This is a genomic window from Paenibacillus residui (genome assembly GCF_042677205.1).
GTDB lineage: Bacteria > Bacillota > Bacilli > Paenibacillales > NBRC-103111 > Paenibacillus_L > Paenibacillus_L residui.
Window position 1 is genome coordinate 115343 of sequence record NZ_JBHTIU010000081.1, and the last position, 52089, is coordinate 167431.

Here is a 52089-nt window from a genome sequence, read left to right on the forward strand (position 1 = left end):
TGGGTTATTCGGTTCATACCCTGCAGGAGCTTCCCTATGTGTTAGGGGGAAATGTGCGATGAGACAGGGACAAAATCGGTTCATCACACTTCTGCTGAACGATTGGGCGCATAGACTGACTGTGCTTCTGTCCGGGATTTTCCTGCTGCAATTCGTCATCTGGCTGGCTCAGGAGGAATATGTATGGCTTCCGGAGACGGTCCTCTATATTAAAACCACACTTGTCATTGTCGGTGTGCTGGAAATCCTTCTATACAGGGCGGGCGGCTACCGTTTTTGGCTGCAGGCGGCCGCGGTGGCTATCTATACCTATGTCGCTGTCGATTATACCCCTGCAGCTATCAGGGAGCCCTCCTTTCAGGAACAGCTGTGGGATTTTCTCGGCCATCCCCATCCTTTTATCTGGTTCACCTTAGGCACCTGGATTATATATATTACAACGATATACTGGGTTCAGGTACGGTGGCGGATCTATTTGTTAATGTTTATAAGCATCATGGCGATGGCCGTCCGCGATTCGTTTAGCCAAATCTATTTATGGAAACAAGTAGCGGTAGTTATAGCGTGCGGCCTGTGCTTATTGATTATCCGTCATTTTATTGAACTAAGGCGGAGGAACCCGATTGGCTGGGCTTACCTGGCGGATTATCCGGCCACCGTCGGAATTCCGATTGTGCTGCTGCTGGTGTTCACTATCGTCCCGGGAGTGTTCGCGCCCAACGTCAGCAATATCCTGACGGATCCTTACACACTGTGGAAAAATTGGAAGGGCGAGCAGGTTTCCTTCAATGGTAAAGGCTTCAGCTCAATCTTGAACGACCTGGATGCCTCCTCCGGATATGGCAGGAACGACGATCAATTGGGAGGCGGCTTTAATTTCGATTACAGCCCGATCATGACCGTGGAAACGACTCATCGAAGCTACTGGCGAGGGGAAGTTCGTTCCGTATATACCGGAAGCGGCTGGGAACAGAGCGCTGCGGAGAAGCTCGGGCCGTCCTCCGAGGTTCGTCCCTCCCGGACGCTGCGAAGCTACCCGCGTTTCAAGGATTCCTTGACTGAAACGGTGGAAGTGAGGCAGACCGTCACGATGCTTAGAGAGGATACCTATCCGGTTCTGTTCGGGGCATATGCCATACAGCAGGCGGATGAAGTGATGGCCGAGCCGGGTTTTGAGCGGCTGCTATGGATGGAACGATCCTCCGAGCTTCGTTGGACAGAGAGGCCCTCCCGGCCTTATCCCACGACTTATACTCTTGTATCCCAAGTCCCAATTGTCCGGGAGGGAGAGCTTCGCAATGCGCACCGGCCGGTGAACCCCGGAGAGATGGCGGAATACTTGCAGCTTCCGGATTCCGTGCCGGACCGTGTCCGCGGACTGGCCCAGGAGATCACGAAAGACGAAGCAACGCCTTATGACCAGGTTAAAGCTATTGAGCGTTACCTGCAGACGAATTTCAAATATACGAACAATCCCAACTCTAACGGTTCGGATTCGATGGATTTCGTCGATCGGTTTTTATTTGAAATACAGGAAGGCTACTGTGATTATTTCTCGTCTGCGATGGTGGTCATGACCCGCTCAATAGGGATGCCTGCCCGTTGGGTGAAAGGTTTTGCGCCGGGGAGTCTTTCCTTTGACGAAAATATTGGCTTGAATCCATACGAAGAGATGGATCCGAATGGAGCCGGCTTATACACGGTTCGCAACTCAGACGCGCATTCGTGGGTGGAGGTTTATTTTGAAGGCTATGGCTGGATTCCATTCGAGCCGACTGCCGGTTTCGCCCTGCCCGTTCTTGCGCAGCCCTCCGGCGAAGACAATCCTCAGCCCGAACTTGACGAGGCTCCGGAATCGTTGCCCGAATCAGAGGATGTACCAGCTGACGGGCCGTTCGGCAACCGCGGGACGCAGGTGCTGATTGGATGGATAGCGGCCGCCGGTCTCCTGCTTGCAGCCGCAGCCGTGGGAATGACCCGCTGGGGAAGGACCCGAATCCGGCGGATCGTATTCAGGGAACTGCCCGCATCGGGCTTGCGGCAGCAGATTATCGTTGAATACAACCGGTTTATCCGGCATGCCAAGCGCAAGGGACGGCGCGCACATGATTATGAAACGGCGCGGGAGACGATTCAGCGTTGGGCGAATCAGCAGGTGTGGGCATCCGGTGATATGCTGAAGCTGTTGGGGTTGTTCGAGAAGGCCAAATACAGCGGGTCGCCGATTACCCGGGAGGAGTACGAACAAACCGTTGCACTCGTCAAGAAATTAAAGGAAATCGTTTAATTCATCCGAATAGGCCCAGGTACTTTCTGGAGCAATCCAAAGGGGATAATGATTACACAATTCCCGGGATTGCTCCTTTTCCGGGTCGCCAGATAATATAATCCAATTTGGAGATGATGATGGGTTAGAGTAACAAATATTCCGACCCATATGCAAAAAAAATCTTCGGAAGAAAAAGGTTTTAGTATACAATAATATACTGTAGGAAAAGTCATTAAAGGGGGAAACCGTATGAATCATCCGGAAGAGTCTATAGAGTCACATGCCCGGCTGACAGCCATTAAACTTGTCAAGCGAGCGTTTTTCATCTTGCTTGGGGCCGGTTTTGTGTCGGTCGGGCTGGAAATGTTCCTGGTACCAAACAAGATTATTGATGGGGGCATTACTGGCATATCGATCATTACTTCACATCTCACCAATTTGCCTGTAGGGATTTTTCTACTGCTGTTCAATCTCCCGTTTTTGTACATAGGGTATAAAAAAATAGGAAAAACGTTTGCCATCTCCACTTTGTTTGCGGTTATTCTCATGTCGGTGGGAACCTTCCTGCTGCACAATTCCGATCCGTTCACGGACGATCCGCTGCTCGCTTCCGTATTCGGGGGCATTATTGTGGGCGTGGGTGTAGGAATGGTCATCCGGGCCGGAGGATCTTTGGACGGGACGGAAATTATTGCTATTCTGTTCAATGAGAAAAGCCCGTTCTCCGTAGGCGAAATTGTTATGTTCTTCAATATTTTCATTCTGGGCAGTGCGGGCTTCGTATTTGGCTGGAATCAGGCGATGTATTCTTTGATTGCTTATTTTATTGCTTTCAAAATGATCGATATCGTCATCGAAGGCTTCGATGAATCGAAGGCGGTATGGATCATCAGCGACAAATACGAGCAAATCGGCAAGGCACTGCTGAACCGTTTGGGCCGCGGAGTTACCTATTTGAACGGAGAAGGCGGGTTCAGCGGGGAGGATAAGAAAGTCGTCTTCTGCATCATCACCCGACTGGAAGAAGCAAAATTAAAATCAATTGTCGAGGAGTGGGATTCCAACGCTTTCTTGGCGATTGGCAACATTCACGATGTTCAGGGCGGGCAGTTCAAGAAGAAAGACATCCATTAAGGGCGGCGGCCTATTCGCCGTTATCCGCCCGGACCGGCTCTATTGGTCTTAATGAGGAATATGTTCAAAATCGGGGGCGGGGATTTCCGCATCCATCCATACCGGCTTGCGGTCCAAGTCGTCGGATGCGGCCTTTTCCCTATTTTTTAAATCCTCAATCCAGTAACGGATTAGATCATTCATCGCCACGGGGGCTTTCGTCGGAATTTGGTGTCGGACCCCTTTAACAAAGAATAACCGTGAATTAGGCAGCTTATGATGAAGCATTGAAGCATAGCGGAAGAAGCTTTTATCCTTGGTTCCATAAATCAACAGGACAGGGGCGTGAATCGTCTGCAGCCACTCGGTGCAATTGTACTTCAGACTGTATCGGTAGTAATTCATCCAGTCCTGAACAGAGCCTTCGCGCGCGGTTCTGGATAAATTGCGAAAAGTAAGCAGACTGTCCGAATTGCCGGCACATACCGAGGCATTCATGACCGGTTTGGCCTTGAACCGGGTTAGCCATTGCCCTAACCGAATTTTGCTGCGGAGCTTCCAATCGCTTACCTCGGACATGGCGCTGATCAGAATTCCGCCCATAATTCTTTCCGGATAAGTCAGCATGGCCTCCAATACGATGGAGCCTCCGGTAGAATACCCGCATAGGTAGGCTTTTTTTATTTTAAGCTCATCCATCAGCTGCTTAATATCTTCCACGATCAGAGTATAGTCGAGCGGTACTCGCGACGGCTCGCTTTTTCCATGGCCGCGGATGTCGAAGGTGACGACCTGATAATCGTTGGATAAATCCGCTTTCTGATAATTAAAGTTGGCGCTCGTCAGAAGAGGAGGATGGATGAAGAGGATAGGATCTCCCTTCCCGGAAACATGAAAGTGCATCTTGTTCCCGTTGATGGTTCGGATCGGCACAACTATTCAGCTCCTTGCATTTCAGATTTAATATTAAAATGCCCAATCCCGGCTTAGTTCCTCTAAAGTCTTTTTTGCAAAAAAGCCGAATTATGGTATAGTTTTTCTGTATCGATAAGGGAAAAAACTGGGGTGAACCGGTTGTTAAACAAATTAATTCCCAGGCGCCAGGTTAATTCGATCTATGACCTTGCCCTGGACGAACTGTGGAACGAAGGAATACGCGGCATTATTACGGATTTGGATAATACGCTGGTCGGAGCCAGAGTTCCTCTAGCCACTCCCGAGCTGGTGAAGTGGCTGGACTACTTGCAATCCCTCGGGTTTAAAGTCGTCATCGTATCTAATAATAACGAAACGAGAGTATCTACATTCGCCAAGCCGCTGAATGTCCCCTATATTCATAACGCATGCAAGCCGTCGGTCCAATCGTTCAGCAAGGCGATGGAATGGATGGGGCTCAAGCCGGAGCAAATAGCTGTTCTGGGGGATCAGATGCTTACGGATGTGCTGGGCGGCAACCGGATGGGGCTGTACACGATTCTGGTTCAGCCTATCTCTTTGGTCGATGAAGGGTTTTTTACCCGCATTAACCGAAGACTGGAGAAGGCGGCCAGAGCTTTAATGAAAAAATAAAGCTGCTTGATTGAAATGCTTTAATATAAGTAATTGGATCAATCATCGGGTGCTGCATAATTCGTGGCGATGGAAATCCAAACCTGGCAACGTAAATCAAATGTAAAGAACTTTGACTATACACGACACTACATTCAGGAGGAACCTATGGAAGAAGATTTGCTGCAATGCGAAGGCTGCGGGATAGAGCTTCAGACAGATGACCCGTCCAGGTTGGGATATGTCCCCGAGCAGGCCTTATTGAAGGTGCCGGTTATTTGCCAGCGCTGCTATCGCATTAAGCACTATAATGAAATATCATCCGTCACTCCGAATCAGGATGATTTCCTGAAGATGCTTTCCCATGTTGGAGAGACGAACAGCCTTGTGATCCACATCGTTGATTTGTTTGATTTTGAGGGAAGCCTGATCAGCGGGCTCCAGCGTTTTGTCGGAAATAATCCCATACTGCTTGTGGTCAATAAAATGGACTTGCTTCCGAAGGTGACGAATTGGAACCGGATTTTGAACTGGATTCGCAAGCAGGCGAAGGAGAGCGGATTGAAGGTCGTCGACGTCGTTCTTTGCAGCGCCAAGAAAAATATCGGATTCGACCGGCTGCTGGAGAAGCTGGGAGAGTACCGTAAAGGGCGCGATGTTTATGTAGTGGGGGCGACGAATGCGGGGAAATCGACGCTCATTAACCGTCTCATCCGGGATTACAGCGATCTGGAGTCGGAGTTGACCACCTCGCAGTATCCGGGGACGACTCTTGATCTGGTCCGCATCCCTCTGGATGACGGGAAGTCGATCATCGATACCCCGGGAATCGTCTACAGCTATCGGCTGACGGAATTGGTGCCCAAGCCGGTTCTGCCGGTCCTGCTGCCGGATAAGACCATTAAACCGGCCGTTTATCAATTGAACGAGAAGCAGACATTGTTTATCGGCGGCTTTGCCCGCTTCGATTTTGCCAAAGGTCCGCGCCAGTCCTTTACCTGCTTCTTTTCGAACTCGCTGCCGGTTCATCGGACGAAGCTGGAGCGGGCGGATGAGCTGTATAACAATCATAGAGGAGAGCTTCTGAAGCCTCCGACCAAGGAACAACTGGAGCAGATCCCGCCTCTGGCCAAGCATCCGGTTTCCATCCGCAAGGGCCAGCAATCCGACGTTCTGATTTCCGGTTTGGGATGGATCAAGATCAACAGCCCGGAAGGTGCGGAACTGGTCATTCACGCTCCCAAGGGCGTTAAAATTGTGGTACGAGACAGTTTAATATAGAACATAATGGGAGGAGAAATCTTCATGTCAGCCGTTGTCGGGACAGGAGGAATCGATACGGCCACCGTCATGTACGGGGTATTCGGCGATCCGGTAGCCCATTCCAAATCGCCGCTCATGCTGAACCGGGCCTTCGAAGTGGCTGGAATCAACGCGGCTTATGCCGCTTTTCACATCCGGCCCGGAACTTTGCAGGATGCGGTCCGAGGAATACGGGCACTAGGCTTCCGCGGGGTTAATGTCACTATTCCCCATAAATTGGAAGTGATCGATTATTTGGATGAAATTGACGAGCATGCGCGGGCCATCGGAGCGGTTAATACGATTGTCAACGCCGAGGGGAAGTTAAAGGGCTATAATACGGATGGAATCGGTTATGTTCGGTCATTGAAAGAGGAAGCGGGATTCGATATACAGGGGAAAACCGTCATCCTGCTGGGGGCAGGCGGCGCGGCCCGGGGAATTGGTTACGCCCTGGCCAAGGAAGGGGCTTCACGGATTATCGTTGCCAACCGGACCGTCTCCAAGGCGGAGGAATTGGCGTCCTATCTGGACGGATTTACCCGGTCGGAAGGCATCGGCCTGGACGCGGTAAAATCGCGGATTCATGAGGCTGAGCTTCTTGTCCATACTACAAAGGTCGGGATGCATCCGAAAGTGGAGGATATTCCGATCGAACCGGAGCTCATTCACCCGGGGCTTCTCGTCAGCGATATTGTGTACAATCCTTTGGAGACCCGGCTGTTAAGGGAAGCCAAAGCGAGAGGCGCATCGGTTCATGGCGGGCTTGGAATGTTCATTTATCAAGGAGCCTACGCTTTTGAATATTGGACTGGACAACCTGCCCCGGTAGAAGCTATGCGCGCGGTTGTCCAACGGTCGCTCTCTCCGGAATGATCTTGAGGCTAAACGAAATTGAGTCTGATTTCTATGGCTAAACTATAAGAATTGAGGAAAACGTATATGTTGACAGGTAAACAAAAGAGATATTTACGCTCTCTGGCACACCATCTGAATCCTATTTTCCAAGTAGGCAAAGGCGGTGTCAACGATCACTTGATCACTCACATTCAGGAGGCGCTGGAAGCCAGGGAATTGATCAAAGTGACGATTCTGAACAACTGTTTGGAGGACCGGGAGGAGGTCGCCCGCGAGCTGGCGGAACAATCGGGTGCGGAGCTCGTTCAGAAGATCGGAAAAATCGTGGTCCTGTATAAAGAATCGAAGGAAAACAAGTCCATCGAGCTGGAATAATAAATTCGGAACAGGAAGAGCTGTTCGGATGTAATGATTTACTTTTTTCATGGGATGGGGTGGAGATGTGTTAATCGGAATCATGGGGGGAACTTTCGATCCCATTCATACCGGCCATTTGGTCGCCGCGGAGACGGCGCTTGAGGAAGCGGGGCTGGACGAGGTCTGGTTCATGCCTGCCAATATCCCTCCCCATAAGCCTAATACTCCATTGGCTTCACCGGATCAGCGATTGGAAATGGTCAGTCTTGCGATCGATTCTCATCCTTCTTATAGAGCCGTGGATGTGGAATTAACCAGAGGCGGAACGTCCTATACGTACGATACGGTTACGAGGCTGCAGCAGCTTTATCCCGATCATCGTTTCCATTATATTATCGGCGCGGATATGGTAATGTATCTGCCCAAGTGGCATCAAATTGAGAAGCTCTCCGAAATGGTAACGTTCCTTGGGGTCGGGCGCCCGGGCTTTGATATCGACCTAGAAGCGCTGCCGTCCCATTTGCGCAGCCGAATCAAGCTGATGACTATGCCGGCTATGGAGATTTCCTCCACCGACATACGCGAGCGCATACGGAACGGACGCTCTATTCGCTATAGAGTTCCGGAATCAGTCCGACTATATATCGAAAGGAGTGGTATTTATGGATCGTGAACGACTGATCGACCTTGTACGGGAGCAGATGCCGGAGCAAAGATGGCTGCATACTCAGGGGGTTATGGAGACCTCGGTCGTGCTGGCCGGCCGATTCGGCGCGGATCCGGTCAAAGCGGATTTGGCTGCGCTTCTCCACGATTATTGTAAATACTGGCCGATTGAGCAGCAGAGGAAGGTCATTGAGCAGGCCGGGCTTGCTGACGATCTTCTCCAATATGACAAACCTCTGTGGCATGCACCGGCGGGGGCCTGGGTGGCTGAACAAGAGCTTGGCATTAACGATAAGGAAATCCTGGATGCGATCCGTTACCATACGTCCGGCCGTCCCGGTATGACCCTGTTGGACAAAATTGTTTGTTTGGCCGATTACATTGAGCCGGGAAGGGATTTTCCGGGTGTAGAACAAATAAGGTCATTGGCTGAATTGAGCCTGGAGAGAGCACTGATTGCGGGCTTCGATTCAACGATTTCCTTCTTGCTGCAGAAGGGACAGAAGGTTTATCCTATGACCATCATGGCCCGAAACTCGCTGATTGACGAGCTGGTTCAGCGGTCAGGTTAAAGTAGGCCCTTTTTTACCACATTAGAAAGTTTAAGTTCATTAAAGCATTAAAATGGAACAAATTTTCTAATTGGCATAAAAAGCTACCTTTAAAACCGGGTTATTCGTCTTCGAAGAGGCTTCGTTAGAAGCTTTTTTTATAAATATTACGCATACTAATTTCGGGGGTACGGCGGCAGATTTTCAGAAGTCCCGGCTTAGCGAAGGATCGATCCGCCACCGTATTTCCGGGCGTTGGGAGGTCATAAATCGAATGAATGAACAAATGCTGTCAATGGTTATCCAGGCGGCCGAGGATAAAAAAGCGTACGATCCGGTCGTTTTGGATTTGCGCGGAATATCGTTGATCGCCGATTATTTTGTAATTTGCCATGGAAATTCGGAAACCCAGGTCCAGGCGATTGTCACCTCCATCCGCAAAAAAGCGGATGAACAAAAATGGACGGTACGCGGAGTAGAAGGGTTGGATAACGCCCGGTGGGTGCTTATCGATCTGGGGGATATCGTCGTTCATGTGTTCCATAGGGAAGACAGGGAGTATTACAACATTGAGCGGATCTGGTCCGACGCGAAAGTTGTGGAGACCGTATGAATCTGCAGGCGGGAACGGTCGTTAAGCTGCAAGTAGCCAGGGAAGTTTCCCCTTACGGCTTCTTTCTGACAGACGGCAGCCGGGATATCCTTCTACACTACACGGAGAAGGAAGGCAATATCGAACCGGGGCAGATGGTAGAAGTGTTCCTGTATTACGATACCGAGGATCGTCTGGCGGCTACAATGAAGAAGCCGCTCCTCCGGCTTGGAGAGGTCGCCCTGCTCGAAGTGGCCGATGCGCATCCGAGATTCGGGCTGTTTCTGGATATGGGGATCGGCAGACAGCTTCTGCTTCCCTATCGCGAGCTTCCGGAGCTGAAGGAGCTGCGCCCGCAGGTGGGTGATCGGGTGTTTGTAACTATGGCCCACGACCGGCAAGGCCGTCTTATGGCCAAACTGGCCGGGGAGAAGGAGCTGTCGCCGCTGGCTGTCCGGGCACCGGAATCGTGGAAGAATGAATGGATGACGGCAAGGGTTTATAAGCCTTTGCAAATGGGAACCTTCGTCATAGTAGAGGGCGGGGTGCTCGGATTCGGGGTTATCGGGCTTATTCATTCCAAGGAAAGAACCCGTCTGCTTAGAGTGGGAGAATCCGTGGAGGTACGGGTCATTCATGTCCGGGAGGATGGCCGGGTTAATCTGTCCATGCGCCTGCCGAAAGAGCAAAGCCGTACGGAAGACGCTGACGTTATTCTTGCCTATTTGCAAGAGAGGCCTAACGGGGCGATGCCTTATTCGGATCAGACCCCCGCGGATATTATCAGCTCGAAATTCAGCATGAGCAAGGCCGCCTTCAAGAGAGCGCTGGGCAAGCTGATGAAGGACGGGCTTATCGTGCAGCAGGAAAACTGGACCTATTTGAAGGATAAGGCCCCTAAATAGCTCGCCGGTTCAGAAGTTCCGAGTCCAAGGATTACGCAACACTAAGACTTGGGGTTTATGGAGGATTTTGGGCGAGCGGAATACTCCCTATAGAGCATTGAACGATAAAATGGAGTAGTGTATGGTCCGGCTTTGGAAGGAGAGGGGAAGGCCTTGGCTTATGAACAATTCGCATATTATTATGATCGGCTGATGGAGGACATGCCTTACGCGGATTGGCTTCGCTTTGCGAAGCAGTGCTGGGAACGCTACGGCACTCCGGTTACGGTCGTCGATCTCGGATGCGGTACCGGCAATTTGGCTATTCCGTTGGCCCGGCAAGGGTTTCATGTGACCGGGATCGACTTGTCGGAGGACATGCTGGCTATTGCAAGAAGCAAAAGCGAAACACTCTACGGAACGGAAGGCTCTCTTCGCTGGGTCCAACAGGACATGCGGGAATGGGAGCTGCCGGAAGCGGTGGATGCCGTTATTTCTTTCTGTGACTGTTTGAATTATTTGCTTGAACCTGAAAGCCTTGAGGAAGCCTTCCGGCAAACCTGCCAAGGGCTGAATCCGGGAGGTTTGTTCCTGTTTGACGTGCATACCCCTTATCAGCTGCAAAATTATGCGGAGCATCAGCCTTTTGTGCTGGATGAAGAGGATATAGCCTATATCTGGACCTGTCATCTGGACGAAGAGCTTTGTGAGCTGGAGCATGAGCTCTCCATCTTTGTCCGTGAAGAAACGGCAGGCGGTCCGGCCGGACGCCGTTACGTGAGGGTGGACGAAACCCATGTACAAAGGGCTTATCCGCTGGAGCAGATAATGCAATTACTTGGCAAATCCGGCTTTTCCACGGTAGAATGCTATGCTGATTTTACATGGGATAAAGTTACCCCGGAGACGGAGAGAGCCTTTTTTGTTGCCCGTAAATAAGTAGGTGGGGCCTGTCCGCACTCCCGCTCCCTTGACAGAACACATAGTTTTCATTATAATTTCTTCATAATATTGGCTATGAAGAGGAGTAGTAGCATTGCAGAGCGTTTAGCAGAGAGCCGGAGAACAGGTGGAAGCCGGCAGCGCGAACAGCGAACTCGCCTCGGAGCTTGAAGGGTGAAGGTGCAGCGGTTATTGGCAGATGAAAGCCAAGTTATTAACCGGGCAAGCTAGCCCGACCGTCTAATCCCGCGTTAAGGGCTTCGAGTGAACGGAGTGCTGTGACGCTCTGTTAATTAGGGTGGTACCACGGGAACAAACCTCTCGTCCCTAGCGTAATGCTGGCGATGGAGGTTTTTTTTAGTTTCGGGGATCCCCGCGAAAATTGTAAAAATATAAGAAATTATAAGTTTCACCTTATACCTGTTCTTATATTTCATCGGTAAACGCGCCTGTCCAAAGGACGGCGATAGCCGTTTATCCTTGGGGTTAAATAATGCGACCTTTGACCGTTCCGGTCATTTAACCAAGAGTTAAAAAAAGCTTGCTGAAAGGGTCGGGCTAAAAGCTTGCCGGGCCGGCGAAATGTTGAAGGAGGATGAATTATGGTTCACGAAACTAAGGGGCACGGGTACAACCCGCTCGCCATTGAACCTAAGTGGCAGAAGTATTGGGACAGCAAGAAAGTGTTTAAAGTATTGGATGATTCGGATAAACCGAAATTTTATGCCTTGGATATGTTCCCTTATCCGTCCGGTGCGGGACTTCATGTCGGACATCCGGAAGGATATACGGCAACGGATATTATCTCCCGCTATAAGAGAATGCGCGGCTACAACGTCCTCCATCCGATGGGCTGGGACGCCTTCGGTCTTCCGGCTGAACAGCATGCGTTGGATACCGGCCAGCATCCGCGCGACATAACGTTCAAAAATATTGACAATTTCCGCCGACAGATCAAATCTCTCGGATTCTCATATGACTGGGATCGCGAAATCAGCACGACGGATCCGGATTATTATAAATGGACGCAGTGGATTTTTGTTCAATTATATAAACGAGGACTCGCCTATATGGCCGAGGTTCCCGTTAACTGGTGTCCGGCATTGGGCACGGTTCTGGCCAATGAAGAGGTGATCGACGGAAAGAGTGAGCGCGGAGGTCATCCGGTCATTCGCAAGCCGATGCGTCAATGGATTCTGAAAATTACCGAGTACGCCGACCGGCTGCTCGAAGATTTGGAAGAGCTCGATTGGGCCGAAAGCATCAAAGATATGCAGCGGAACTGGATTGGAAAATCCAAAGGAGCGGAAGTCCGCTTTGCCGTTGATGGCCACTCCGGAGAGGAGATTGTCGTATTCACGACCCGCCCGGACACCTTGTTCGGCTCCACCTACTGTGTATTGGCACCCGAGCATCCGTTGGTAGAACGGATTACGACGAAGGAACAGATACAGGCCGTTAAGGAATACAAGGAGAAAGCCGAACGCAAAAGCGATCTGGAACGAACGGACCTGGCCAAGGAAAAGACGGGAGTATTTACCGGAGCTTATGCGGTCAATCCGGTCAACGGGGCGAAACTGCCGGTATGGATTGCCGATTATGTGCTTGCCGGTTACGGAACAGGCGCGATTATGGCGGTGCCCGGCCATGACCAACGGGACTACGAATTTGCCAAACAGTATAATCTTCCGATCATCGAAGTGGTGAAGGGCGGCAATTTGGAGGAGGAAGCCTATACCGGAGACGGTGAGCATGTCAATTCCGGGCTGCTGGATGGACTCCGTAATGAAGAAGCCATCGCCGCCATGATCCAATGGCTGGAGGAGAACGGCAAGGGCGCCGGCAAGGTTACCTATCGTCTTCGCGATTGGTTGTTCAGCAGACAACGTTATTGGGGCGAGCCTATTCCCATTCTGCACCTCGAGGACGGCACTATGAAGACCGTTCCGGAAGAGCAGCTGCCGCTGGTCCTGCCGGATGTCGATCATATCACACCTTCCGGGACCGGGGAGTCGCCTCTTGCTGCAGTGGAAGAATGGGTGAATACAGTAGATCCCGAGACCGGAATGAAAGCGCGCCGCGAGACGAATACCATGCCTCAATGGGCGGGAAGCTGCTGGTACTACTTGCGCTTCATCGATCCGCATAATGATAAGGAGCTTTGTTCCTTTGACAAGCAGAAGGAATGGCTGCCCGTCGATTTATATATCGGAGGGGCGGAGCATGCGGTGCTCCATCTTCTCTATGCACGGTTCTGGCATAAAGTGCTCTATGATTTGGGCGTCGTCTCCACAAAGGAACCATTCCAGAAGCTGGTCAATCAAGGGATGATTCTTGGAGGAAATAACGAGAAGATGAGCAAGTCCAGGGGCAATGTTATCAATCCGGATGACATTGTGGGCAAATACGGCGCGGATACGCTGCGTATGTACGAGATGTTCATGGGACCTCTGGAAGCTACCAAGCCGTGGAGCGAAAACGGGGTGGAAGGAACATATCGCTTCCTGAACCGCGTGTGGAGATTGTTCATCCAAGAAGATGGTTCTCTGAATGCGAAAATAACCAAAGAGGATTCCAAGATAGACGATTCATTCCGAAGAACCTGGCACAAGACGATCAAGAAGGTAACGGAAGATTACGAGGCGCTGCGTTTTAATACGGCCATCAGCCAGCTGATGATATTTGTTAACGAGGCTTATAAAGCGGACAGCTTGCCATGGGAAGCCATGGAAAACTTTGTCCAGATGCTCTCTCCAATCGCCCCTCATATTGCGGAAGAATTATGGGAGAAGCTCGGTCATACGGATACTTCGATCACTTATGTCCCATGGCCCGTTTACGATGAGAAATGGACCGTAGAGAATGAAGTGGAGATCGTCGTACAGATCAACGGCAAAATCGTCGACAGGCTTTCCGTTCCGAACAATCTGGATCAACAGGGGATGCAGGAAGCCGCCCTTGGATCGGATAAAGTGAAGGAGGCCATGGCCGGCAAATCGGTGCGAAAAGTCATTGCCGTTCCAGGTAAGCTTGTCAACATCGTGGTCGGTTAACAGGGACCACTAAGGACCGTGCCAACTGTGAAGTCATGCCGATGGAGGAAGATATCGGCTTGACTGAACCTTGGCATGGTCTTTTTTTACCACAATAGAATTTATAAGTTATTGCGTCCTGAATTAATTCAAATTCTATTTGGCGATAAAAACATCCTCTAAACGTGTTCGCTCATCCATGAAATACTCCGATAGGAGTTTTTCTCATTCGGCAGGCCGGGGCAACAATGAAGCTACTTTAGCTACATCTTCATCATATTTTGCATGGGTAATCCGAAAGAGCTGATTGAACATATCCTTCAGTTCCTTTTCCATCAGACGGAGCCCTTCGGCAGTAATGCCCCCCGGAACACTGACCCGCTGCCGCAGCGTCTCGGGAGTAAACCCGCCTTCGGTCAACAGCTTGCCTGTACCGACAAGCATTTGGGCGGCGAGTGCCGAAGCCTGCTGCTCGTTAATTCCGGTTTCTTCTACGGACGCGCGAATGAAATGCTCGAGAAAATATGCCAGGAAAGCCGGTCCACAGCTTGAAATATCCGAAGAGACGCGGGTGAGCTTCTCTTCAATTTCAATAGGCTGCCCTATATTTGCAAGCAGGGTCAGCAAATCATCACGACCTGCTGCAGAGACTCTCTCCCCGAACATGCACAGTAACGCTCCGCCTAAGGTGAAATTGGTAATGCTTGGTATTACCTTGGCGATTTGGCAGTTCAGAAGCTGCTCCAATTGTCCGAGCATCACCGGGCTTGTTATGGAAACCACGATTTGCGACGGATCGGTAAAGTCCCGAATTTCATCTAAAACCTTCTTATATTCCATTGGTTTAATGCAGAGAAAGACGATTTCGCTTTCGAGTACAACTTCTTTATTCGAACGCGCGATGCGCAGACCTGGATAACGTTGGGCGAGCTGTTCAGCTTTGGCTGAAGTACGGTTGAAAGCGGTAATTTCCTGAGGCAGCAGCGCCTCCGAGCGAAGGAATGCTTCTATCAGCATACTTCCCATACTGCCGGTCCCGATGAATCCCGTATTCATCATGAACCCCTCCTTGACCAGTGATATACGTGCGGCAATGCTTTTATAAGTATATGCGGGTGATGAGGGTTGCATTCCTATAATCTGGTAATCGATTTAAGAGAAGGGACGGGGATTAGGGAATGGGGGAGAAATTGATACGATTTGGGCGGAGAAATCCGAGCCGGGGATTGTCTTTTTGTCCAAGCGTGATATAATAGTGAATAAATGGAAATGTGCGGAAGAACCGCCCTGACGGATCTTGCTTTAAGCAGGATCCCAGGGCGGTTTTTGCATTTTCGCAGCATGTATCCAATCTTGCGAAGGGCTTGTCCCGGCATTCAGCGGGCAAGTCTGATTTACAATACTGGAGGTAGCGATAACTATGGACAGATGGTTCGGAACGAAAGGGATCTGGTTTTTTTCATTGATGCCCGTTGCCTTGCTTGGATTTTTATTGTTTACGAGATTGTATGATGCCGGGGAATGGGAGCCCTTCAGCGCAGTCAATGATGAAGTGAAGTCTTTGCTGGCCTCGGATTGGGCGGGTTCTGCAGATAAAGGCCAATCGTTGAACTCGGGCGGAGAAGGAGGCAGCCAAGCTCCGAATCCCTCTGCCGCCCCGGATGCTACAGGCAAGCCTGCCGGGATGACGAGCGATTCCGATTCGCAGGCGGCCGCCGTTGAAGATTCTAATGGAGCCTCAGCTGCTCAAGCTCCGAATGCAGGTAGCCCGCCCCCTAATGGTGTAAATCCGGGGTCTACGCATCAGCCATCGGCGGTTTCCGCGGACTCGTCCTTGATTGATATCAATACGGCTTCCGTTACGGAGTTAACGGCTTTGCCGGGAATAGGTCCGAGCAAGGCTAACGCTATCGTAACGTACCGCCAGCAGAACCAAGGGTTTAAATCCATTAACGATCTTATGGAAGTGAAAGGGATCGGACAGAAAACCTTCGAGAAGCTGAAAGATCTGATTACGGTGAGCCCTTATCCCGCCGCTTCTGATTGAGCCATTATCCTTCCGCCCGGCCTAACATTTATAAAGAAGGATTTGTAGGGAAATCTCTTTTATTTTTGTATAAATTGTGAGAATATAGGATTAGGCTACTAAAAAGGGAGGAATTCATTGAAATGTCAGAAGAACGTCAATTAGCACTGGAAACTTTGGCGATTCACGCCGGGCAGGAGATCGATCCGACAACACTGTCCAGGGCTGTGCCGCTTTACCAAACGACATCCTACGGTTTCCGCGATACCGATCATGCGGCCGATTTGTTTGCCCTTAAGGAATTCGGCAACATTTATACCCGCCTCATGAATCCGACTACGGACGTGTTCGAGAAGCGTGTGGCCGCTTTGGAGGGCGGAGTGGGCGCTTTGGCGACAGCCTCCGGTCAGGCTGCCATTACATACGCCATTCTTAATATTGCCGGCTCCGGTGATGAAATCGTATCCTCATCCAGTTTGTATGGCGGAACTTATAATCTGTTTTCGACAACGTTATCTAAAATCGGAATTGACGTCAAATTCGTGGATTCTTCCGATCCCGAAAATTTCCGCAAGGCCATCACTCCCAAGACTAAGGCGGTGTTTGCCGAATCGATCGGGAATCCGAAGGGCGACATTCTGGATATAGAAGCCGTTGCCAAAATCGCTCACGAGAACGGGATTCCTCTTATTGTCGACAATACGTTCCCGAGCCCTTACTTGCTGCGTCCGATTGAGCATGGAGCCGATATCGTGGTTCATTCCGCGACCAAGTTCATCGGCGGACACGGAACATCCATCGGAGGCGTTATCGTGGACGGCGGCAAGTTTGATTGGAAAGCGAGCGGCAAATTCCCGGGATTGGTTGAACCGGATCCGAGCTACCACGGTGTAATTTATACGGACGCGGTTGGCCCGATGGCTTATATTATCAAGGCCCGTGTTCAATTGCTGCGTGATATGGGAGCCGCCATTTCTCCATTTAACTCGTTCCTGCTGCTGCAAGGACTGGAGACCCTCCACTTGCGGATGGAGCGTCACAGCAGCAACGCACTTGAAGTTGCCAAATATTTGGAGGCGCATCCGTCTGTTGAATGGGTCAACTATCCCGGGCTGCCAAGCCACCCCTCCTATTCGCTGGCACAGAAATATTTGCCGAAGGGTCAGGGAGCGATTATGACCTTCGGGATCAAGGGAGGGCTGGAAGCCGGACGCAAGGTGATCAACCATGTCAAGCTGTTCTCCCATCTGGCGAATGTTGGAGATTCGAAGTCGCTGATTATTCATCCGGCAAGCACAACTCACCAGCAGCTTTCAGAGGAAGAGCAGCGTTCGGCCGGTGTAGCTCCCGGCATGATTCGTCTTTCGATCGGTACAGAAGCGATTGCCGATATTCTGCATGATTTGGAACAAGCGATCCAGGCCAGCCAGAAGTAGGAGCAGACGATGAGCACTCGTAAAGATTGGGATACCTACTTCATGGATATTGCTTACATGGCCTCTACTCGATCCCAGTGTCCCCGCCGGCACGTAGGAGCTGTGCTTGTTCAAGGCAAGAAGCTGTTGGGGACGGCTTACAACGGTGCACCGATGGGAGTTCCGGATTGCTCGGAAGCGGGCTGTATGCTCGTTGAGGAGTATGAGATGACTAACGTTGACGGCGAAGAGCGGATGGTCAAGAAGCAAAGATGTATTCGGACGATTCACGCCGAACAGAATTTGCTGCTCTTCACCGATCGGACGGACCGTGAAGGCTCTACGGTTTATGTTACCGATCAGCCCTGCTGGACGTGTTCCAACATGCTCGCGAATAGCGGGATTAAGGAAATTGTCTATCACCGTCCCTATCCTAAGGACGCCGATAAAGTAATGGAATTAATGCAAGCAAGGGGAATTGTATTCCGCACTCTGGAACGTTATGAGCCTCCCGCGGATACCGTTATGAACGTTACAGATTGACGAATCTGTCGGCCTACGATTTAGTTGTGCCGGACCTGCGGATGTTAAGAAGCCGTTCAGAATGAATTCCTATAAAAGTATATAAATGAGGAAGAACCTCTTTTATCGCGCTAAGCGAAGAGAGGTTCTTCTTTTTTGATAATTTTATAAGTTTCGGGGCTCCCCGCAAAGTACTGTATAAACCTTTATCGAAGTAAAGTCATGAAGAGCGACCGCGTTTAGAGGAAAGTTTAGACGCCGACTCCGTTGGAGTGGGGACGGAATACGCTTCGAAGGTCACACGTCACTTTGTGGGGTTATGAAAGGGGGGAGCATTTTGGTGCAGTTGGTATACAGCAGACCGCTGCTTACCGTTGCTTGTCTTTGGGTCATTGGAGGAGCGGCCGCCCTTCAGCTTGAGCATATAGGCATTCCATTAATAGCCGCCTTGTTGGCGGTAGCGTTAACCGCAAGTTTGTGGCTGCTCAAAATACCGGCGCGCAAACCGCTTTCCCTGATCCTGGTGCTGTTTACTTCCTTCAGTTATATTCAATGGTACGATGAGCGGAACCATTCCTCCTTGGGAGAAGAATGGGCAGATGCGGAAGTGAATATATCCGGCCAAATTATTTCTCCTGTGACCGTTGACGGTGACCGCGCCTCCTTCACGGTTAAGGTTCGGGAAATATCCGCTTTATCTCCGCTTAATTCGCAGGAGGCTTCGGATACGTTAAGTCCAATGCCGCACCTGCGGGAGAAAATGCAGGTATCGATTCGGCTCGTGAAGCCATCGGAGCAGGCCAAAGCCTCTCAATGGAACAGAGGGAATGAAATCAAGTTGGCCGGAAAGCTGCTTCTGCCGTCAGGAGCAAGAAATTTCGGCGGCTTTGATTACCGCAGTTATATGCGGTTTCAGCATGTTCATTGGCAGATAACGGAGAAGGGAACGGAACGGATAGTTGTAACGGAAAGCAAGCATTGGGACAGGATGACTGTTCTCCGCTGGAACGATCAGTTCCGGGCCCGTCTGGCCGGTGTATTGGACGGGCTGTTTCCGGATAACCAAGCCGGTTATATGAAAGGAATGCTGGTTGGGCTTCGCGAGGATCTGGACCCGGAACAATTCCAGCAATTTTCCCAGCTTGGGCTGACTCATATTTTGGCTATATCAGGACTGCATGTGGCTGTTTTTACGGGCGCAATACTAACGGTTCTTGGCTGGCTCGGACTGACCAGGGAGACGAAGCTGCTGATCGCGATTCTCCTGCTTCCCTTCTATATTGTTGTAACCGGTTCGGCCCCCTCCGTCGTTCGGGCAGGCATTATGGCTATGATGGCGCTATACGCTGCGAGAGCAAACAAACTTAAAGACGGACTCAGCTTGGTCAGTCTGGTCGGACTGCTGATGATCGTTTGGAACCCTTATTATTTGGTCAATGTCAGCTTTCAGCTTTCTTTTCTGGTGACGATCGGGCTTATTGTCGGCGTTCCTCGGTTAAATGCCTTTTTGCCTAACCGCTACCCTGCCTTGAGCGGAGCGCTCTCGGTGACTTTGGTGGCACAAGCGGCTTCCTTCCCGCTCTCGGTTTACTATTTTAACCAATTTTCGCTTTTATCCTGGTTGGCTAATTTTATTGTTGTTCCGGTTGTCAGCCTGGCGGTCATCCCTTTAGGCTTCGTCTCCCTCGTCATCGGTTCTTTGTGGAGCACGGTTGGCCAATGGCCGGCCTGGGTGGTGGTACGAATTAATGACCTGTGCTTTGGACTGGTCGATTGGCTGGACGGCTGGAGGTCGTTTCATCTTATTTGGCCTTCCCCATCTATTTGGTGGATGCTGGCGTATTATGGATTATGGGCTGCGATAATGATCCAGGCCAATCGGGTTCGGCAGAGGAGGAGGGAAGCGAACGGGCCGATGTTAACCGTCGAACCGGGGACCTCCGAAATATCTCATAGGCGCAGACTTTATGCGCTTAGCGCTGTTCTGCTTCTCCTCCTTTTATACGGTTATAGCCCCGATTTTTGGAAGAGGGAAGGGGTCATTCAATTTCTGGATGTTGGCCAGGGGGATTCGATCCTTATTCGTACACCGGAACACAGGCATATCCTGATCGATGGAGGGGGGACGATGCGATTTTCCAAGCCGGGAGAAGAATGGAAGCAAAGATCGCGGCCTTACGAGGTCGGGGAGAGGTTGGTTGTGCCGCTTCTTAAACAAAGAGGAGTTCATCGCCTGGATTGGCTGATCATTTCTCATGCGGATACGGATCATATCGGCGGGCTGCAGGCTGTCATTGAGCAAATCCCCGTGGACCGTCTGTTGTTTAACGGGAGCTTGAAGGATAATGAAGGCACCCGTAAATTATTCCAAACGGCACTGGATAAGAATATTCCCATGTATGCTGCGGAAGCCGGACAGAACATCCCGCTGGACCGGTATTCAGCGCTGTATCTTCTCTATCCTGACCATAAGAAGGATGAGGGGGTTAGTTATTCCGCAGAGCAAAATGAACATTCCGTCGTGTTTATGCTGGACATGTATCAAGCGAGGGTATTGTTTACCGGGGATGTTGAGAAGCTGGGGGAATATGACATTCTGCATTCGCTGAAGGAGAGCCGTCTCGGCCCCCATAGCGGAATAGACGGGGCTGCCCTGGAGGAGAGATTGAGGCCTGTCGATGTGCTGAAGGTGGCGCACCACGGCAGCAAAACATCCACTACCGAGCAGTGGCTCGATTATTGGCAGCCTCACCATGCGGTCATTTCCGCCGGGGTCAATAACCCCTATAGGCACCCTTCCCCGGTGGTTGTGGAGCGACTGGAAAGCCGCGGCGTAAATCTGTTTCGAACCGACCTGCAAGGGGAGGTGCAAATGATCATCCGCAAGCAAGGCTACCGTTTCCGGACGATGCTGCAGTAAACGAATGAGTGCCGATGGGAACGATGACCGCCAACGTGTTGAAAGGGATAGTGGGTGGAGCGTACTCAGAGTATAGGGGGCTCGACGCTCATGTTATGAGCTTTTCTTACTTTATTGCAATTGTTATTGAAGTATCTATCACCTTCTCCTCGCCATTAGAGTTAAAGCTTGCTTTGACGCCAATTTCATAATTTCCGGGACTTAATGAATCGGGAGCCGGGAAGTTTTCCAAAAAGGCCCTGTAGTCTTTTAGCCCGCTTTTATCGTAGTTGTATGCCGGGACTAATCCGGAAGGAAAGCTCTTTTTATATTTTTGATTGGGTGTAATAGATTCAGTAGTATTCGAATCCAAGGTTGCCATTTCCCGGTAATTTCCAACATCATCTTTGATATAGTACACAATTAGCGGGTTGGCATGTTGAACTTCTATTGTTGTACTTCCCGAATAAGTAAGCTCTGCCCATATATTTATGGCTTCATCATGGGTGTATTCTTTTTTGTGCGAGGCAAGAGAAAGAGAGAAGGGCCCCTCTTGTTTAACCGAGTTTAATTCAGAAAAGCGATTTTGATCTTCGGCATATTTTATGGATATTTGATTCAATTGCCCATCATAGCTTATTTCTCCGCCCATGTTTTCTACGATGTACCGAATGGGGACATAAGCATGGCCATTATAGTTCAATATAGTGTACTCTTGGCTGAGTTCTTTGTTTTGGCCATTAAATTCGATCTTAACCGGAAATAAGAGTGCTTGAACATAATCAGAAGCATAAGCAACTGATGCTCCTAGAGAGACAACCCCGGCACAAGCGATACCAATCCAAAATTTTTTCATGGAAATCCTCCTTTTTATATAATGAATGTAAACTTCTTAACTCAACTTTCGCAGGGTAAGATCGGCTTTTTAGGTTGATGTGATGAACAAAAGATAAGCTCGGTTATAGATATTGCATAATAGAGAACATCACTTCGTTTGCTCAAGGGGGGCGTTGTAAAAAGCAACGTTAGCTAAAGCTGTAACGGTTGCTACCACAGTCGTTATTCCCGCAATAATGCATGCTCAGAAATTCTAACGGTTGCCATCGCCGCTATATGTGTCTTTTTCATCTCAAATCTATGAAAAACATCGAAATAACATCATCTGCAACCGTTAGATTTTGAAAATGGATAAAATCAGCGAATTAACGCCCACGGCAACTGTTAGACAACGAAAAACCAGACCGGATCAGACGGCGGAAATCACTAAGTTAGATCGGCATCACTGAATAGCTTAAATTGCCTAATCAAAATTAAAAGAAATCAGCGATCTCAAGCTGCGAAAGTGGAGTTCTTAACTTAATACTGCAGAATGATCAAGGGACTCTTCTTGCTTAGATGTTTAACGATCTTCCGAAGACTAATTAGATCCAACTATTCGGTTGTCGTAAAGAAAGCTCTTCTATATATAGACTTGAAGATACTTATTAATGTTCCGGGTATTCTGTTTAAGTTCATTTTTATTTGTAAAAATCGTGGCGAGAAAAAAAGTATCCTTTGGAGGAAAATCAAATTGATTCACTTGAAAATAAATCTGGAGTGAAATTGTTTATTTTCTATTGATTTGGCTTCTTCGTAGGAATTTGCCGGGGCGGAAATGAAAACATGGTCCACTGAAGCAATTTCCTTGGAAACACTAATATTCAACCGATCCAATTCTTATAGAATGACACCAAGGCTACTGCACACAGTATGATTACTGACAAACAAATGGACAACCTAATCAGCATACTTTTTCTTGACGAGTTCATGCAATCCCTCCTTGGGAAAATTCCGTATACTTCCTCCTTTCTCCAACATCTGACAAGTTTTCATTGCTCTAAAATTACCAAAATGTTACAGTTAATACTAAGGTAAAAACGGCAAAAGTGAAAGGCAAATTGGAGGTAAGGAGTGAGTCCAATCAAACGTAACATTCCCTTTATTCAAATCCCCTTGCCGGAATGGTTTGAGCCGGTAGTGCGGACTGTTTGGGATAAAATGAAGCGCGATTCCACAGGACATGATTTTTTCCATGCGGTTCGGGTGATGGAACTGGCTGTGGAGATGTCGGACGAGCTGGCTGTGGATCGTGAAATGACGATGACCGCAGGGTTGCTGCATGATTATTATCGTGAAGAGGAGAAGGAAAGCGGCCTGCTACACTATGGACCGGAAGCGATGGAAGGGCTGCGTCGGGAATTCGGGTCGCTGATTATACCGAATTTGGGCGAGGAGCGGTTTGAACGAATGATAGAGGCCATCTCACGGCATGAAGAGTATCCGTTCGCCTTCAAAGCTTCGAATGCTCCGGCCGAATTATCGATCGAGGCTCAAATTTTGCAGGATGCGGACCGCTTGGATGCGATTGGGGCCGTCGGCATTGCCCGCACGTTTATGTTTGGCGGAGCACATGGTTTGCCGCTGGCCGAGGAAGCGGATCGGACAGAAGGCCCGGGAACCTTCGACCCGGGACAACGTCCGCAAGGTTCGGTATATCGTCACTTCTACGAAAAGCTGTTATTCCTTGCCGACGGCATGCATACGGCTCCCGGTCGTCGAATCGCTTCCGAACGCCATACATTCCTGATAAGCTTCCTTAAACAATTGGAGAAGGAGCTTAGCTTGGGAACGCCGACGATCACCCATTAGAAGTTTGGAACGCAAAGGTTTAGGGCGAGCAGGAAAAGCCGACCTGGACAAGCCTCCTTGGCTTGTCCCTGCGTGCGTTGCGGGTTTCGCGGCGAATGGCGGATAGTCAGCCCAAAAACTAGAAAATAGCAAACTATTTTATGGCCGTGACCGATATGAGGTCGAACTGTATTTTATACAGGTAAAGTCTTGTGTTTTCCGAAGGCTTCAACTACCTGTAAAATCTGTACTTAGAATTGAGTTTTTTTGCTGTAATCGCTCTTTTTACTCAAACTAGCTGTAGGTTTGAGACTGTCGATTAATGGTATGCAACCAAAGATCATGCGAAAATCCTGCACGGTTTTGGTTTTAACGGAACCAGATGACCTTAATCGCTCCAAAAGGGCCTTTCGGTCATTTTAACGGAACCAGATGACCTTATTCCCTAGAAATGCTCGCGAAAGTAGGAGAATTCTAAACAATAAGCGCAACTGTTTCCGTTAGTCTAAAAAAACCGCCTATTTTGACGAAATAGGGTCTCCCAGTTCCGTTACATTTTCGCTGTTGGACTTTTCACTAGTACAACATCCTGTTGTAACACCTTTCCCACAATGAATCGACAGCCTTGGTTTTCCCGTTAGTTTTCGTTTTTCGCTCAAATAGGGCAAACTAGCTGCATGAAATCCAGTTAGCTATCCTACTTCCTATCAGAAAGGCATCAGGCGGATGCTCCGGCAATAAAATTGCAAACCGCCTAACGCATATAATCAGTTCAATCCATAGAGGACGCATCCGGGCCCTCCGAGAGCAAGGCTTGATTTTTCCGGAACTCCGTGGGGGAGGTTCCCGTCCATTTTTTGAACATCCGGTTGAAGGAAGTGACATTGCGATAGCCGATTTGCTGGCTGATTTCCGTTACGGTTAACGCCGTACTCGCCAGCAACTCCTTGGCCTTCTGCATCCGGATGCCGTTCATATGATCAATGAAATTGATCCCGGTCTTCTCTTTAATATAAACCGATAGATAGGCGCTGGACATGTTCAGCTTGTCGGCAAGCATATCCAAGGAAATGTCCTCGCTGTACTTCGTGGACAGCCACTCCATAATATAGTCGATAATCGGATCTTGCTGCTCTTTCTTCGATTGGACAATCGAGGCTACCGCAGATATAAATTGGCGGAAATACTCCTTATATTCTTCGAGAGTATGGCAATCCCTCGGCTTGGATAAGAAATGGTCCAAATCCTCCGTCTTGTCGGAATCGAGATGATAGGTATCCAGAATCAGCAATGTCTTGGCCGCGATGCTTTCAGCCAATTGGCTGTACTGATCCACGGCCGCCTGCTTCCTGAACATCGTATCGAGCATTCGGTTAATGATGGCCAGACAAGCGCTTTCGTTGCCTTCCTGCAGGTGATTGTACAGCTCCTGCTCCTGAGAGGGCGTCAGAACGAACGGTCGGCTCGGCGGCTTCGGTTCGTACAGCAATTGGGTTTCATCCAACAGCTCCGCTTGTCTGACCAAGGTCAGCACCTCTTGATAGGCCTCGTTGAACTGGGAGGTGCGGTCATAAGTAGAGCTGACGGCGATGAACGCGAAGCAGTAGGTTTTGTCCCTGTCGAGAATCTGCTTAAGCAGCTCCAGCATTTCCCTCAGTTCCTCGGGCTTGTGCTTCCCGCTTAACACGGTCAGGATCTGATCCTTCTCGATTTGGAACGTATGGGATCCCGGCAGGCGCTTGGACATCATTAACCGGATATGCTCCTGAATATAGTTGGCCGCTTTGTCCGGCTTCATATCGCTCTCCGCAAAAGATGCAGAACGGAAGACCAATTGATAGAGGACGATCGTAAATTCCTCTTCAGCGGCCATAAATTCCTTCCACTCATTTAAATCCGAATTAATCATTTTCAGCTTGTTGATATAGTTGTAACTCGTCAAGAAGGACTGGTTATGAACGAGTTCATTCTCGATTACTTCCTTCTCCTTGATCAAATCGTGCACCTTTTGATTAATGAATGCGAATTCCTGGATGCTGCTCTGCAGCTTGTCCGGATTCCGTTCCATAATGGACGATATGATTTGTTTGACCGGAGAATTGATCTTTTTGCTCAGGAAGAACGAGACGACCATTCCGATAGCGACCGATACAGCCAGCATCAAAGCCAGCACGAAGTTCAGCTTGCGCACCTGTGCCGCAATGTTAGAATAGGGGACGACGGACAGGAACGTCAGCTTGGTTCCCTCGTCCTGTTCTTTAAAATAATAATACTGGTCCGCCAGCTTGTAATCTGTGATGTCCGCCGCGGACGGCATCGATTCAGGCACCGTGCCGGACGAGCTGTAGATCACGTCCTCTTCTTCGTTCAATATAATGAAATGGGCGTTTTTATGCTCGCCATGGAACGCCTGAAGAAGCTTCTCCACTTCTATCAAAGCGACGATTTGATAATTGCTTCCCGGAATTAATAAAGAAAGCGGAATCATCTCACGGGTGCCGGAATCGTTCGAAGAGTGAATTCGGAATTCCGAAGCGGGATAGATTTTATAATTTTCCTGCCGGTCAAATTGCTGCAGCCAGAACGAATACGGATATCGGCTGCTGGCATAGAAGCTCGAGAAGAGCTCCTCGGCATCGCTGCTGCCTTCTTTCTCAATGGCGTACCCGTTGGAATGAAAGAAGATGATAATATTATCCAAATAATGAAGCGGATTATAGACATCGGACCGCAAGCTTTTCATAATATCGCCCGTGAGCAAATAATTGATCTCCAGTTCATTTTTGGTCAGTAGCTGGCGGTTGAAGGCAGCAAGCTTGTCATTATGATAAAGGTCGAATAAGAGCGTTTTCAAACGAGAGAAATGAACTCCGTACCGTTCTGCCGCGTTTTGCAGAATCAACTGGTTGTATTGAATAATTTCCTTCTGGATGGTCGTTCTGAAAAAGGTGAAAGAAAGCAAGTTAAAAGAAGACAGCAGAATGATAACGATTAGAAAGCTGAAGAAGATTTTAACAAATAAAGAATTTTTTCTCTGTAACCACAACAACGGAATGGTCCCCCTTCATCGGTAAACGAAACATACATTTAATCTGTTTTGCTATTCTTTCGGGACGCGGTCAGCGCCCGTTTTTTTTGTTTTTAATCTTTTTTATGTTCTTCCCGGGTCCCCGTAAAGTACTATATTAACCTTTTTCGAAGCAAATCAAGAAGAGCGACCGCGATCAAAGGATGGTTTACACGCTGCCCTGTTAATGGCCGGTATCGTTCAGGGTGAGCATGGAATAAGCTTCGAACGGTATGCGTCATTTGTGGGGCTATTTGCTGTTTTTTCGCGTAAAATGGCGGAGTTTAGCCGTTTTTTATAACCCTGCCTTTCCATTGGAATCTAAAAAAAATCAAGGAATCTAATAAAGTGTAAATTCAATTTTAACCCTGTTTCACTTATGATCGGGCTTATCGGCAGCTCCGCAAAACTACGAAAGCAGGTGAATCGCAATTTGGAACAAGCATCACTACGAATGAACACGACCAACCGTACCAAAAAATCATTCGCTTCACAAGTCCTAAAAAATTTAAGAAGAAACTGGAGCTTATATGTTTTATTTCTGCCCGTCGTCATTTATTTTGCCGTTTTCCAGTATTTTCCGATGTACGGCGTGCAGATTGCTTTCAAGGATTTTATCGCGACTAAAGGAATATGGGGGAGTCCTTGGGTAGGTTTCAAGCATTTTGAGCGTTTCTTTGACAGCTATTATTTCTGGCGGCTGATCAAGAACACCTTGGGAATCGGATTGTACGAGCTGGCAGTCGGTTTTCCCGTGCCGATCCTTCTGGCCTTGATGATTAATGAGGTTCGGTCGAAAACTTATCGGAGGTTCGTGCAAACGGTTACGTATGCTCCACACTTTCTATCAACCGTCGTCATAGTCGGAATGGTTCTTATTTTCCTGTCTCCGCAAAGCGGGCTCGTTAACCAAATAATTAAAGCGTTCGGCGGAGATCCGATTTCCTTTATGACCCAGCCGGGCTGGTTTAAGACGATTTATGTGTTTTCCGGCGTGTGGCAGCATATGGGCTGGAGCTCGATTATTTATCTGGCCGCATTGTCGGGGATCGATCCGCAATTGCATGAAGCGGCCCGGGTGGACGGCGCCAGCCGGCTGCAGAGAATATGGCACATCAATATTCCGGGAATTATGCCCACCATCGTGATTTTGCTCATTCTGAACATGGGTTCCGTCCTCAGCGTCGGCTTCGAGAAGGTCTTCTTGATGCAGAACGACTTGAATATGCCGGCATCCGACGTTATATCGACGCATGTTTACCGCAGCGGTATTCTCGGAGCGCAATACAGCTTCTCGGCAGCGGTCGGATTGTTCAATTCCGTTATCAATTTCATAATGCTGATTACAGTCAACTTCATTGCCCGGAAGGTCAATGAGACGAGTCTTTGGTAGGGAGGCAGCCAGATGGTAGAGACAACACAGGACCGGATATTTAACATCATCAATTATTCTCTTCTCATTATTATATCGATCATTGTCCTTTATCCTCTTTTCTTTGTCGTGATCGCTTCTATCAGCAGCCCGGGAGCCGTTATGCGGGGAGAAGTATGGCTATGGCCCAAGGATCTGACCTGGGTAGGCTACAAGCGCGTGTTCGCGAACAAGGAAATCCTGATGGGATATTGGAACACCATTCTCTACACCGTCATTGGAACCGCCATCAATTTGGTGATGACGGTCGCGGCGGCATATCCTTTGTCCCGCAAAGACTTTATGCTGCGCAATACGTTCACGGCCATGATCGTCTTCACGATGTTCTTCAGCGGAGGAATGATTCCTACTTACCTGTTGATCAAAAACCTGGGCATGCTCAACTCCTTCTGGGTTATGGTCATTCCCGGAGCCGTCTCGGTTTGGAACATTCTGATCATGAGAACGTTTTTCCAGAACGGGATTCCTTATGAGATGCAGGAGGCGGCCTCCATTGACGGATGCACAAACATGCAAATTCTGACGCGCATCGTTCTGCCCTTGTCTATGCCGATCATAGCGGTCATGATTCTATTCTACAGCGTCGGACACTGGAATTCGTATTTCACGGCTTTGATCTACTTGACCGATCGCGCCAAATATCCGCTGCAGCTCTTCCTCCGGGAGATTCTGGTACAGGGGCAGATGCAGGAAATGCTCGATATCAGTGCGGATTCGTTATCCAACAGCCTGATGGATGCGGAGGCGATCAAATACGCGATTGTTATTGTGGCCAATCTTCCGATTCTGCTGCTGTATCCTTTCTTGCAGAAGTATTTTGTCAAAGGAGTTATGATTGGGGCCATTAAAGGCTGACCTGGATTGGGCTTTCCGTAAAGTGCCGTATAAATCTTATTCGAAGCCAAGCCAAGAGGAGCGACCGCGCTTAGAGGAAAGCTGGACGCCGACCTTATCAGGATGCAGACGGATGCTCTTCGAAGGCCATACGTCACTTTGCGGGATTATTCATAGATCACTGGCGCTAGGGCTAGCAAGGATGCGAGGCTTTAATGCCGGGGATACAACCCAAGATTCAAACATAAAAAGGGAGGAAACTAACATGAACAAATGGAGTAAATGGACTTCAGTAGCGCTGACCGCGTCTCTCGGCGCCGGCTTATTGTCAGGCTGTGGAGGCAATGATAACGGCGGGAACGCCGGAAATAAAGGTGCAGAGGGAGGCGCGGAAGTCGCCAATCTGAACAAAACGGGCTTTCCCATTGTCAATGAGCCCATTGAGCTGACGTTCTTTACCGGTAAATCGGCCACTAACGGCAATAAGTTTGAAGAGACGCTCGTATGGAGCGAATATGAGAAAATGTCCAATATGAAAATCAAATTCGACCTGATCCCGTTTGACAGCCTGACGGAAAAGAGAAATCTGATCCTGGCCGGCGGAGATTATCCCGATGCTTTCTATTCCGCCCGGTTAGGCTCGGCCGATTTGATGAGGTACGGTCAGCAAGGGGTTTTCATTAAATTGAATGACCTGATCGACGAATATGCTCCGAATTTCAAGAAGCTGCTGGACACCTATCCGGATCTGAGGAAAGGACTGACGATGCCGGACGGCAACATTTATTCCTTCCCGTCCTTCTACGACCCGGATTTTCTGCCGATGCTGATTGGAACTCCGCTGTGGATCAAGCAGGAGTGGCTGGAAAAATTAAATATGTCCGAGCCGCAAACGACCGAGGAGTTCTATCAATACTTGAAGGCCGTTAAGGAAACGGATTTAAACGGTAACGGACAAGCGGATGAAATTCCATTCAGCGGTGCGGGTATCGGGCCTTTGCTCGATCATCTCAAAGGGGCCTGGGGCCTGGGGAATCGCGGTTTAGGCCATAAATTTGTGGATGTCGATCCGGAAACGAATGAGCTCCGGTTCATCAAGACGGATCCGAAGTACAAGGAATTGCTGGAATATGTGCATAAGCTTTATCAGGAAGGGCTGATTGACAGTGAAATTTTCACTATCAAGTCAAGCAATCTGTATGCCAAAGGGGGAGAAGGGACATTCGGCTCCACCATTATGCCCAATCCGAAAACATTAATGAACCAGGACGGTTATGTCGGACTGGGTGCTCTTAAAGGGCCGCATGGAGACCAGATGTACACTCATATTAAAGTCCCTATGGTTCATATCGGAGCTTTTGCCATTACCGATAAGAACAAGCATCCGGAAGCAACGGTCCGCTGGATGGATCATTTCTTCGGCGAAGAAGGAGCCCGATTCTACTTCATGGGACAGAAGGATGTCACTTATAAAGAGACGGCCGATGGCAAGCTGGAGTACGTTGACGAGATTACAAACAATCCGAATGGCCTGACCTATGACCAGGCGCTGGCGAAATATTTTACCTGGCTGGGCGGCAGCTATCCCGGATATGTCAAGGAGCAATATTTCAAAGGTTCGGAAACCCTTCCCGAATCCATAGCCACTGGCGAGAAAGCCGAGCCTCACAGAGTGCCGGAGATTTGGAACAACTTCAACTATACGGAGGAAGAAACCGAATTCATGTCTTCGATCGGTAAGGATATCACTTCCTACGTCAATGAAGCGGAAGCGAAATTCATCAACGGTTCCATGCCATTCAGTGAATGGGATAACTATGTCAAGACCGTTGAGAAGATGGGGCTGGAAGAATACATGCGAGTGTACAAACAAGCCTACGAAAGATACAATAAATAAACAGACATCCGTTGAAAGACAGCAATCGGGGAGGCCGAGATGGTATGACAAAACAAAGATATGCGGCGGGGCTGGCCATAACAGTTCTGCTGTCCGGAGTCCTTCTCTCGTGCGATAATGATTCGAAGCCGCGGGATAAGGCGGGTGACCGGTCGGGCATGACTGGAGCGGATCTGGTTAACCTTACAGGCATGCCTATTGTTAAAGAGCCGATTACTTTGCATATTTTTGCAGGTAAATCTCCTACCTCTCACCCCGATTGGAATCAGGTAAGAATCTGGCAAGAATATGAGAGAATGACGCAAATTCATACGCAATTTCAGATGGTTCCGTTCGACCAGTTATCTTCGAGGAGAAATCTGGTATTGGCGGACGGGGACTATCCGGATGCGTTCATGACGTCCCGTCTGAGCTCGGCCGATCTGCTCCGGTATGGTCAGCAAGGGGTTTTCATCCGCCTGAATGATCTGATTGACGAATATGCCCCCAATTTCAAGCGGCTGCTGGAGAAATATCCGGAAATTCGCAAAGGGCTGACGATGGCGGATGGAAATATATATTCGTTTCCTTCCTTCTATGATCCCGATTTTATGTCCATGCTGATCGGTTATCCATTGTGGGTCAAGGCGGATTGGCTGGACAAGCTGGGCATGGAACCGCCGGAAACGACGGAGGAGTTTTATCAGTATTTGAAGGCGGTTAAAGAGACGGACCTGAACGGCAATGGCAAGGCGGATGAAATTCCTTACGGATCTGTCGGCACGAGTGCTCTCCTCAATCACCTTAAGGGAGCCTGGGGGCTGGGAAACCGGGGGATGGGCCATTCCAGGGTGGATATGGATCCGGAAACGAACGAGCTTCGCTTTATCCCTGCCGATCCGCGTTATAAAGAATTGCTGCAGTATGTTCACAAGCTCTATGCGGAAGGGCTGTTGGAGAAAGATATTTTCACCGTCAAAAGCAGCGCGTTATATGCTAACGGTACAAGAGGGGTCTACGGTTCGCTGCTGGTTCCCTCTCCCTTCACCTTAATGAACCAGACCGGATACGTAGGGCTTCCCGTGCTGGAGGGCCCTCATGGCGACCGCCTGTACTCCCACGTCAAGACTCCTTTGATCCATGTGGGCGCGTTCGTCATCACAGATCGCAATCCCTATCCGGAAGCAACGGTTCGTTGGATCGATTATTTCTTCGGCGATGAGGGCAGCAAAATGTTCTTCATGGGCATAGAAGGAGAGTCCTACGTTGAAACTCCGGACGGTGAAGTGGTCTACACCGACTCGATTCTTAACAACAAGAGCGGCAGGACATTCGAGCAGGAGCTCAGCAAATATGTCGTTTGGCTGGGAGGCAGCTATCCGGGCTTTGTTACCAAAAAGTACTTTAAAGGCTCGGAAAGCCTGCCCGAGTCGATAGAGGCGGCAGAAAGAGTGAGGCCATACGTAGTCAAGGAAATATGGCCGCCATTCACCTATACCCAGGAGGAAACGGAGAGAATGTCGATTCTGAGTGCGGACATTCATCCCTATGTGGATGAAATGGTAGCCAGATTCATTAACGGCTCGGTTTCCTTCAACGAATGGGATAGTTATGTCAGCACTTTGAAGCAGATGGGGCTGGACGAATATATGAGGATCTACCGCTCGGGATACGAAAGGTATATGCAGGGCTCCAAGTGAACTTGTTTAAACGAAATCATAAAGTCCTATTCGGACAAAATCAGGCGAATCGGCTGTTCTTAACCGACAAAGCATCAAATGGATTCTAAAAAAGAGCGAGGCTAGCGGACAAATTTCCACTAACACTCGCTCTTACTCTTTCATCGTTACCCGCTTCGGTAATTGGCTTACGCTCGGTACAATTTGGAGAAGCTCTCCATTTTGCCTAAAATGACCGAAAACCGATGAGAATCAGTGCTTTTCGGCGACCATACGGTTGGTCAATTGACCCAGTTTCTCGATTTGAATAGTGACTGTATCGCCATCCTGCAGATAAACCTGCTTGTCTTCCGGATAACCGAGCACGACACCTTCCGGAGTTCCGGTCAGAATAATGTCTCCGGGCTCCAGCGTCATATATTGGGAGATATAGCTGACGATCTCGTCACAATGGAAAATCATATCTGCCGTATTGGAGCTTTGACGCACTTCTCCGTTAACATAGCATTCAATTTTCAAATCATTCGGATTTCCGACTTCATCGGAAGTGACCAGGTAAGGGCCGAGCGGACTGAAGTCGTCGCATGTTTTGCCCAGGAGCCACTGGGGGGTACGGAGCTGCAGATCGCGAGCCGACAAATCGTTGACATTGCAGTAGCCGAATACATGGGACAAAGCCTGCTCCTTGGAAACATCCTTCGTCTTCTTGCCGATGACGATGACAAGCTCGGCTTCGTAATCCACCTTCGTGCTTACCTTAGGCAGTGTGACATCATGACCATGTCCGGTCAGCGTATTATTAAACTTATTAAATAAGATAGGATATTTCGGGATAGGCGCATTCGTCTCTTCCGCATGCTTGCGGTAGTTCAAGCCTACACAAATAATTTTGTTAGGGTGAGTGACACAGGGACCAAATTCCAGCTTGCTCTCGTCCAGCAGGTAGGGCTGGTCTTCACCCTTGGAAGCGACGGTCTCGATTAGCTTCGATATAGCGCTGACCGCATCCTCGCCCCATGTAATCGCATCCATAATTGTGGCGGGAAGCTTGTTATCATTATAACCGCTATGAGCGGCTGCCGCCTGCACGTCGATGACCCCTGCCTCTGTCTTTACTCCTAAACGATACTCCCCATCAAGCCTGAAAGTTAACAGTTTCATTAAGTTGAACCTCCCACAGTTTGAGTAATGTTCAATGGGCTAAAACTATTTTCCCAAAATGGAACAACTTTACTAATCGTAACATGGCCGCCTATAGGGGTCAATCTTCCTTTCTTCCAAAATATCACTGCCAGATGGCCGAAGACTATAGGATGTCTCCCTTAAATCTGGTATTCTATATAGGTCCATAATGAATAAACTAGCATGCCGGATAATTAGTTTTCGTAGAATGCAACATTTTGCGGCGGCACGCCGTCTATATGTATGCAAGGGAGGGGGATCCCAGACTTGGTATCGCCAGAATTGATCCAAGCTGCTCAAGCGGGCGATCGCGACGCTCTGATAACTCTTTTGCGCGAAATAGAAACTCATGTTTACCGAACGGCCTACTATATTTTAGGCAACCAGGAGGACGCCTTGGATGCTTCGCAGGAAGCTCTAATTAGAATTTATACGAAAATTCACACATATGAGGAAAAGGCGCTTTTCAAAACATGGGTCCAGCGGATTGTAACCAATCTTTGCATGGATAAGTTCCGAAAAGCCAGGCCCGCGGTATCCATTGACGAGCACGAATTGGACTTCCATGCAGCGGATAACGTTGAAGATGAGGTTGTATCCCAATATGTAGCGAAGGATATCCAAGAAGCGATCAACAAGCTGCCGGAACATCATCGCACAGTCGTTGTGCTGCGTTATTTACAGCATTTTTCTTATAACGAAATAGCCGAATCCCTTGATTTGCCCATTAATACGGTTAAATCTTATTTGTTCAGGGCCAGAAAGCAGCTTCAAATTTACCTCCAAGAATATCAGAAAGGGGGTGTTCGAGGATGAAATGCCATGAGGTGGAAGAACTGCTGCAGAGACATCTGGATTCGGATTTGTCGCCGGAAGAAGAGATCAAGCTGTTTACCCATACCGAACAGTGTGAAAGCTGCGCGGCGCAATTGCAGATGCTCGAGAAATTGTCCGCCGGGCTGGAGTCTCTTCCGGAGGTTACGCCCCCGATTGGTATTGTCGATTCCATCCTGCCCAAGCTTATGGAGTTGGAGCCGGCAGCGAATCCCCAACAGGCGGAACCCGGGCTGCACGGCCGCCCCGAGATTTCAGCGAAGCCCCGTACAACAGGGAAGAGACCTCGAAGGCTGCTGTGGACCGCGGTCAGCGGAGTTGCCGCGGCGGGAATTGCCCTGGGAATTTATATCTTTGACCTGCCCGAGACCGGTACTCAGCGCGCCGATTTACCGCTTAGGGAGGAAGCGAGCCGCACGTATCATCTTCCTGCCCAATCTGAATCTGATGCCGGTACGAGTTCCTCATCACAACAACAAGAGAGCGAAGGTCACCAATCACCGGTTATGGGCGATCTATCGAAGGAGATCGGGCCTGCTCCGGCAGAGACGCCTTCTCCCGATACGGATACCAGTCAACAGAATAAGTTGGAGGAAGAACCCGAGATAGGGCTGCAGGAGCGGAGCATTACCGGGATGCGGAATCAGCAGCAGGAGAAGAATGATCCGGCTGCCAAGCTGCCGCGGGATAACCCGCCTGCGGAGCCTGAACCGAAGATGGATCAACAGGAAGGACCGGACTTTGCGGCCAGCCAACAAGTTCCGGATAACCTGACAAGTCAAGACGGAGTTCAGGAGATGAAGGAAAAGTCATCTTACGGTCAGGATACGCCTCCGGCGGAAGCGGAGCGGGATGAGCTGTCCGATTCTACGGAGCAGGCTCCCATCGTCGAGAAGTCATTAGCGGGTGAAGCGAGCGAAGCGGATGCCGGCCAATACGGCTTTGGCAGCATGTCTATGGGAGCGGAGGAGCTTCCTTCCCCCGATGGAAGCTCTGTTGCGGTGATTGAGGACCGGAGAGTAACAGTGAAGGATACGGAGGGCAATCTGCTGTTCAAATCGGTCCGTGAGTGGAAGCCGGAAGATCAATTGCGTCTGGTGAAATGGCTGGACGATCGCCAGTTGATTTACGAAGTCGAATCAGAGTCGGGAACGACCAGCTATACTGTAGATATCCTCGAACAAACCGAAGCAAAAAATTAGCCCATTTTGCGCACAAGGAGCGACCGGTGGACATATAGTATAGTAAAACGGTATCCGGAATGGACCTGATGCGGTTAGGCCGCCCGGGGGAAGGTTTCTAGAGCCTTCACCCAGGTGTTTATATACACAGCAGTCCATTGGGACAAAGGGAAGACGCAAAATCCATGGATTTTGACGTCTTCCCTTTGTTGCTGTTATGATGAACTTTGAGGTGGGAGCATGGATTACAGATCGATAGTCAAGGAGATTGAACAGGGCAAGCTGATGCCCGTTTATGTTTGCTACGGCCCCGAAGTGTTCCGTCGCCGCGAATTCATCCGGTTCATGCTGGGGAAGCTGGTGGAGCCCGAGCATGAAGAGTTTGCGGTGACCCGCTATGATCTTAACGAAACTCCGCTTGATGTAGTTCTCGACGATTCGGAGACGGTCCCTTTTCTCGTACCCAAGAAAGTGATCATCGCGGAGAATGCCCAATTTCTGACCGGGGCGAAAGAGAACTCCAAGGTGGAGCACCGATTGGAGCGGCTGATTGAATATTTGAAAAATCCTGTCGATTATACCGTCCTCATCCTGGTTGTCGACGCCGAGAAGCTGGACGAGAGGAAGAAGCTCGTCAAAGCTCTCAAGGAACGCAAATGCCTGCTGGCGTTCCAGACCTTGACGGCCGAGGAGCTGGCTGATTGGGCAGCACGCAGGGCCAATCGTCTCGGAATGACCTTCGGTTCCGGCGCCTTGGAGAAGTTCTTGCTGTACGGCGGCACGGATTTGCAGAGTCTCGCCATGGAGCTGGACAAGCTGTCGCTGTACGTGGGCAGCGGGGGAGAAGTGACGGCAGACCTGGTGGAACAGATGGTGGCCCGGACGACGGAGCAGAACGTCTTCATTCTGATTGACGAATTGGTCAAGATGAATACGGGGAAAGCTCTGGAGATTCTGCAGGATTTATATAAGCAGAAAGAAGAGCCGATCAAGATTGTCGCTTTAATGGCGCGGCAGTACAGATTGATCGCCCAGGTGAAGGAGCTGGTTCAGACCGGTTATTCTCATCAGCAGATTGCCGGAGCTGTCGGGGCTCATCCTTATGCGGTTAAACTGGCGGCGGAGCAAGCGAGGAAATATGATGTCAACCGGCTTAACCGGATCCTGTCCAGGCTTGCGGATCTGGATTATCAGATGAAGAGCGGTCAAATCGATAAGAGCTTCGGATTGGAGCTTCTGCTGCTGAATATGGCCGTCTAGCGGTCAACAAGGATATGGGCAGGGTGGGAGGATTGCTCAACGCGTGCCCCTGCAACGATCAGGGGCCTGCCGGCCGCCGGCTCATCTATTAAAAAAGTCCAAAGGGCTTCGATTAAGAAGTCTTTGGACTTTGCTCGTTTTATTAAGGGTAAGCTGCTTCTTGCGAAGCGGTTACGCATTAAGCTTGTGCACTGATTTCGTTAAACTTTTTCGCCAGGCGAGATTTCTTGCGGTTGGCTGCATTTTTATGAATCAGGCCTTTGGTTACTGCCTTGTCTAATTTTTTAATGGCAACCTTCAGGGTTTGTTGAGCGTTCTCCACGTTGTTGCTGTTAGCTGCTTGCTCAAAAGCTTTCACTGCCGTACGGAGTGCGGACTTTTGGGAAGCGTTCTGCAAACGACGCTTTTCGTTCGTTTTAACCCGTTTAATAGCGGATTTAATATTTGGCATTGCATTCACCTCCTAGTTCCAGAAAACCAGTTCGATCAAGTGGTTCACCCAAGTTTCTTGACAACTTTCAATATTTTATCACGGTGCCGGGCAAAAATCAATAGCGAACGTGCCGCTGCATAATAGAATCAAGTTTAAGACACAATAGGAAAAATTGGACAGCCAACAGATGCTTTGAAGGGAGATTCGAGAGAATGGATTTAAGCGCCTATTCGGTTAGAACCGATCTAGCGTTGGAAGCAAAGGAAATGGCCGCCAATGAGCTTGGTGATAATATTCCGGGCCTGGAGTCGGAAACGGATGAGCACGAAGGTATCCGCATTACTAAAATCAAGGTAGCATCTCCCGAAGCCGGCCAGGCCATCGGCAAGCTTCCCGGTCAATATATAACAATTGAAGTGCCTAAGCTGAGGGAGAATGATAGTGACCTGCAAAACCGCGTTACAACGAAGCTTGCTCAGGAGTTTGCGGCTTTTCTCCAAGAAATCGGCGTGACAAAGGAGCATAAGGTGCTCATTATCGGGCTGGGCAACTGGAACGTAACGCCGGACTCTCTAGGGCCGCTTGTGGTTGAGAATTGTTTGGTGACGCGCCACTATTTCGAGCTGATTCCGGATCAAGTGAGTCCGGGTTACCGTCAGGTAAGCGCGGTGGCTCCGGGAGTGCTCGGGATAACCGGCATTGAGAGCAGCGAAATTGTTAAAGGGATTGTAGAGATGACTAAGCCGGACCTCGTAATCGCGATCGATGCGCTGGCTTCAAGGTCATTGGAGCGTGTAAATACGACCATCCAAATTGCCGACACCGGAATACATCCGGGATCGGGGATTGGAAACAAGCGGAAGGGTTTGACGGAGGAGATCCTCGGGGTTCCCGTTATCGCCATAGGCGTTCCGACTGTAGTGTATGCTTCAACGATAGTCAATAACAGCATTGATCTTATGGCCAGCCATTTCCACCGGTTGACGGATCAGACCGGGCAAATTCTCGGTATGCTTGACCAACTGCAGGAACAGGAGCGGCTGCAGCTGGTGAAGGAGGTTCTCGCTCCGCTCGGGCATGATCTGTTAGTCACTCCCAAGGAAATCGATCAATTTATCGAAGATATCGCCCATATCATCGCCAGCGGCCTCAATGCCGCCTTGCATGAGGCTGTCGATATGGAGAATGTTTCGGCCTATACCCATTGATGAATACGGAAGCTTAAGCAGAAACAGATGTAGAAGCGGAGCGGATTGAAGCTCTGCTTCTTTTTTTATCACATTAGAACTGCCGGATCTGAGGTTGGATTGGTCGGTTGATATCAATGAAACGGAACGCTATGCATACTACTGATATGGAAAATTTCTCATAAATCTCGTCTATTCTGTCATCTTGATGATTATGTCCGCAATTACGCTGTATTTTGTGAACGGAAGATTACGGAAGAAGGAGAAGTTCCGGGGGCGGTTAATAAAGGATAAATTAGAAGGATAGAATAGGAACTAATCTGCAAAACCTCAAGAGAATGTATTATAATGATAATCAATCGATGATAGATTCCAGCAAAATTGCCACTCAATACATAAATAATGAGGGATAATGAAATGATTCCCAGGAAAAGGCACGAAGCCATTATTGAAATGCTCAAGCGGCAAAAAACAGTGAGCGTTTCCGAAATTGTCGAGCAATTCCAAATTTCGGAAATTACGGCCCGCCGCGATCTGGAATACCTTGAGAAAAACAGCGATTCGATTGTCAGAATCCGCGGGGGAGCCCAGTGGAGGGAAGAACCGCTGGAGGCCTCTTCCACCTATCTCAATGACCGTTTCCGGCAGCAGTACTCCAAGAATACCCGGGAGAAGATAGCGATCGGCCAATTGGCGGCCTCGCTCGTAGAGGACGACGAGACGATAATTATCGATGCCGGCTCTACGGCCATCCAACTGGCTAAACATTTGGACGGCAAGCGCCGTTTGACCGCATTCGTTACCGCGGTGAATATTGCCGAAGAGCTGGAGACCAAAGAAGAGATTATGAAAGTGCTTATCGGAGGAGTCTTTCGTTCCAAGACGACGACACTGGTCAGCCCGTTCATCGAGCAGACCCTGACCAATATCTATGCGGATAAGGTGTTTATCGGCGTTACCGGAGTGTCGTTAAGCCATGGCTTCACCTGCAACGATTTTCTGGAGGCCGATGTCAAGAAGCATCTGACGAAATCGGGCAAAGAAATTTACTGGCTTGCGGATTCTTCCAAGCTGAATTACATTGCATCGTTTCAAATTTCGGGCATCGAGCGCTCGCATACCATTATTACGGATTCGGGCATCGATCCCGAGATGAGGCGGGAATGGGAACAGCATTGCCGTATTCTGGTTGCCGGATCGTGAGGCGGGCATATCCCTGAATGACTCCGTGGAGCATCCCGTGAACTGAATTAGCGGTTGCGGTACATAAGCCGAAGCCCCCGATGCTTATCTCAAGCATGGGGGCTTCTCTGTTGAATAGATCCGGAGTCCAATTAATTGGCTGGGGGAATGAGGGTTTAAGCCTTTCCGCTGCAGCCGAACAGGCGGATTTTATCGCGCACGGTTTCCTTGACGGCTTCCCGCGCCGGGCCCAAATAGCCGCGGGCGTCGAAGAGCCGGGGATCTCCAGCCAGGAGCTCGCGGATTTTTCCGGTGAACGCCATTTGGTTCTCGGTATTTACATTGATTTTGGATACGCCGGCCATGATCGCATTCCGGATGGATTCGTCGGGGATGCCGGAGCCGCCGTGCAGCACCAGAGCGGCATCCACATGGGCTGCGGTTTCTGAGATGATATCGCAGCGGATCTTGGGCTCCGATTTATACATGCCGTGTGCCGTGCCGACCGCAACGGCCAAAGCGTCCACCCCGGTTTCTCTCCAGAAATGGATGGCTTCTTCCGGCTTCGGAAGCTGTACATCCTTCTCCTCGACAGTGATGTCATCCTCCGTTCCCCCGATCGTTCCCAACTCCCCTTCTACGGAAACACCAACGGCGTGGGCCGCCTCGACGACCTTTCTCGTCAGACTTATGTTCTCTTCAAGCGAATAGTGCGAGCCGTCGAACATGACGGAGGAGAATCCGGCCCGGATGCACTGCAGCACAACCTCAAAGCTGCTTCCGTGATCCAGATGCAGGGCGACGGGCACATCGACCCGGTTGGCGGCCGTTCGGGCAATGGATACTACATAATCCAGGCCCATATAGCGGATGGTTGCTTCGCCGACCCCGAAGATGACGGGAGCCTGCTCTTCGTTCGCCGTTTCGGCAATCGCCTGGGTAAATTCCAGGTTAATCAAATTAAAATGGCCTATCGCATACTGTTCTCTTTTGGCTTGGGCCAGCATTTGGGTTATGGGAACTAAATTCATAGTTTACCTCCAGCTAATTGTTTTGACATATAGGCTAGAATTTGCGGCAGAAGGTGTTCGACCGTAAATCCGTATTCTTTCATCATCCTGTCGCCGGGGGCAGAGGCGCCGAAGCGGTCGATGCCGAAAATGAGGCCGTTCTCTCCCGTATAACGCTCCCACCCGGAGGGATGGGCCATTTCAACCGCTATGCGGGCCTTCACGTCAGGGGGAAGAACCGAATCGCGGTACTCCCGGGATTGCTCCTCGAATAACTCCCGGCTCGGCATACTGACGATGCGGGGGGAGCAGCCGCGGAGCTTGAGCGCTTTGCCGAGCTCGCTGATCAGATGGACTTCCGAGCCGGAAGCCATCAGGATAAGGTCCGGCCGACCGTCATCCGCATCCTGCACGACGTATGCCCCGTGCTCCAGCATGCCGGCTAGCCCGGCGCTTTCCGGCAGAACGGGCAGGTCCTGCCGCGTAAGGATCATGGCCGCCGGCCTCCTGTTCTGGGAGAACGCATAACGATAGGCCGCAGCCGTTTCGTTGGCATCGGCCGGACGGAGGACGAGCAAGTCGGGAATCAGCCGCAGGGACGGAAGATGCTCGATTGGCTGATGGGTGGGCCCGTCTTCCCCATAGGCGATACTGTCATGCGTAAAGACAAAGACGACAGGCTGCTTCATAAGGGCGGCGAGGCGTATGGCCGGACGCATATAATCCGAGAAAACGAGGAAGGTGCCGCCATAGACTCTGACCCCGCCATGCAGGCTCAATCCGTTCATGATGGAGCCCATAGCAAACTCGCGAACCCCGTACCAAATATTGCGACCCGAGTAATCGGCCGCCTGGAAGGCGCCGGAATGCCGGTTCAGCGTTTTGTTGGACGAGGCCAGGTCGGCGGAGCCCCCCAGCAAGTACCTGATTTTCCCTCCGACCGCATTCAGAATATCCTCCGAAGCCTGGCGCGTTGCCAGAGGGCCGCTCTCGGCGGAATACGATGGAAGCATGGAATCCCAATCAGCCGGCAGCTCTCCCTTCATGGCCAGACTTAGCTCGCTTGCAAGCTCGGGATAAGCCTTCTCATAACGCTCCCACAGCAAATTCCATTCGTTCCTCGCCCTCTTGCCTCTTTCGCCGAGCCGGGCAAAGTGTTCGCGCACCGCCTGGGGAATGTGAAAGGGCTCGAAATGCCATTCGTATTGCTCGCGGACCCGCAGTACCTCATCGGAGCCGAGCGGCGATCCGTGGGCCGCCGACGTTCCGCCCTTATTCGGACTGCCGTAGCCGATGATCGTCCGGATTTCGATCAGGGCAGGGCGAAGCGGGTCTTCCTGAGCTTTCCGGACGGCCGCTTCGATGGCGTCCAGATCATTGCCGTCTTCGACGTAAAGCGTTTGCCAGCCGTAAGCCTCAAACCGTTTAAGAACATCCTCGGTAAAGGTCATGCCGGTTTCTCCATCGAGGGAAATCCGGTTGGAGTCGTACAGCACAATCAACCGTCCGAGCTTCAGATGGCCCGCCAGAGACGCCGCCTCCTGGCTGACGCCCTCCATCAAGTCGCCGTCGCCGCATAGAACGTAGGTGTAATGGTCGATAATCGGGAACCCTTCCCGGTTATACGTCGCGGCCAAATAACGTTCGGCCATGGCCATGCCTACCGCCATCGCCATTCCTTGGCCCAGAGGGCCGGTAGTTGCCTCTACTCCCGGGGTATGCCCGAATTCGGGATGTCCCGGGGTTCTGCTTCCCCATTGTCTGAACTGCTTGATGTCCTCCATAGAAAGGTCGAAGCCGCTTAAATGAAGAAGGCTGTAAAGCAGCATCGATCCATGTCCTGCGGAAAGCACAAAGCGGTCCCGGTTGAACCAATGGGGATGAAGATTGCTTTGATTCATAATACGGGTCCACAGCGTATAAGCCATGGGGGCAGCGCCCATAGGCATGCCGGGATGACCGGAGTTCGCTTTCTCTATCGCATCTATAGAAAGCATGCGCACCGCATTTACCGCCAATTGATCCAGCATCTGGGTAGAGACGGACATTCCATTGTCCCTCCTGTCGGTTATTTTTGAAAAAGCAAAGCATCGACAAATTCATAACAATCCATCAAACTGCCTGCAAACGTTTCCGCGGCCAACCAGAGGGCGTAGCTGTAAGAAGCTTCCGAAACCGTCCCGAACTACGGCGGCGGAATTCGCCCACCTCCTCTATAGAATTATTTTCCTTTCAAAAACAATCATTAAACAATCAATTACAACTCAATATTAGTCAATTTCCAACATTATATCAACAATTTTATTTGATAGAAAGCGCTTTACAAACCAAAAACGATCATTTATAATGAAAAACAAATCAATAACGATCATATTATTTCATCGCTGAAGACGAGGTTTATGCAATGATTCCTAAGAAGAGGCAGGAAGTTATTCTCGAAATGCTCAAGCAGCAAAAAACGGTGAGCGTCTCCGAAATTGTTCAGCATTTGCGAATCTCCGAAATGACGGCTCGCCGGGATTTGGAATATTTGGAGAGCCACGTTCACTCGGTCGTCAGAATCCGGGGAGGCGCCCAGTGGATGGAGGACTCGATGGAGGTGTCCAATACTTATCTAAACGATCGTTTTCATCAGCAGCATTCCAGAAATACCGAACAGAAAACAGCCATCGGCCAATTGGCGGCCTCGCTTGTAGAGGACGGCGAGACGATTATTATCGATGCCGGCTCCACAGCCATCCAGTTGGCGAAGCATCTGGACGGCAGACGCCGTCTGACCGCGTTCGTCACCGCCGTAAATATCGCCGAGGAGCTGGAAGACAAGGAGGGGATCACGAAATTTCTTGTCGGAGGGGTGTTTCGCTCGAAGACGACGACTCTGGTCAGTCCGTTCATCGAGCAGACGCTCACGAACATCTATGCGGATAAGGTATTTATCGGTGTCACCGCGGTATCGTTAAGCCATGGCTTCACATGTAACGATTTTCTGGAGGCCGATGTCAAGAGGCATCTGACGAGATCGGGGAAAGAAATCTATTGGCTCGTGGATTCGTCCAAGTTGAATGCCATTGCATCATTTCAAATTACGGCGATGGAGGGGCCGCATACGATTATTACGGATTCGGGAATCGATCCGGATTTGAAACGCGAAATCGAGCAGCGCTGCCGCGTTCTCGTTGCCGAAAGGGGGTGATCGAAACAATGAATGTCGTTATTGCGCAATCCGGAGGACCGACCCCTGTCATTAATATGTCACTGCGAGGCGCGGTGGAACAAGCTATAAGAACGGATTCGATTCGGGAAATATACGGCTCCCGCAACGGCGTTGAAGGGATTCTGGACAACAGGCTCATTCCTCTTAATGATAAATTGGCAGAATTGGAGCAAGCCTCGCTTCAGCCCGGAGCCGTATTGGGCGGGTCGCGTTATTCGCTTCGCGAGGAAGACCTGCAGGCGATCGTAGATCGTCTGGAGGAGCGGAATGTGCGGATTTTCTGCTATATTGGCGGGAACGGCTCGTCCCGGACCGTCATGGCGCTGCACCGGTATGCATCGGAAGCCGGCAAAGACATCCGATTCGTTCACATCCCCAAGACCATTGACAATGATCTGTATGGAACCGATCATACGCCGGGATACGGCAGCGCCGCAAAGTTTGTTTCTCATATCGTCCAATGGATCGGCATGGATATGGTCTCCATGAAAACCTATGACAAGGTGGAGCTGATCGAGGTCATGGGGGGGAATTCGGGCTGGTTGGCGGCTGCAAGCGCTTTAGCCAAGCAGAATGAGGAGGATTTCCCGCAGATCGTTTACCTGCCGGAGAAGGAAATTTCCCTGGAAGCCCTGCTGGCGGATGTGGAAAAGGCTTATCAACGCTTCGGCTGCGCCATGATGATCGTTCCCGATCATCTCAAGATTTCCGGTCTGCAATCGGACATGAAGCCGAATCACCCGAGACAAGGGTATAACGGCGGAATCAGCAGCAAAATGGCGGTGGAGATACGTTCCAGGCTGGGGCTTAAGACACGTGTGACGGCTCCGGGAACGCTGTATCGCAGCATGAGCTGTCTGGCTTCCGAATGCGACTTGTCCGAGGCCTACCGGCTGGGGGCGGAAGCTATCAAATTCGCGGAGGAGGGACGGTCCGGCGGAATGGTTGCCTTGACCCGTCTTTCGGATCAGCCCTACGCGAGCAGAATCGACTGGAGCGACCTGAAGAATATAGCCGGCCAAGAGAAGCCGCTTCCGGACCATTATTGGGATGCCGTGAATCAAATGCCCGCTGAGGCGTTCCGTAATTATTTGCTGCCTTTGGTTGACGGGCAAGTCTTGAAACCGATTTCATTATGACTTCTTCGACGCCTTCATTAAGATTGTAAGTGAAAGTCTTTTTTGAGAACCTTCCAAGGGGAGTTGAATGAAAGAATGACGAAAAGCAAAACTGTTACCGGTATCCTTTCGCTCGTTTTAGTCTTGTCCGCTTGCTCGCCTCTGTCCACGTCGAATGAAAATTCCCAAGGCAGTGCATCGGAGCCGCCGAAGCAAGACGGGAGGACGCAAATCCACTGGCTGCAGCACTGGGTTAATGAGCAGGGCCCTGACAAAATCAATGAGGTCAAAGCCGCTTTCGAGAAGAAGCATCCGGATATCGAACTGATTATCGATGATGTGCCGTTTGCGCAAGAGCACGATAAAATTCTGTCGCTCGATCTGGCCGGCATGCCGCCGGATATCATTACAGCTTCAGGCGCATGGGTAACGGAATTCGCCGATGCCGGCATCATCGATCCGATCGACGAATACATCGACAAGCTGCCGAAGGAATACCAGGATGCGATAGACGGGCCCATGTCCCTTCCCTGGAAAGGAAAAAGGTATGGCGTCCCGATTACCAATGGAAATATTGCTTTGTTCTATAACAAGACGTTGCTTGAGGAAGCGAACATCGAGCCGCCTACGACCTGGGAGGAATTCCTGGAAGCGTCGAAGAAGCTGACGGACCCGGCCAAGAACCGTTACGCCTTGACCGGCAACATTGTAGCGGAACCGTCGACCGTTATTTCCTATGAGGTCTTTCCCTTCATCCTGCAAGCCGGCGGAAAGATCATCGATAACGGACAAGCGGCCTTCAACAGTCCGGAAGGCGTAGAAGCGCTTAATTTCTACAAAAGTTTAATCAAAGAGCATAAAGTGACTACCCCGGGCGAGCTGAGCGCCGGCGAGAAAGAAAAGCGGGCCAACTTCAGCGCCGGCAATGTGGCCTTTATGTTTGAAGGTCCATGGGGGGTCGCGATCCAGAAGAAATTAAACCCCGATCTTGAGTTCGGTGTCGTTCCGATGCCCAAGGGCAAAGTGACGGGAACGATCGCGCAGGGCTCGGTATTGACCCTCGCTTCCAAAGGAAAGAACAAGGAGGCCGCATGGAAGTTCATCGAATTTATGGGAAGCGCCGAAGGCCAATTGCTGTGGGACAAGGCCACTAACTTCTTCCCGTACAACCAAATTACGATGAAGGACGACTTCTTCCAGAAGGACCCTTATTTGAAAGTGTTCGTTGACCAATTTGAATCTTTCGACAGAATCGAAGTCATTGACAATTTCCTGCCGCAAGCCAACGACTTGCGCAAGCAGTTCACCATCGAGGTTCAGAATTTTCTGACCGATAAGAAAACGGCACAGCAGGCCTTGGACGATGCAGCCGCTTATTGGAACAAGGCTTTTGAGAAAGCCGCCGCCAAATAAATTTTAGTAAAGCTGAGAACAAGGAGGCTCTGTCCAGAGCTTCCTTAGGGGGTGTCTCTTCAAGTGAGTAATTCGTTAACCAAAACCGACCGTAAGCAGCTCGTCCGGCAATCGTCCAGCAATGCCGTCACCGACTTTTTCCGTAAAGTGTCTTTCATTATGCCGGCTATGGTCTTGCTCGTTTTGCTGACCGGTTACCCCTTGTTTCAAGTCATTCAAATGAGCTTCTACGATTACACAGACAAATCGAATCCCGTATATAACGGAATGGCCAATTACAGAGCCTTCCTTGAGGACCCGCTGTTCTGGAATGCGCTGAAGAATACATTGACGTTTACCTTTGTCAGCGTGGCCTGCGGGCTCATCCTGGGTCTTACGCTGGCTCTGCTGCTCAATCAGCCGATCCATTCCAAATTGCGGGGCGCACTGCGGTCCCTGTTTATGTTTCCGTGGCTGACCTCATCCACTGTCGTGGCGGCGGTATGGATGCTCATTCTGAATCCGTTCGGTCTGCTGAACTGGATTTTGCAATCGCTGGGCTTCCAGGAGTTGGGCCAGACGGCTTGGCTGAGCAATGAGCATACCGCGATCTTCGGAGTCATTCTGGCTAACATATGGAGAGGTTTTCCCTTTATGATGCTGATGTTACTGGCCGGGCTGCAGACGATCCCGAAGGATTTGTACGAGGCCGCCGACCTGGACGGGGCAGGCTTTTTCCGCCGCTTATTTTATGTCACCCTGCCTCAGCTCAAGAGCATTCTGCTGACGGTTACCGTTCTGGAAATCATCTGGAATTTCCGCTCCTTCGATCTGGTGTTCCTCATGACCGGGGGCGGTCCGATGAATGCGACAGAAATTTTGTCTACCTATATTTATCAGCATGCTTTCCGTACGCTTGATTTCGGGTACGCCTCAGCTACGGCGATCTTCATGCTGCTCGTGATGATTCTCGTGTCGATCGCCTATTTGAGAACGTCCTTGGGAAAGGAGTCGAACTGACCCGTGCACAGACATCGTCCCTACTTCACGTACTTGTCCCTGTTGGTTCTGGGAAGTATTCTGCTGCTTCCCATTGCCTGGATGATCAGCATCTCGCTCAGGCCCAATCCGGAAGTATTCGCAATGCCGCTCAAAATATTTCCGGAAACGCCAACCCTGGACGCATTTCGCACGGTTCTGCAAAATCGCGATCTGCTGCGTTTGTTCGTCAACAGCTATATCATAGCTCTTTCCGTGACGTTTCTATGTATATTTCTGGCCTCTCTGGCAGGATACGGATTTTCCCGCTTCAAGTTCAAAGGGAAGAAGACGGCGCTGGTCTATATTTTGCTGACGCAAATGTTTCCGATGGTGCTGCTAAGCATACCGTATTTCCTGTTTATTACTCGAGCCGGTCTGTATAATACCTATTTCGCTTTGATTCTGGCTTATACGTCCTTTGCGCTTCCGTTCTCCATCATGATGATGCGCGATTTCATCGCAACGATCCCGCAGGAGCTGGATGAAGCGGCGAAGATCGACGGCTGCGGAGCGTTCAAAACATTCTTCTACATCATCATTCCGCCCAGCCTGCCGGGATTGATTGCTACAGGAGTATATACGTTCATACTGGCCTGGAACGAATTTCTATTTGCCGTCGTACTGACCAACACGATCAACGTCAGACCTTTGACGATCGGCATCGGCATGCTGATCGGCGAATTTACGACCGAATGGAATGCGTTGATGGCACTTTCGTTCATGGCCAGCGCTCCGCTAGTTATTGTTTTCCTGTTCGTACAGAAATATTTCCTGCAAGGGTTGACGGCCGGAAGCGTGAAATAGGCCCCGGTGTTAACCAGACCAAACTATAAAGAGATTATGGGAGTAGGTAAGCAAATGACGAAATCATCCGAACTTATCGTAAAAAGCGCGGCAAATCCCGACAGCGGCGGCAGAGTGCTGGAGATTACTCGTGAATCGGCCGGATGGGATTATGTCGGATTTCAGGTTTGCCGGTTGACCAAAGGCCAGGTGCTGGAAAGAAAAACCGGAAACGAAGAAGTATGCCTGGTCATTCTAAGCGGCAAAGCCTCTGTGGCGACGGAGGATCAGCAATGGGAAGAGATCGGGGAGCGCATGAGCGTGTTCGAGCGGGTGCCCCCTTACTCGGTCTATGTGCCGTCCGGCAATTTCTACAAGGTGAGGGCTCTAAGCGATGAGTTGGAGCTCGCCGTCTGCACCGCCCCGGGCAAAGGCACTTACCGAAGCAGATTGATCAAGCCCGGGGATGTCGGGGTGGAAATGAGGGGAAGCGGCAGCATGCAGCGCCTCATTCACAATATTTTGCCGGAATCGGAGTCGGCCGACAGCCTGCTGGTCGTGGAAGTATTTACGCCTAACGGACATTGGTCCAGCTATCCTCCGCACAAGCATGACCAATTGAATTTGCCGGAGGAGTCCCTGCTTGAGGAAACCTACTATCACCGGATCGAGCCGGAGCAGGGCTTCGCGGTGCAAAGGGTCTATACGGATGACCGCTCTCTGGATGAAACGCTGATAGTGAAAGATGGGGATGCCGTATTGGTCCCGCGCGGATATCATCCGGTATCGGCCCCGCCGGGATATGATCTGTATTACCTGAATGTGATGGCCGGACCGGTCCGGACCTGGAAATTCCGAAATGATCCCGAACATGAATGGATCACGCTTCGTGGTTGAAATAATCCCATGGAAATGTGAAAAGGAGCTTGATATCCCTATGCTTACTTTTGACGTAACCCGTCCCATCGACTTCATAGGCGTCGGCCGTTTATGCATAGATTTGAACGCTAACGAGATTCACAGACCGATGGAGGAAACGAGGACATTTACCAAGTATGTCGGCGGTTCTCCGGCGAATATTACGATCGCATTGGCAAGGCTTGGCCTGAAGACCGGCTTCATCGGGCGAGTGGCGAACGATCAGCACGGCCGCTTCATCGTTAACTATTTGGAAGAACGCGGCATCGATACATCGAATGTCATTACAGATCCATCCGGCAGCGTGACCGGCCTTGCCTTTACGGAAATCAAATCGCCGACGGAGTGCAGCATTCTGATGTACAGGGACAATGTCGCCGACTTGAAGCTGGAGCCCGGCGATGTGAGCGAAGAGTATATCCGCCGTTCCAAATCTATTCTGATCTCCGGCACGGCGCTTGCCCGGAGCCCGTCCAGGGAAGCGGTGTTCGTCGCTCTCGAATATGCCAGAAAGCATAATGTAGTCGTATTCTTCGACATCGACTATCGCCCGTGGACCTGGACGTCTGAAGCGGAAACCGGCGTTTACTGCCGGCTCGTTGCCGAGAAGAGCGATGTCATCCTCGGCGGCCGCGAAGAATTCGATCTGCTGGAAGACCTTCACGGAACCGGACAAGGGAATGATCGCGAGACGGCCGACATGTGGTTCGCCCATCGGGCCAAGATCGTTCTGGTCAAGCATGGAGGGGACGGCTCGACCGCGTTCACCTCGGACGGACAAATCTATAAGGGAACGACCTTCCCCGCCAATGTGGTGAAAACGTTCGGGGCAGGCGATTCGTTCGCGGGAGGCTTCATCTACGGCTTGATGAACGGATGGAGCATAGCCCGCAGCCAGCAGTTCGGCGCCGCTTCCGCATCCATCGTCGTTTCCAGCCACAGCAGCTCCGAAGCTATGCCCACGGCGGATGAAATCCAAGCGGTCATTGACAAATACGGGCAGCGCGAGTCATGAACCGGGAAGGACGGAGAATAGAAAGCCGAGAAGCGGCCTTGGCGTCTCGAGCGGCACCAGCGGGGAGTTAGGCCGAAGACGCTTCTGAATCCGATTTTTCCAATGCATGCCGGTTCGCCCTCTTATGTGCTTGCCGCTGCACAGTACTTATGCTGAATAGACTAGGAGGAAAATAGAGACATGGCGATAACGAAACTGAAAAACTTTGTCGCGGGCCGTTGGGTAGACGCCCGCTCCGAACGAACCGAAATCGTCCCTAACCCGGCAACGGGAGAACCGCTGGCGGAGGTTCCTTTATCTTCGCGGGAGGATCTGGATTCCGCGGTTGCCGCGGCCGCAGAAGCTTACGCCGAATGGAGCCGTGTCCCCGTACCCCGCAGGGCGAGGATCATGTTCAAATACCAGCAGATTCTGGTAGAGCATTGGCAGGAGCTGGCCGAAATGGTGACCAGGGAGAACGGCAAGAGCTATAGCGAGGCCTACGGGGAGGTGCTGCGCGGAATCGAGTGCGTGGAATTTGCAGCGGGCATCCCTTCCTTAATGATGGGGAGCACCTTGCCGGACATCGCAACCGGACTCGAATCGAATATGCACCGCTATCCGCTTGGCGTCGTCGGCGGGATTACCCCCTTCAATTTCCCGATGATGGTGCCGTGCTGGATGTTTCCGCTCGCCATTGCCTGCGGCAATACGTTCGTTCTGAAGCCGTCGGAGAGGACGCCCGTGCTGGCCAACCGTCTGGCCGAGCTGTTCACGGAGGCGGGCCTCCCTGCGGGCGTGCTGAATATCGTTCACGGCGCACATGATGTCGTTAACGGGCTGCTTAACAACGAGCAGGTCAGCGCCATTTCGTTCGTCGGCTCGCAGCCTGTAGCGGAGTACGTCTACAAGACGGCAGCCGCGAGCGGCAAGAGGGTACAGGCTCTGGCCGGGGCGAAGAACCATTCGATTGTTCTGCCGGATGCCAATCTCGATCTGGCCGTGAAGGAAATTATCAACGCCGCATTCGGGTCGGCCGGAGAACGCTGCATGGCCGCATCCGTCGTAGTCGCTGTGGGAGACATTGCGGATGAGCTGGTGACTCGGCTTACAGAGGCCGCCCGCAGCATCGCCATCGGCAACGGCCTTGATGAAGGGGTGTTCCTTGGGCCGGTTATTCGAGCTTCTCATAAGGAACGCACATTAAGCTATATTGAAAGCGGCGAGAGGGAAGGGGCCGTTCTGGTTCTGGACGGACGGCAGGACCCGGCTGCTATGGAGCAGGGATATTTTATCGGTCCCACGATTTTCGACCGCGTTCAGACAGGCATGAAAATCTGGACCGACGAAATTTTCGCGCCGGTATTGTCGATTGTGCGCGCGGAAAGTCTGGAGGAAGCGGTTGAAATCGCCAACCGGTCCGAATTCGCCAACGGCGCTTGCCTGTATACGGATAGCGCCAAAGCGATCCGTTATTTCCGCGAGCATATCGATGCCGGGATGCTCGGAATTAACGTCGGCGTCCCGGCGCCGATGGCATTCTTCCCATTCTCCGGTTATAAGAAATCGTTCTACGGCGACCTGCATGCCAACGGCAAGGACGGAGTGGAGTTCTATACCCGGAAGAAGATGGTGGTCGCTCGATATTAAGAGTGTGGGATCCAATATAATTTGTAAGGATTAAGCGGACGATTCTATCGTCCGTTTTTGTCGCATTTAAGTTCTTTACACGTTAATTCGATTAGGCCGATTATAAGAGCAGAAGCGGCTAGGCCCCCTAATTCCGGAGTCCGCACCATAAAAAAATAACCATGTATACAATTCCTCTC

At 50.5% G+C, this 52089-nt stretch carries 43 protein-coding genes and 1 other annotated feature (1 of these 44 running past the window's edge); of the genes, 35 read left to right on the forward strand and 8 right to left on the reverse strand.

What is annotated here, in order from left to right:
- The 3 genes from ACFQ03_RS20225 to ACFQ03_RS20235 form a co-directional block, all read left to right on the forward strand.
- Window positions 1–62 carry the 3' portion of a DUF58 domain-containing protein gene (locus ACFQ03_RS20225; protein ID WP_379290502.1) on the forward strand. The gene continues 1171 nt to the left of window position 1, outside the view, so 62 of the gene's 1233 nt are visible here — the last part of the coding sequence; its start codon lies off the left edge, out of view; it ends in the stop codon at window positions 60–62.
- Window positions 59–2287, forward strand: coding sequence for a transglutaminase TgpA family protein (locus ACFQ03_RS20230; protein WP_379290504.1), 2229 nt, complete (start codon window positions 59–61; stop codon window positions 2285–2287). Before ACFQ03_RS20225 ends, ACFQ03_RS20230 begins: the two co-directional genes overlap by 4 nt.
- Before the next feature lie 231 nt (window positions 2288–2518).
- On the forward strand, window positions 2519–3403 hold the full coding sequence (locus ACFQ03_RS20235; RefSeq protein WP_144939317.1) for a YitT family protein: 885 nt from the start codon (window positions 2519–2521) through the stop codon (window positions 3401–3403).
- 48 nt (window positions 3404–3451) lie between these two features.
- Here the strand turns inward: ACFQ03_RS20235 and ACFQ03_RS20240 are convergent, their stop codons facing one another.
- Window positions 3452–4315 carry an alpha/beta fold hydrolase gene (locus tag ACFQ03_RS20240; protein WP_379290507.1) on the reverse strand — a complete coding sequence of 288 codons (864 nt, stop codon included), beginning with the start codon at window positions 4313–4315 and terminating at the stop codon, window positions 3452–3454.
- Window positions 4316–4456: 141 nt separating this feature from the next.
- Here ACFQ03_RS20240 and ACFQ03_RS20245 point away from each other — a divergent pair, with 141 nt between their 5' ends.
- The 10 genes from ACFQ03_RS20245 to leuS all read left to right on the forward strand — a co-directional run bounded on the left by ACFQ03_RS20245 (window position 4457) and on the right by leuS (window position 14135).
- Window positions 4457–4951 carry a YqeG family HAD IIIA-type phosphatase gene (locus tag ACFQ03_RS20245; protein ID WP_379290570.1) on the forward strand — a complete coding sequence of 165 codons (495 nt, stop codon included), beginning with the start codon at window positions 4457–4459 and terminating at the stop codon, window positions 4949–4951.
- Between the two features lie 147 nt (window positions 4952–5098).
- Window positions 5099–6211 (forward strand): ribosome biogenesis GTPase YqeH, encoded by a 1113-nt coding sequence (gene yqeH / locus ACFQ03_RS20250; RefSeq protein ID WP_379290509.1) that lies wholly within the window; start codon window positions 5099–5101, stop codon window positions 6209–6211.
- 24 nt (window positions 6212–6235) lie between these two features.
- On the forward strand, window positions 6236–7108 hold the full coding sequence (locus tag ACFQ03_RS20255; RefSeq protein ID WP_379290511.1) for a shikimate dehydrogenase: 873 nt from the start codon (window positions 6236–6238) through the stop codon (window positions 7106–7108).
- 66 nt (window positions 7109–7174) lie between these two features.
- Complete coding sequence (yhbY, locus tag ACFQ03_RS20260; RefSeq protein ID WP_144939325.1) at window positions 7175–7465, forward strand: ribosome assembly RNA-binding protein YhbY; 291 nt, start codon at window positions 7175–7177, stop codon at window positions 7463–7465.
- 67 nt (window positions 7466–7532) lie between these two features.
- A complete protein-coding gene (locus ACFQ03_RS20265; RefSeq protein WP_379290514.1) occupies window positions 7533–8120 on the forward strand; it encodes a nicotinate-nucleotide adenylyltransferase in 588 nt (195 codons plus the stop codon).
- Window positions 8110–8685, forward strand: coding sequence for a bis(5'-nucleosyl)-tetraphosphatase (symmetrical) YqeK (gene yqeK / locus ACFQ03_RS20270; RefSeq protein ID WP_379290516.1), 576 nt, complete (start codon window positions 8110–8112; stop codon window positions 8683–8685). The genes ACFQ03_RS20265 and yqeK overlap by 11 nt, the downstream gene beginning before the upstream one ends.
- Before the next feature lie 253 nt (window positions 8686–8938).
- Window positions 8939–9277 (forward strand): ribosome silencing factor, encoded by a 339-nt coding sequence (gene rsfS / locus ACFQ03_RS20275; RefSeq protein ID WP_144939331.1) that lies wholly within the window; start codon window positions 8939–8941, stop codon window positions 9275–9277.
- Entirely contained in the window at window positions 9274–10161 is an 888-nt protein-coding gene (locus tag ACFQ03_RS20280; protein ID WP_379290519.1) for a CvfB family protein, read from the forward strand. The genes rsfS and ACFQ03_RS20280 overlap by 4 nt, the downstream gene beginning before the upstream one ends.
- A 192-nt stretch (window positions 10162–10353) precedes the next feature.
- Entirely contained in the window at window positions 10354–11079 is a 726-nt protein-coding gene (locus ACFQ03_RS20285) for a class I SAM-dependent DNA methyltransferase (protein WP_379290572.1), read from the forward strand.
- A 69-nt stretch (window positions 11080–11148) separates the two neighbouring features.
- Window positions 11149–11414: a binding site (T-box leader), on the forward strand.
- A 270-nt stretch (window positions 11415–11684) separates the two neighbouring features.
- A complete protein-coding gene (gene leuS, locus ACFQ03_RS20290; RefSeq protein WP_379290521.1) occupies window positions 11685–14135 on the forward strand; it encodes a leucine--tRNA ligase in 2451 nt (816 codons plus the stop codon).
- A 204-nt stretch (window positions 14136–14339) separates the two neighbouring features.
- Here the strand turns inward: leuS and comER are convergent, their stop codons facing one another.
- Window positions 14340–15170 carry a late competence protein ComER gene (comER, locus tag ACFQ03_RS20295; RefSeq protein WP_379290574.1) on the reverse strand — a complete coding sequence of 277 codons (831 nt, stop codon included), beginning with the start codon at window positions 15168–15170 and terminating at the stop codon, window positions 14340–14342.
- A gap of 364 nt (window positions 15171–15534) precedes the next feature.
- Between comER and ACFQ03_RS20300 the strand changes: the two genes are divergently transcribed.
- The 4 genes from ACFQ03_RS20300 to ACFQ03_RS20315 all read left to right on the forward strand — a co-directional run bounded on the left by ACFQ03_RS20300 (window position 15535) and on the right by ACFQ03_RS20315 (window position 20997).
- The gene (locus tag ACFQ03_RS20300) at window positions 15535–16161 is read left to right on the forward strand and encodes a ComEA family DNA-binding protein (RefSeq protein ID WP_379290523.1); all 627 of its coding nucleotides are present in this window, start codon (window positions 15535–15537) and stop codon (window positions 16159–16161) included.
- A 122-nt stretch (window positions 16162–16283) separates the two neighbouring features.
- Window positions 16284–17576 carry a homocysteine synthase gene (locus tag ACFQ03_RS20305; RefSeq protein WP_144934032.1) on the forward strand — a complete coding sequence of 431 codons (1293 nt, stop codon included), beginning with the start codon at window positions 16284–16286 and terminating at the stop codon, window positions 17574–17576.
- A gap of 9 nt (window positions 17577–17585) precedes the next feature.
- Complete coding sequence (locus ACFQ03_RS20310; RefSeq protein WP_150959244.1) at window positions 17586–18098, forward strand: deoxycytidylate deaminase; 513 nt, start codon at window positions 17586–17588, stop codon at window positions 18096–18098.
- A 319-nt stretch (window positions 18099–18417) separates the two neighbouring features.
- On the forward strand, window positions 18418–20997 hold the full coding sequence (locus tag ACFQ03_RS20315; RefSeq protein WP_379290576.1) for a DNA internalization-related competence protein ComEC/Rec2: 2580 nt from the start codon (window positions 18418–18420) through the stop codon (window positions 20995–20997).
- 106 nt (window positions 20998–21103) lie between these two features.
- Here ACFQ03_RS20315 and ACFQ03_RS20320 read toward each other — a convergent pair whose 3' ends face one another.
- Window positions 21104–21832 carry a stalk domain-containing protein gene (locus ACFQ03_RS20320; RefSeq protein ID WP_379290526.1) on the reverse strand — a complete coding sequence of 243 codons (729 nt, stop codon included), beginning with the start codon at window positions 21830–21832 and terminating at the stop codon, window positions 21104–21106.
- Between the two features lie 1094 nt (window positions 21833–22926).
- On the opposite strand from ACFQ03_RS20320, the gene ACFQ03_RS20325 reads away from it, so the two are divergent.
- Window positions 22927–23664 carry an HD domain-containing protein gene (locus ACFQ03_RS20325; protein WP_379290528.1) on the forward strand — a complete coding sequence of 246 codons (738 nt, stop codon included), beginning with the start codon at window positions 22927–22929 and terminating at the stop codon, window positions 23662–23664.
- A gap of 751 nt (window positions 23665–24415) precedes the next feature.
- Here ACFQ03_RS20325 and ACFQ03_RS20330 read toward each other — a convergent pair.
- Complete coding sequence (locus tag ACFQ03_RS20330; RefSeq protein WP_379290530.1) at window positions 24416–26692, reverse strand: helix-turn-helix domain-containing protein; 2277 nt, start codon at window positions 26690–26692, stop codon at window positions 24416–24418.
- Window positions 26693–27164: 472 nt separating this feature from the next.
- Between ACFQ03_RS20330 and ACFQ03_RS20335 the strand changes: the two genes are divergently transcribed.
- The 4 genes from ACFQ03_RS20335 (at window position 27165) to ACFQ03_RS20350 (ending at window position 32552) form a co-directional block, all read left to right on the forward strand.
- Window positions 27165–28103 (forward strand): ABC transporter permease, encoded by a 939-nt coding sequence (locus ACFQ03_RS20335; RefSeq protein WP_379290578.1) that lies wholly within the window; start codon window positions 27165–27167, stop codon window positions 28101–28103.
- 12 nt (window positions 28104–28115) lie between these two features.
- Window positions 28116–28997: a carbohydrate ABC transporter permease gene (locus tag ACFQ03_RS20340; protein ID WP_144934044.1), complete on the forward strand. Its 882-nt coding sequence runs from the start codon at window positions 28116–28118 to the stop codon at window positions 28995–28997.
- Window positions 28998–29241: 244 nt separating this feature from the next.
- The gene (locus ACFQ03_RS20345) at window positions 29242–30873 is read left to right on the forward strand and encodes an ABC transporter substrate-binding protein (RefSeq protein ID WP_379290532.1); all 1632 of its coding nucleotides are present in this window, start codon (window positions 29242–29244) and stop codon (window positions 30871–30873) included.
- 44 nt (window positions 30874–30917) lie between these two features.
- Entirely contained in the window at window positions 30918–32552 is a 1635-nt protein-coding gene (locus ACFQ03_RS20350; RefSeq protein WP_379290534.1) for an ABC transporter substrate-binding protein, read from the forward strand.
- 231 nt (window positions 32553–32783) lie between these two features.
- On the opposite strand, the gene ACFQ03_RS20355 is transcribed toward ACFQ03_RS20350, so the two are convergent.
- Window positions 32784–33692 (reverse strand): fumarylacetoacetate hydrolase family protein, encoded by a 909-nt coding sequence (locus ACFQ03_RS20355; RefSeq protein ID WP_379290536.1) that lies wholly within the window; start codon window positions 33690–33692, stop codon window positions 32784–32786.
- Between the two features lie 288 nt (window positions 33693–33980).
- Between ACFQ03_RS20355 and ACFQ03_RS20360 the strand changes: the two genes are divergently transcribed.
- The 3 genes from ACFQ03_RS20360 (at window position 33981) to holA (ending at window position 36988) form a co-directional block, all read left to right on the forward strand.
- Window positions 33981–34529 carry an RNA polymerase sigma factor gene (locus tag ACFQ03_RS20360; RefSeq protein WP_144934052.1) on the forward strand — a complete coding sequence of 183 codons (549 nt, stop codon included), beginning with the start codon at window positions 33981–33983 and terminating at the stop codon, window positions 34527–34529.
- Window positions 34526–35749 carry an anti-sigma factor family protein gene (locus ACFQ03_RS20365; protein ID WP_379290538.1) on the forward strand — a complete coding sequence of 408 codons (1224 nt, stop codon included), beginning with the start codon at window positions 34526–34528 and terminating at the stop codon, window positions 35747–35749. Before ACFQ03_RS20360 ends, ACFQ03_RS20365 begins: the two co-directional genes overlap by 4 nt.
- 219 nt (window positions 35750–35968) lie before the next feature.
- Complete coding sequence (holA, locus tag ACFQ03_RS20370; protein ID WP_150960054.1) at window positions 35969–36988, forward strand: DNA polymerase III subunit delta; 1020 nt, start codon at window positions 35969–35971, stop codon at window positions 36986–36988.
- 178 nt (window positions 36989–37166) lie between these two features.
- Here the strand turns inward: holA and rpsT are convergent, their stop codons facing one another.
- Window positions 37167–37439 carry a 30S ribosomal protein S20 gene (gene rpsT / locus ACFQ03_RS20375; protein WP_144934058.1) on the reverse strand — a complete coding sequence of 91 codons (273 nt, stop codon included), beginning with the start codon at window positions 37437–37439 and terminating at the stop codon, window positions 37167–37169.
- A gap of 194 nt (window positions 37440–37633) precedes the next feature.
- On the opposite strand from rpsT, the gene gpr reads away from it, so the two are divergent.
- Window positions 37634–38629, forward strand: coding sequence for a GPR endopeptidase (gpr, locus tag ACFQ03_RS20380; RefSeq protein ID WP_379290541.1), 996 nt, complete (start codon window positions 37634–37636; stop codon window positions 38627–38629).
- A 396-nt stretch (window positions 38630–39025) separates the two neighbouring features.
- Window positions 39026–39811 (forward strand): DeoR/GlpR family DNA-binding transcription regulator, encoded by a 786-nt coding sequence (locus ACFQ03_RS20385; protein ID WP_379290543.1) that lies wholly within the window; start codon window positions 39026–39028, stop codon window positions 39809–39811.
- 155 nt (window positions 39812–39966) lie between these two features.
- Here ACFQ03_RS20385 and fba read toward each other — a convergent pair whose 3' ends face one another.
- Both fba and tkt read right to left on the reverse strand, forming a co-directional pair.
- The gene (fba, locus tag ACFQ03_RS20390; RefSeq protein ID WP_379290545.1) at window positions 39967–40821 is read right to left on the reverse strand and encodes a class II fructose-1,6-bisphosphate aldolase; all 855 of its coding nucleotides are present in this window, start codon (window positions 40819–40821) and stop codon (window positions 39967–39969) included.
- Entirely contained in the window at window positions 40818–42848 is a 2031-nt protein-coding gene (gene tkt / locus ACFQ03_RS20395) for a transketolase (RefSeq protein WP_379290547.1), read from the reverse strand. Before tkt ends, fba begins: the two co-directional genes overlap by 4 nt.
- Window positions 42849–43204: 356 nt before the next feature.
- Here tkt and ACFQ03_RS20400 point away from each other — a divergent pair, with 356 nt between their 5' ends.
- The 8 genes from ACFQ03_RS20400 to ACFQ03_RS20435 all read left to right on the forward strand — a co-directional run bounded on the left by ACFQ03_RS20400 (window position 43205) and on the right by ACFQ03_RS20435 (window position 51910).
- Entirely contained in the window at window positions 43205–43993 is a 789-nt protein-coding gene (locus tag ACFQ03_RS20400; RefSeq protein ID WP_379290549.1) for a DeoR/GlpR family DNA-binding transcription regulator, read from the forward strand.
- 8 nt (window positions 43994–44001) lie between these two features.
- A complete protein-coding gene (locus tag ACFQ03_RS20405; RefSeq protein WP_379290551.1) occupies window positions 44002–45153 on the forward strand; it encodes a diphosphate--fructose-6-phosphate 1-phosphotransferase in 1152 nt (383 codons plus the stop codon).
- A gap of 75 nt (window positions 45154–45228) precedes the next feature.
- Window positions 45229–46545: an ABC transporter substrate-binding protein gene (locus ACFQ03_RS20410; protein ID WP_379290553.1), complete on the forward strand. Its 1317-nt coding sequence runs from the start codon at window positions 45229–45231 to the stop codon at window positions 46543–46545.
- A 63-nt stretch (window positions 46546–46608) separates the two neighbouring features.
- The gene (locus ACFQ03_RS20415) at window positions 46609–47544 is read left to right on the forward strand and encodes a carbohydrate ABC transporter permease (RefSeq protein WP_379290555.1); all 936 of its coding nucleotides are present in this window, start codon (window positions 46609–46611) and stop codon (window positions 47542–47544) included.
- A 3-nt stretch (window positions 47545–47547) separates the two neighbouring features.
- On the forward strand, window positions 47548–48369 hold the full coding sequence (locus ACFQ03_RS20420) for a carbohydrate ABC transporter permease (protein WP_379290557.1): 822 nt from the start codon (window positions 47548–47550) through the stop codon (window positions 48367–48369).
- Window positions 48370–48423: 54 nt separating this feature from the next.
- Window positions 48424–49245, forward strand: coding sequence for a 5-deoxy-glucuronate isomerase (gene iolB, locus ACFQ03_RS20425; protein WP_379290559.1), 822 nt, complete (start codon window positions 48424–48426; stop codon window positions 49243–49245).
- Window positions 49246–49279: 34 nt separating this feature from the next.
- Window positions 49280–50281 carry a 5-dehydro-2-deoxygluconokinase gene (gene iolC / locus ACFQ03_RS20430; protein WP_379290580.1) on the forward strand — a complete coding sequence of 334 codons (1002 nt, stop codon included), beginning with the start codon at window positions 49280–49282 and terminating at the stop codon, window positions 50279–50281.
- A 180-nt stretch (window positions 50282–50461) separates the two neighbouring features.
- Window positions 50462–51910 carry a CoA-acylating methylmalonate-semialdehyde dehydrogenase gene (locus ACFQ03_RS20435; RefSeq protein WP_379290561.1) on the forward strand — a complete coding sequence of 483 codons (1449 nt, stop codon included), beginning with the start codon at window positions 50462–50464 and terminating at the stop codon, window positions 51908–51910.
- Window positions 51911–52089: the final 179 nt, after the last annotated feature.

Bases quoted from the DNA above. Each gene is read 5' to 3' on its own strand.
- tkt (WP_379290547.1), bottom strand. From the start codon at position 42,848: ATGTCCGTCTCTACCCAGATGCTGGATCAATTGGCGGTAAATGCGGTG.
- iolB (WP_379290559.1), top strand. From the start codon at position 48,424: ATGACGAAATCATCCGAACTTATCGTAAAAAGCGCGGCAAATCCCGAC.
- leuS (WP_379290521.1), top strand. From the start codon at position 11,685: ATGGTTCACGAAACTAAGGGGCACGGGTACAACCCGCTCGCCATTGAA.
- ACFQ03_RS20235 (WP_144939317.1), top strand. From the start codon at position 2,519: ATGAATCATCCGGAAGAGTCTATAGAGTCACATGCCCGGCTGACAGCC.
- ACFQ03_RS20340 (WP_144934044.1), top strand. From the start codon at position 28,116: ATGGTAGAGACAACACAGGACCGGATATTTAACATCATCAATTATTCT.
- ACFQ03_RS20355 (WP_379290536.1), bottom strand. From the start codon at position 33,692: ATGAAACTGTTAACTTTCAGGCTTGATGGGGAGTATCGTTTAGGAGTA.
- ACFQ03_RS20280 (WP_379290519.1), top strand. From the start codon at position 9,274: ATGAATCTGCAGGCGGGAACGGTCGTTAAGCTGCAAGTAGCCAGGGAA.
- ACFQ03_RS20320 (WP_379290526.1), bottom strand. From the start codon at position 21,832: ATGAAAAAATTTTGGATTGGTATCGCTTGTGCCGGGGTTGTCTCTCTA.
- comER (WP_379290574.1), bottom strand. From the start codon at position 15,170: ATGAATACGGGATTCATCGGGACCGGCAGTATGGGAAGTATGCTGATA.
- ACFQ03_RS20405 (WP_379290551.1), top strand. From the start codon at position 44,002: ATGAATGTCGTTATTGCGCAATCCGGAGGACCGACCCCTGTCATTAAT.
- yqeH (WP_379290509.1), top strand. From the start codon at position 5,099: ATGGAAGAAGATTTGCTGCAATGCGAAGGCTGCGGGATAGAGCTTCAG.
- ACFQ03_RS20255 (WP_379290511.1), top strand. From the start codon at position 6,236: ATGTCAGCCGTTGTCGGGACAGGAGGAATCGATACGGCCACCGTCATG.
- ACFQ03_RS20305 (WP_144934032.1), top strand. From the start codon at position 16,284: ATGTCAGAAGAACGTCAATTAGCACTGGAAACTTTGGCGATTCACGCC.
- ACFQ03_RS20300 (WP_379290523.1), top strand. From the start codon at position 15,535: ATGGACAGATGGTTCGGAACGAAAGGGATCTGGTTTTTTTCATTGATG.
- rpsT (WP_144934058.1), bottom strand. From the start codon at position 37,439: ATGCCAAATATTAAATCCGCTATTAAACGGGTTAAAACGAACGAAAAG.
- ACFQ03_RS20365 (WP_379290538.1), top strand. From the start codon at position 34,526: ATGAAATGCCATGAGGTGGAAGAACTGCTGCAGAGACATCTGGATTCG.
- ACFQ03_RS20345 (WP_379290532.1), top strand. From the start codon at position 29,242: ATGAACAAATGGAGTAAATGGACTTCAGTAGCGCTGACCGCGTCTCTC.
- ACFQ03_RS20335 (WP_379290578.1), top strand. From the start codon at position 27,165: ATGAACACGACCAACCGTACCAAAAAATCATTCGCTTCACAAGTCCTA.
- ACFQ03_RS20350 (WP_379290534.1), top strand. From the start codon at position 30,918: ATGACAAAACAAAGATATGCGGCGGGGCTGGCCATAACAGTTCTGCTG.
- ACFQ03_RS20310 (WP_150959244.1), top strand. From the start codon at position 17,586: ATGAGCACTCGTAAAGATTGGGATACCTACTTCATGGATATTGCTTAC.
- ACFQ03_RS20410 (WP_379290553.1), top strand. From the start codon at position 45,229: ATGACGAAAAGCAAAACTGTTACCGGTATCCTTTCGCTCGTTTTAGTC.
- ACFQ03_RS20435 (WP_379290561.1), top strand. From the start codon at position 50,462: ATGGCGATAACGAAACTGAAAAACTTTGTCGCGGGCCGTTGGGTAGAC.
- gpr (WP_379290541.1), top strand. From the start codon at position 37,634: ATGGATTTAAGCGCCTATTCGGTTAGAACCGATCTAGCGTTGGAAGCA.
- ACFQ03_RS20230 (WP_379290504.1), top strand. From the start codon at position 59: ATGAGACAGGGACAAAATCGGTTCATCACACTTCTGCTGAACGATTGG.
- yqeK (WP_379290516.1), top strand. From the start codon at position 8,110: ATGGATCGTGAACGACTGATCGACCTTGTACGGGAGCAGATGCCGGAG.
- rsfS (WP_144939331.1), top strand. From the start codon at position 8,939: ATGAATGAACAAATGCTGTCAATGGTTATCCAGGCGGCCGAGGATAAA.
- holA (WP_150960054.1), top strand. From the start codon at position 35,969: ATGGATTACAGATCGATAGTCAAGGAGATTGAACAGGGCAAGCTGATG.
- ACFQ03_RS20285 (WP_379290572.1), top strand. From the start codon at position 10,354: ATGGAGGACATGCCTTACGCGGATTGGCTTCGCTTTGCGAAGCAGTGC.
- fba (WP_379290545.1), bottom strand. From the start codon at position 40,821: ATGAATTTAGTTCCCATAACCCAAATGCTGGCCCAAGCCAAAAGAGAA.
- ACFQ03_RS20385 (WP_379290543.1), top strand. From the start codon at position 39,026: ATGATTCCCAGGAAAAGGCACGAAGCCATTATTGAAATGCTCAAGCGG.
- yhbY (WP_144939325.1), top strand. From the start codon at position 7,175: ATGTTGACAGGTAAACAAAAGAGATATTTACGCTCTCTGGCACACCAT.
- ACFQ03_RS20400 (WP_379290549.1), top strand. From the start codon at position 43,205: ATGATTCCTAAGAAGAGGCAGGAAGTTATTCTCGAAATGCTCAAGCAG.